Raw genomic sequence first — 57,671 nt, 5'->3', positions numbered from 1 at the left:
ATAGCACGTTCAGAAGTTCTGATAAATTAAAGAGGAGTCATTTTTACCGTTTTTAAAAGGACTATATTTGCAAATAGTACCATTTTAGTAACATAATTAGCATTGTTATTATATGGATTAGAGATACTAATTAGACCTATGAACTCTTAATAAATTAGAATAGATTCTTATGAATTTCAATAAGATAAGTATACTAGGATGTGGATGGTTAGGATATCCATTAGCATTATATTTGCTTTCAAGAGGCGTAACAGTAAAAGGGTCTACTACAACCGAAAGTAAAATTGAAACTTTTCGAGAACAAGGAATAATTCCTTTTCTTTTTACATTAGGAGAAGGAGATAGTGTTATTTATAAGGATTTTCTTAGAGACAGTGAGGTGGTCATTATAAATTTTCCGCCAAGACGTATTCCTAATATTGTAGAAATATATCAAAAACAGATGGAGAGTATACTTCCATATATTTCTGAAAAACAAAAAGTTATTTTTGTTAGCTCTACATCAGTATATCAGAATACGAATAATGAAGTTTATGAGACCTTAAAAATTGAACCTGAAAAGGAATCAGGTAAAGCAATAGCTGCTGTAGAACAACAGCTACAAAATCAATTAGGAAATCGTTTAACCATACTGCGATTCTCTGGATTAGTAGGCGAAGATCGATTTCCAGGTCGATTTCTAGCCAATAAAAAAGAAGTGTCGAATGGTGATGCCCCTGTAAATATTATTCATAGGGATGATTGCATTGGTTTGATTCACGCAATTTTAGAAAAAGAAGTGTGGGGAGAGATTATTAATGGTTGTTCTGACCAACATCCATTGCGTAAAGATTTTTATACAAAAGCTGCTCTTAAAATAGGTTTAGTTCCTCCCACTTTTAAACAAAAGGATATAACTGCATATAAAATTATTGATAACACTAAGAGTAAAAAAATATTAGGATACTCTTATATCCATCCGGATCCTTTAGAGTTAATTTAAATTCTAAGTTTTAAAATGGATTATTTGAACCTTTCTTTAAACACTACTTCTTGTAATTTCTTTTTTCTTTCCCATTGCTTTATTTCCAGTTCAGGTTTGTTGTAGAACATATCCGTATACCCAAAACATAAATATCCGATAAGCTGGTTTTCTTTCGGAGCGTTCAGTATAGTCTTTACTTTTTCAGGATCTAGAATACTTACCCATCCCATTCCAATATTAAGTGATCGTGCCATTAGCCACATATTCTGAATTGCACAAACTACGCTGTATTTTCCCATATTAGGCATACTAGTTTGTCCAAGGACAGGACCTTCCTTAGGTTTGTAAAACACGGCAATATTTAAAGGAGCTTCAAGAATACCTTCTAATTTTAAGGAAATGTATTCTTTCTGCTTTTGATCAGAAAACAATTCAGCAGCCATCGTAGTTTCCTCAGAGAAACTCTGCTTAATAGCTAATTTGGTTTGTTTTTCTGTGATTAAAACAAACTCCCAAGGCTGTGAAAAACCTACTGAAGGAGCCGTTAATGCCGCTCTTAAAATTTTATCAATTGCATCTTCAGATATTGGGGTATCAATAAAACGATTTCCACGCACATCTCTACGATGCATTAATATTTCTTCTAGAAGAGATTGCTCTTCTTTAGTAAACATTCGTTGAAGTGTTTGTTCCATTTGGATTAAAGTTTTGATCTCACTGAGACTTAATATTGGGTAAAATGTAAAATTCCGATTTTATTTCTTTTTAAACTGTAACAAAACCGTTTGTTAGTTATCTATACAATGTAAACTACATCGATCAAAATACTATGAAACGATATCACATACAAATTCTTGTCATAATTTTCTTTTTTTCTGTTGCTACAAAAGCAAATACAGCTTACAAAATAGGACAAAAATCGCTAACTTATGTAGATGCAACTCGAAATAGACCATTAGACGTAGAAATCTGGTATCCTACAACCGATAATCCTTCTGAACAGAGGGTAAAAGAAACAAGAAAAGAAATTTTTCAAACAATTCGTACAATTCCTAATGCATCAATTCCTGATGAAAAATTCCCTATTCTTCTGGTGTCGCATGGAACGGGTGGGAATAGATTCTCTCTAACCTGGTTTATCAAATCTATGGTAGAAAAAGGATATATAGTTGTTTCGCTGGATCATTATGGGAATTCTACTTTTAATAAAATACCGAGAGAGTTTGTAAAATGGTGGGAAAGAGCTATTGATATTCAATTTGTTCTCACAAATGTACTTAAGGATGAAAAAATAGGAGCTAAAATTGATCAGTCTCGAATTGGAGGTGTAGGGTTTTCATTAGGAGGATATACGCAAATTGCTCTAGCTGGAGGATATGTAGATCGAGATAGTAATCGAACAAAACTTCCAGAGTTGCCACCAGAGTTTCCTGAAGGTGAAGAAGAAATCGATTTTGAAAAAGATCCCTTAATTCTGGCATCTTATAAAAAATATAAAGACCTGGTAAAGGATGATAGGATAAAGGCTTTTTTTGTAATGACACCTGCGATAGGTTTTGGTTTTCATTCTAAAGAGCAAACCAAAGATATTATAGCTCCTATTTTTATAGTAGCAGGAAAAGGAGATAAGAATACACCTACTCCATACAATGCTGAAAATTATCATCGTTTAATTAAAACAAGTACACTTTATCTCTTCGATGCACCAGTAGGGCATTATGTATTTTTGAATGAAGGCACTGAATTTGGTAAAAAAATATTACCAGAGCTTACAATTGATCCTCCAAAAGTAAATCGAAAAGCTATTCACAAAGAGACGATTAAATTAGCTGAGGATTTCTTTAGGATCAGTATGTAAGGATCTTTTTTTCTCTTTTTAGGACTTTGCAATATCAAAAACGTTCCATTTTGTGTGGTTAATTCCAAAAATTGGCTGTAAAATTTATAAAAATTACATTTGTTATATAGCTAAAATATACAACGATGCAAACAGCAAAAACTATTTCTTTTTTTAAAATCATTAAGTGGACGGGATTTCATATACTTTGGTTACTTCTCTTTTCTGGAGGTGTTGCTGCTTTGTATTATTTTAAGGTTATACAATTTAGTATCCCGTGGCTACCTATTTCTGTCATCGGTACTGCTGTTGCTTTTTATGTTGGTTTTAAAAATAACCAATCCTATGATCGTATGTGGGAAGCTCGTAAAATATGGGGTGGAATTGTAAACGATAGTCGTACTTGGGGAATGTATGTAGATGGATTTGTGACAAGTTTATTTGCGAAAACAGAAGTTTCCAAACAACAAATACAGGAGATTAAAAAACGATTGATTTATCGACATATAGCATGGCTGTATGCACATAGAAGTCAGTTATTAGTTGCTACGCCTTGGGAACATGTAAGTCAAGGAGGACATGTTGCAAGAAAAGCAAAATATTATCAAAAAAAGTTCGGAATAGGCTTGGTAGATGATGAATATACACGAACAGAATTGAAAAACTTTTTACCAAAAGAGGAGCATGATCGATTAGTAGCAAATGTAAATACAGCTACACAAATTATCAACGAACAATCTAGAGATTTAAAAGAACTTAGAGAACAAGGGCTCATTGAAGATTTCCGTCATATGGAAATGGCAGATGTACTTAGAAATTTCTATACGTTACAAGGCAAAAATGAGCGTATTAAAAAGTTTCCGTTACCGAGGCAATATGCTAATATGAGTAGAATTTTTGTTTGGATATTTATTTTCCTATTACCATTTAGTATGATACCTGAATTAATGAACTTGGGAGAAACAGGGTTTTGGCTGTCTGTACCGATTACAACATTAATTGGATGGGTGTATGTAATGATGGAACTTGTAGGAGATTATTCTGAAAATCCTTTTCAAGGAATGGCAAATGATATTCCGATGTTATCTCTTTGTAGGGTTATAGAAATAGATCTTAGAGAAATGTTAGGTGAAACCGATTTACCACCAAGTGTAAAAATTAAGAATGATATTTTAATGTAAAATACGCAAGTAATTTCTATAATTTATGAAAGTAAACCCTTCTATAAAACATCATGCTATTATCGGATTACTAACCGGTATATGGGGTTTTGTATTTGGATTTTTTGTAAGACCATTTGAACATGGAAAAATGGACACCAACAAATGGATTGTTGTTAGTGTTGGTTTTAGTATTGCAATTACCTTATCATACATTATTATCAGTTTTTTTCAGAAAATTATATACCAGAAATTATCTTCTTGGAATCGTAAGTTGGAAGTTTCTTTCTATATATTGTTTTATCTCTTATATACCTTCATAACCTATCTGTACTATTTAAGTGATATAGTAGATGGGTTTTATAATCTATATGAGTTTGTAACCAAAATCATTCTAGTTATTACGTTAATACTGACACCAATTATATTCTTGGCCAGAAGATATATTCTAAAATTGATACCTTCAGAAGAAGAATTTATGATTCTTAAAGGTGATAATAAAAAGGACTTTTTAAAGATTAAAAAAGAAGAACTCATCTGCATTTCTAACTCACAAAACTACGTTGAGATTTTTTTTATGGAGAACGAACAATTAAACACAAAATTGATTCGAAGTTCATTAAAGAAAATCCAATTAGAATTTGATTTTTTGATCCAAATTCATCGTTCTCATTTAATCAATCCTTCTCATTTCAGATCTTGGAAAGATTCAAATACGGTTGTACTAACACAAGTTGAACTTCCAGTTTCTAAAAGCTATAAAAATCAGCTTTTAGGGTTGTAATTTCCATACCAAAAAAAGAGGGTTTTATACCAAAGCTCTACAAATTAACCTAAAAACAACGTTTTTATACCTTCTCTTGTGATCGACAATTTGAGGTCATTTTTTGATAGTAAGTTTGAGTTCATCAATCATAAAATGTTATCAAAATGAAAAAACTTGCATGGGTAGTTTTTGTAGGCTGCTGTTTGTTATTTAGTTTCCAACCTGTAAAATATTTCCTAGCTGATGATCCCGTCGGTTTGTTAAGATCAAAACCTCTGGATAGCTATATGTATCTAATATCCTTTTATACACATATCAGTTTAGGAGGAATTGCACTGCTAATTGGTTGGATGCAGTTTGTCAAAAAAATTAGAGAGAAGTATCCGAAATTCCATAGGTTTATTGGGAAAATCTATATCATCTCTATTTTAATTAGTGGGCCTTTCGCATTTTATCTAGGCTTTTTTGCGTATGGCGGATTAGTTACTCAAATAGGATTTACATTTGGAGCTCTAATTTGGATTTTATTTACATTTCTGGGATATAGTGCGATTAGAAAAGGAAATGTAGAAAAGCATAAGGAATATATGATGCTCAGTTATACGGGTACTTGCGCTGCTATTGTATTACGATTAATTCTTCCATTATTGATGCTGGTTACCAGTTTTAAAATAGCATATGGGATTTCTGTTTGGGCAAGTTGGATTCCAAGTACGTTATTAGTCTATCTATCGATTCATAAAAAAGATCTTTTGATTTCTTTTTACAGAAGATTTTATATCAAACAAGCCAGTATTACTTTGCTAGTGTTAGCAGGAGTAACTTTCTTGCTTTCTTTTACAAGTGCTCATACTTGGTTCTATAAAGAAGCTGCTTTTAAAGGAGAATCTCTGGAAAAAGTAGCATCTCTTTCTGGTTCTAGTTTTACAAAAGAAAAGTTGATAGAGATTGAAGATTATCTTAAAGAAGAATCGGAAACCACCAGTATGCTAGTTTTAGAAAATGGTAAAGTTATTCTAGAATATGGAGATGTATCAGAGATTAGTTATTTGGCTTCTGCTCGAAAAAGTATAGTGAGTATGTTATATGGTAAATATGTGATGAATGGTACTATTGATCTAAATGAAACTATAGGAAGTATTGGAATTGATGAAGATGATGGATTGTTAGAGATTGAAAAGAAAGCTACAGTAACAAATCTGATCACATCGCGATCTGGTGTTTTTCATAAAGCGGCAAATGGAGGCGATGACCCTCAAAACAAGAAAGAAAGAGGAAGTAAAAAACCTGGTGAATATTATGTGTACAATAATTGGGATTTTAATGTAGCTGGCCACATTTTGGAAAAAAAATCTGGAAATACTTTGTATCAGGAACTCGAAAATCAATTAGCTATTCCATTAGGATTTGAAGATTGGAATATTGAGAATCAAATGAAAACAGTAAATCGAAAAAAATCCAGATATCCGGCACATCATATGCATCTTTCTACAAGAGATATGGCAAAAGTGGGGCAATTAATGTTGCAAAAAGGGAAATGGAAAGGAAAACAATTAATATCCGAAGAATGGATTGAGAAAATTACAACTAGTGTTACACCAAAAGATACGGTAAATAGCAGATATGGAATTGACCCTTCAAGTCCAATGCAACGTTCCTATGGTTATATGTGGTGGCCGTTTGAACGATTCTATGATAATCCAGATTTTGAAGGAGCATATACAGCTTCTGGAGCATATGGACATTTTATTACTGTTATCCCTAAACGAAATGTAGTGATTGCGCACAAAACTACTAGAGATTTACTCACGTTAAGTGGTCTCTCTGATCGAGCAAGAACACCAAAATGGAGATACTGGTGGATTCTAAGAAACTTAATGTTAACTAGAAAAAACATCTCAGAATTAGAAGCCACCAAATCAACTAACGAAATAATCACATTCATAAAACAAGAATACGTTAAGGATTCTGAATATGCTATTTCAGAACGTTTGATTAATGAATATGGGCAATCCCTTGCGGATAAAGGAAAACATGAAGATGCTATTAAGTTTTTTGAACTCAATTTGGAATTATATCCAAATCACGGCTACTTCACACATCGAATATTGAATTATTATGGAGAGAGTTTGATACAACTTGGAAGAAAAGAAGATGCATTAAAAGCATTTGAAAAATCCTTAGAGTTTAATCCAGAACCTTACAACTCCATTGCCAAGCAAAAAATAGAAGAATTAAAGAAGAAATAAGCAATTAAAAGTTAAAAAGGCGATCTAATGAAAGATCGCCTTTTTTAATATAGTCATTTCTTTAACTTTTTAGACTCACCATCAAAACTCTGTATTAATTTGTATTTAGTTTTGTTTATGCAACTCATAATTTTAATAACTAAAAATTATGAGTTGTTGTATTTGTAATTGTTCATGTTTTATATTAACATTTTATAATCGATCTTATATTTTTTATCTATATAAATAATTGATAATAAGGTGTTTAAATTTATTTCTAATATTTTTTTGTTTAACATATTTCAAGAGGTTCTGTTAAACAAAATATAAATAATTTTATCATTAATAATATTTATAAAAATCATAATAAATATAAATGATAACTAATGAATATTAAGAGGTAAATTAGTAGGAAAAGGTTAACTTATTAAAAGAATAGTAATATGAAAATCAGAGTGTTAATTTACGTTGGGCTTATATTGTTTTTGTCCAATTGTGCGGTGATAAGACCTGGAGAAGCAGGTGTTAAACAGACGCTAGGAAAACTGTCGGATAACGTTGCTACTCAGGGCACGATGTTTTATAATCCTTTAATTAGTAAAGTAATAAAGGAGTCTACTCAGACAAATAATATAAAGTTGATATTGAGTCTTCCAAGTAAGGAAGGATTAAGTGTAAATTCTGAAATTTCAATTCTTTACCGATTAGAGCAAAATAAAATACCTAGTGTGTTGGAAAATTTGGGAAGAGATTATGAATCTATTATAACTAGTGTATTCAGATCAGCTTCTTCTGATGTATGTGCGAAGTTTTTTGCGAAAGATATGCACTCTGGAATGAGAGCGAATATAGAAGAAGAGATCAAAGTGAAGATGAAAGGAAATCTCGAGAAACAAGCGGATGGGATTGAGCTTATTGCAGTGCTAATGAAAAGTATTCAATTGCCAAGAGGTTTGGCAAATTCAATTGAAAGAAAATTACAAGCAGAGCAAGATGCCATGAGAATGAAATTTGTAATTGATCAGGCTAAATTAGAAGCTGATAGAAAGATCATTGATGCAAAGGGAGAAAGAGATGCTCAGAAAATACTAGCAGAAGGTTTGACCAAAGAAATTATTCGAATTCGTAGTATTGAAGCATTTAACAAGCTTTCAGAATCTCCCAATAGTAAAGTGATCATTACAGATGGGAAGGCTCCATTTTTGATAGCGGGAGATGATTAATTAAAAAGTAAAATGTAAAACAAAAAAAGTATGGAAATCATTTTTGAATATCATAACGCAAGAAGTAATGGATATGTGTCATCAATGGCGACTAAGAAATTAAAAAGATTGATTAGAAAGTATCCTTTTATAATAAAAAGCTATGTGTTTTTTAAAGAAGAACTTAGTCTGAAGGAAAAAGGGAGAGGATACATCTGTGGAATTCGACTAAGTAGTCCTGGACCTTTATTATATGCTTCTTCACATAATAGTGATTTGTTAAGTGCTCTCAATGAGACTATAAAAAGCCTAAAGACACAACTCAATAAGCGTAAATCACTTCTACACAATGGTTAACTGAATTGGTAGTAGTGTTGTTTTCATAAATTGTTTAGTTGTTGCTTGCAAAAAGCCTGTTTCTTCCCTGTTAAACAGCCTTTTTCTATTCATAATTCTAATAGTATAAGATTTATAGATGAAAAAAGGCGATCTTTAATTAGATCGCCTTTTTAATTGAATGTATAATAAATTATTTGTCTAATGCCATTTCTGGTTCTTTGACAGCTGCTTTGCTTTCAAACTGATTACTCGTGTTTTTAGCACCACCAGCTTTTAAAGCCTTATCACCAGCAAAGAATGTTTTGTGATCATCACCAAGATCAGAACCTGCCATTCGTTGATGTTTAACACAAGAAACTCCTTTTCTTATTTCCTGACGTTGAACAGATCCTACGTATGCTAACATTCCCTTATCACCAAAATAGCCTTCTACTAAATCATTCATGTGTAATGCAGTAGTATGATATGTTGGCAATGTAATTAGGTGATGGAAGACACCCGCTTCTCTAGAAGCATCTGCCTGGAAATTTCTTATCATTTCATCCGCTCTGTTAGCTAATTCTGTTCCATCATATTTAGCATCCATAAGCTCTGAACGAGTATACGCTGAAGTATCCTCGCCAGCTTCCACCATAAGATCATACGCTTGCTGACGGAAATTGATCGTCCAGTTAAATGATGGAGAATTGTTATATACTAATTTAGCATTTGGTACTTGTTCTTTTACTCTATTTACCATGTGTGCAATTTGCTTCACGTTTGGTGTAGGAGTTTCAATCCATAATAAATCAGCACCGTTTTCTAAACTTGTAATACAATCCAATACAACTCTATCGATGTTTGATCCTTCTTTGAATTTATACAATCCATTAGGTAATCTAACAGGTCTTACTAATTTACCATCACGCTTAAATAATACATCATTCTCATTTACCTCATCGATGCGAACTTCTTCAGCTTCTACAAAATCCATATACTGAGAAGCTAAATCACCTTCTTCTTTAGAAACTGGTAGTTTTTGTGTTAAACCAGCACCTTCAGAATCTGTTCTTGCTACAATAATACCATCATCTACTCCTAATTCTAAGAAAGCGTATCTAAGAGCATTTAGTTTTGCAATAAAATCTTCATGAGGTACTGTTACTTTACCATCTTGATGTCCACATTGTTTTGCATCAGAAACCTGATTTTCAATTTGAAGTGCGCATGCTCCGGCTTCTATCATTTTCTTTGCCAAAAGATATGTTGCTTCTTCATTTCCAAAACCAGCATCTATATCAGCAATGATTGGCACTACATGTGTTTCAAAATTGTCAATTTCATCTTGTACATCTTCACCTGCATCCAAACGACGGAAAAGATCATTTAATTCTACAGCATCAGCTTGACGTAAAAAGGTGTAAATCTCTTCTATTAAGTTAGCCACAGCAGTCTTTTCATGCATTGACTGATCTGGTAAAGGTCCTAACTCAGAACGCAATGCAGCAACCATCCAACCAGAAAGATATAAATAGGTTTTATTCGTTGTACCCTTATGTTTTTTTACGGCTATCATTTTTTGTTGTGCCACAAAACCATGCCAGCAACCAAGTGATTGTGTATAGTTAACACTATTAGCATCATACTCAGCCATATCCTTTCGCATAATCGATGCAGTATATTTAGCAATGTCTAAACCTGTTTTAAATCTATTTTGTACTGCAATTCTTGCAGCATTTTCTGGGCTAATAGTTGCCCAAGTATTTCCATATTTAGCTTTTAACGTACGTACTGTATCAAGTGCTGAATTATAAGTAGTCATAATTTTGTTTTTAAATTTTATTTAAGGGTTTACTTTTTTATGTTTCGTTATTTGGTTTTTTCTGAATTGTAATCAATCGTGTTGTTGACGGCCCAGTTGGTGACCAAGGTTTTCGTTTTTGCTGTTGACATCATCTTTTAATTTTTAGTATTCATTAATAATCCGAATCCTAATTGCTACTTACAGGCTTCAACCAGATTCCTACTGTGTAATTTTCTTTACTAAGTGTATTAGTAGATTAATTACAGGACAATATTAGAAAAAAGTTTTTGATAAAAAAAGCGAACGTTCGCTAAATTGTTTAAAAATATTTAAAATGTGATTTTCGCAAAAAATTATTTAAACCTTTTTTTGTTCAATTAATGGTGAACTGTTTTCTTGATTTTTTATCTGATATTCAATGTTTTATGTTGTATTTATTTTTGTTTTTTACAGTTGTATGATATTAGATTTTTAGCTGGTAAAAGCTCTTTTTTTATTTTTAATAAAAAATAATTTTTTTAAAAATGAGGTCGTTTTTCTTCAGGTTTTAGAAAAAATAAATATATTTTGGAGTGGATTTTTAATCATATTTGATATAAATGACTGTACTTATAAAGACTAAATTGTAGGAGATTTTATAATTGGAGTTAGATTTTGTAAGAAGTATTTTTTAGTGATCTAATTGTGGTGATTGGTAATTTGAATTTTGGAATAGTAAACTGATACTATGAGTCTTGAATTAATAATTCGTATTATTGTAATGATAAAATACTTCTTTTATTCATTGGGATATCATAAAATTATATCATTTTTATTAGCTATTCTTTACTGTGTGTCCTTAAATGCGCAGGAATTACCTCCTATCCAAAATTATTCACCAAAAACTTATAAAGGTGAGAGTCAAAATTGGGCTGTTTGTCAATCTTCAGACAAACGAATCTATGTAGCCAATAATAAAGGATTATTAGAATTTAATGGTGCAATATGGAAGGTATATCCTTCTCCTAACGAATCTATTTTAAGATCTGTAAAAGCAGATGGAAATAGAATCTATACGGGTTGCTACATGGAATTTGGGTTCTGGGAGAAAGATGATTTGGGAGAACTGAAATACACATCGTTATCACAAAACCTTGCTGTAGACTTAATCGAAGATGAAGAATTTTGGAATATTATTAAGATTGAAGATTGGATTGTTTTTCAATCACTAAATCGCATTTATATTTATGATGTAGTGAATGCTTCAGTGAATACTGTAGATTCAGATCATACAATTACGAAAATATATAAAGTTGATAATAGTATTTATTTCCAGATTCTTACAGAAGGAATTTTTCAAATAAAAAATGGTAAAGGATTTCGTGTTATTGATAATGATATTGTTAAAAATAAGGAGGTCGTTTCTATAACAGGGAACACAAATGATTTACTTATTTTAACAAGAGATGATGGCTTTTATAAGTTCAAAAATAACCAATTAATAAAGTGGAATACAAAAACAGAAAAATTACTCACTGAAGTAAGTATTTATAATGCAATTAAAACTAAAGACAATAGTTTTGTTCTTGGAACTATTGCCGATGGACTTATTTATTTAGATAGTAATGGAGATCTGTTGCACCAAGTAGATCAAAATAATGGATTAGCTAATAATACAGTTTTGTCGGTTTTTGAAGATGTTGACAGAAATATTTGGTTAGGACTAGATAACGGAATAAGTTATATCAATGTAGATTCTCCATTTAGGATATATAAGAATAATCGAAGTGTTTTAGGAAGCGTTTATGCCTCAGCTATTTATCAGGATTATTTATATCTAGGAACTAATCAAGGTCTTTTTTATAAAGAACTAAACGGAAATGAGGATTTTCGATTTATAGAGGGTACAGAAGGGCAAGTTTGGTGTTTACATAAAATTGAAGGAACATTATTTTGTGGTCATAACAACGGTACATTTACAATTCAGAATAATCAGGCAAAAAAAATATCAAATGTTCAGGGAACTTGGAATATTCGTAAATTAAAAGATAGGCCAAACCTTTTGTTACAAGGTAACTATGATGGTTTATATATTTTAGAAAAGACAGATAGCGATTGGCAATTAAGAAATAGGATTGAAGGGTTTCATAATTCATCTAGGTATTTTGAGGTTTTTGGAGATGATATTTTTGTAAATCATGAATATAAAGGAGTATTCAGAATACAAGTCGATTCTAGTTTTTATGAGGTAAAAAATATTCATAACGATACTACAATCATTGGTTCAAACTCTGGATTAATAAAGTATAATGAAGAGTTATTATATGCTTTTAAAGAAGGGATTTTTAAATATAATGGTCAAAAAGAGCAGTTCGTAAAGGACAGTGTTTTGAGCAAAATATACACAGAGGAAGAATACACTTCGGGGAAGTTAATTTTAGATATATCGAATAATAACTTATGGGTTTTTACCAAGTCTAATATCAGTTTTATTACCCAAGGAACATTAACCAGAACTCCAAAAGTTAGTAAAATACCATTTACCAAGGAAGAAAGAAACTGTGTTACTGGTTACGAAAGTGCTATGAGCCTCAAAGATGGAAGTTCATACTTTTTTGGAACTAGTAATGGTTATATTACAGCAGATATCAATAAATTGAATGTGAAAAGTTTTAAGGTTTATTTGGAAAACGTTATTCAGCAACCCAATAAGAAACAAAATAAAACGATAACATTTCTTAATAAAGAGTTACAAGGTGATTTTAAGAGCTCAGAAAACAACTTAGAAATATCCTATTATGCACCAGAATATAATCGATATTTAAAACCAAGATATCAATTTCAGTTAGTTGGTATATATGATGATTGGAGTGAATGGTCAGAAGCATCTTCAACCTTATTTCAAAACCTACCTTTTGGAGATTATACCTTTAATGTACGTTCTAAAATTGGCAATAAAATTTCTGAGAATACTGCTAGTTATTCCTTTAGTATTTCCAAACCTTGGTATATCACAAACCTGATGCTAGGAATTTACATATTAGGAATCATCTTGTTTTCCATTTTTATGCATACAATGTATAGACAGTATTATAAACGAAAACAAAATGAGCTGATAGAAAAGAATAAAAGAAAATTAGAATTGACTAATATTCAAAATGAAAAGGAAATTATCAGAATTAAAAATGAACAGCTAGAGAAAGAATTTGAAGGAAAAAGTAAAGAATTGGCTGCATCGACAATAGATTTGGCAAAAAAGAATGAATTACTGACTCAAATTAAAAATCATCTTACACATATTTCTGACCAAAAAGCAATTAAACCTGTTGTAGATATAATTGATGAGAATCTTAATCATAATGATAATTGGGAATTTTTTAAAGAAGCTTTTAATAATGTAGACAGAAAATTTTTGAAAAAACTCAAAAAGCACCATCCAGATTTAACACCAAATGATTTAAAGTTATGTGCATATCTAAGACTTAATTTATCATCAAAAGAGATAGCTCCATTGTTTAATATATCTGCTCGTAGTGTTGAAATTAAGCGTTATAGACTCCGTAAAAAACTAAATTTACAGCACGAAGAGAATCTTGTAAACTATATCCTACAATTATAATACCTATACAGCTAGATTTTTTACCTATACATTACCTATACAGCAATACGCTGTTCTTTTTTTTAACGCTTGTTTAATGTGCCTTTGAAACCGTTGACTAACGGGCTTTAAAGTGATAATAATTCAAAAAAATAAGTATTTATTTGAATTGTATGCTTTTTGTTGAGGTGTTTTTTGATGATTTCGCATTTTTTTAAAATAAGTTTACTCCAGTCTACAGACGGAATACATCACAAACAATCACTTAACTTAATATTTAAAAGTCATGTTACATGATACTTGGGGCGAATACAGAAAGCAAAGTTTCTACACAATTTTTACGGTCATTTTTAAAAACAATAGATATAATGAGAAATAATTTTCTAGCATTAATCATATTCTTTTTGTTAACAACACTTGGTTTCTCACAAGCTAATCAAGTATCTGTTGTAAACAATGAACAAGGAATAAAATTAGTAGTCAATGGAAAGGATTTCATGGTAAATGGTGTTAATTGGGATTATGTTCCAATTGGCTCTACCATAACAGATCCCGGAATTTGGGCAAAATCTGATGATATCATTAGAGCTGCTATAGATGGCGAAATGTCTTTACTTAAAAATATGGGAGTCAATGCCATTCGAACGTATAATTTGAAACCTAAATGGATCAAATATATTTATGAGAATTACGGCATTTATACAATGCTTAATATTACGTTTGGAGCCTATGGACTTACCATAAATGGAGCTTGGGTACCACAAACTGATTATGCAAATGCAGATACTAAAAAAGTATTAATGCAAGAGGCCAGAGATATGGCAAAGACATATAAAGGTACTCCTGGTTTATTAATATACATGATCGGTAATGAGAACAACTATCATTTATTTTGGTCAGGAGCAGAAACCGAAGATATACCGGTAGAAGATAAAGGAGATACTGGAAGATTGGCTGCTCGATTTTTATACAGAGCATTTAATGATGCTACGAAAGAGGTTAAAAAAATAGATCCGAATACTCCAGTAGCTATTTGTAACGGTGATTTAGGCTTTTTAGATATTGTCAAAGAAGAATGTACTGATATTGATATCTATGGAACCAATATGTATCGTGGAATTTCTTTTGGAGATGCTTTTCAAAGAGTGAAAAATGAATTAAACCTTCCTATTCTTTTTTCTGAATTTGGTGCAGATGCATTTAATGCAAGAGATAATCAAGAAGATCAATATTCACAGGCGTATTATGATGTTGGAAATTGGAAAGATATCTATGAAAATGCCGCTGGTTTAGGAAAAAGTGGGAACTCTATAGGTGGATTTACCTTTCAATTTAGCGATGGTTGGTGGAAATACAAACAAACTGAAAACCTGAGTGTTCATGACAATGCAGCTTCTTGGGCAAATGGAGGTTATAGTCGTGATCAAGGGAAAGAAGGCGATAATAATATGAATGAAGAGTGGTTTGGTATCTGTGCCAAAGGACCCACCAATGAAAGAGGTCTTTATGAGTTATATCCAAGAGCAGCTTACTATGCTTTAAAAGAAGTACATCGATTAAATCCTTATGAATCGGGAATGTCACTTGATTTTATGAGAAATTATTTCAACAATATTGAGATAACTGATGCAATGCTAAGAGCAAGAGGAGATAAAGCTGCTCTCGAAGGTAAAAGTAGCAGTAAGATAAGATTAAGCCAGTTAAGAGCGGAATTCACTACGTTTAATACTGGTGGTAAACTGATCACCACTCCAGAAAATGAAGATCCTAATGCAAATGTATTTCCAAACCAACAAGGTTTTGATCATATGCAATCCTATTATGTAGGTGTAGAAGGTAGACCCGCTCCTAATATGCGTGCCAATGTGAACGTTAATATCCTCGGTAATGTAGCTGGAAATCCTATTAATGAATTATTCTATGAAAGTGTGGGGAGACCTGTGGTGGTGCAAGGTGTAGAAGGCGTAGAAGGAGTAAATGATTTAGGTGTTGAAATAACTGATTTTAATAGGTTACGGGTGTATAATGCAGAATATGAATGGAACACTAAAATTGCTGACATCAAAGGATTCTACAGAACCGGTCACTATCATTGGGGTTATGAAGGGGATTTTTTTGGATTGTACCCAGAAGCTAACTATGGCCCAAACCTAGATATCTATAATGGTGAAATTTTGGGAATGGAAATAAATGGTAAAGGAAGTTTAGATGGTTTAAAAGCCGCATTTGGTCCACAAGTATGGTGGGGCGCTAATCCTACTGCGTTATTGAAATATCGAACCAACATAAAAAAATTCGATATCACTGGTATTTACCATAGAGATTTCGAGACGGATATAGCATTGGACGAAAGTGGAAGCCGTGTATTGGATGCAAATCAGGTAAGAAGTGGTGTAATTCCACCTTGGCCAACCGAAAGAGCTACGTTGGTAGTAGAAAGAGATCTTGGCGCATTTGGTTTTGCACTCGGAGGTATATGGGCAGGTAGTCCGTTAAACGATATTAGCTATCAAGATATAAGAGATGGAGTAGTATATGAAGATAAGATAAATAGCAAAGACAATTGGGGAGCTAAAGCAAAAATAACATATTCTAAAGGAAAATTCAATTGGTATGCCCAAGGTGCTACCACTGGATTGGTAGCAAATGGAGGAGCAGATCAAACTCAATCTTTTGCTGGTTGGAAACTGAGAGACAACGGAAGTGGAAACCAAAATAGTTTTCTAACCGGTTTTACATACACCGTTGGGAATTGGCAGATAGCACCGAATTTTCTATGGCAAGAGCCCTTAGTCGATGCGATACCAAATGATGCAGGTGGAACCGCAAGATTAAGAAACATTCTTGTAGATCCATTTGTAGTGCGAGCAAACAGAAAAACAACTGCAGGAGAGATATTATTTACTTATGATCCTACTCCTGGATCTTGGTTTTATCAATGGGATAATGACAGAAAGGAAGATGCTAAATTGGCTTTTAATTTAGGATTTACCTATTGGCATCTTCCTACAACAATGGATGCACACATCGGATTCTTAGCAGATCGTACCATATTTGCGTTTCCTGGTTCTGTACCAGCTAGAGATTTATGGGAAGCACGTTCACGAATCGTATCTAAAATAAATCCTGATTTAGGGATGGTTGCAAATGTATATGCTGGTAATGGTCAGGCAAATGGTAGTGATGCTAGAGAAATCGATAGAATCGGTGGAGATATACGTGTGATTTATAAAAAGTGGATGTTTCAACATACCTTTCAAATAGATGATTGGGGACCTTATGATTATCATCGAGATTTTAACTTAACATATCCAGTACAATTAATGTTGGATATATCAACATCTATTGGCAAACCAGATTGGTTTATCCTACCAAGCACCAGAATTGGGCTTCGCGGTACTTGGCGTTCTTTAAATGAGTTTTCTCCTCGATATTCGCCCACAGCAGTACCACCAAATACATTCCCTCCAGAACCTATATTAAGTCCAGTTGGATTTGACGACGGTAACGAATGGGAGATCAGAACGTACATACACATTAACATAGGAAAATAAACAGATGAAATAAGCCATAACAATGAAGTGGATACTAATTGAAATGATTATTGGCGATTCCATCTGACTTTGAAAAAACAATAATATAAACAGATGAAAATGAAGAATAGAAAACAGATTAACTTGAAAACCATATTCTCTTTGACATTGGTTTTAGTACTACTCGTTGGCTGTGAAAGAAACCTTTCAGACGAAGCGGTTTTTGCAACCTTTCCAAATACTGCTGACATTTTCACAGATAGTCCTGTAAGTCTTACAGACGAATTTTTTAGATCATTTGACCCTGCTTTAGGCGCTAATCCCGAAGCTTTTGGAACTGATGATGATGTAGCTTTTGAAGGAAACTCTTCCATAAGAATTGATGTGCCAGCAGCAAATGATCCGAATGGGAGTTTCGTAGGAGGTATATTTCTGGATAGAGGTGTAGGAAGAGATTTAACAGGGTATACAGCTTTATCCTTTTGGGCTAAGGGCTCTGTAACTGCTACTATAGGTTTAGTAGGTTTTGGGACCGATTTTGAAGAAAATAAGTTTGCAGTTGAAAGACAGAATATTCAATTATCTACAGATTGGCGAAAATACATTGTTCCGATTCCTGATCCTTCAAAATTAATACAAGAAAGAGGGATGTTTATTTTTTCAGCTGGAGGGCTAGATATAATCGATTCAGTGCCTAATGGAAATGAGATTGGTTTTACCTTTTGGATTGATGAGTTACGATTTGAGAACCTAGGCACAATAGCTCAACTCAGACCATCTATATTTTCCGGTGAAGATCTAACCGAGCAAGGTTTTGTAGGGTCTAATAGATTAATTAACAATTTAGGAGCAACTTTTAATGCTCCGACCGGAGAAGATATTACCGTAGGTGTTGCACCAAGGTATTTTGATTTTTCGTCCTCCAATACTGATGTTGCCTTTATTAATGAATTAGGATCAATTGAAATTGTTGGTGAAGGTACAACAACCATTACAGGTCAACTTAATGGTGTTTTGGCTGAGGGATCTTTGAGTTTAGAGGTACTCGGTAGTTTTGTTGGAGCAGATACTCCTCCAGCACGAGATCCTGGAGATGTTATATCCATATTTAGTGATGCATACACCAGTGTTAACAACTTGAACTTTGCTGTATTCAATGATCCAAATGTACAGGTCCAAACACAAAATTTCAATAATGATCAGATCGTTACGTACGATAATTTAGGCTTTGTTGGACTTGGTTGGGATGGTACAAATGATGTATCTGCTATGACACATTTACACATAGATGTACAGCTTAGTAGTCCTACAAGTCCAGCACTTACTGTTGAATTAATTGACTTTGGAGCTAATGACGCAGATGGAGGTGGAGATGATACAGGAGGAGGATTCGTTGTACCCAACTCAGAATTAATAGAAGGTACTTGGGTTGGAATAGATATACCTATCAATTCCTTTACCCAACCTACAGGAGGTGGATTTGCTGGTTCTCCCAATTTGAACAATATAGCAAGAGTTGCTTTGATATCAAATGGCAGTTCTTTTATAGTTGATAATATTTATTTCTACAGAGAGTAAAAACAATTTAAAAATGAATAAGAATTTAAATAAAATAATAGGAGCTCTTTTTATACCGTGTCTTTTCTTAATTGGCTGTGGAACTGATGATACTCAAACGGTAGCCAGATTTAATAATTTGGTAGCAGAAGATAATTTTGATATAGATGGCCAGATTGATACGTCTTTTTGGAATTTTGACATTGGTGATGGCTCAGAACAAGGGCTTCCCGGATGGGGAAATAATGAGTTGCAATTTTATACAGATCGACCCGAAAATGTAACTGTAGAGAACGGTTTTTTGTTGATTACAGCTCAAGAAGAAGATTTTAATGGAGCACAATATACCTCTGCAAGATTACAAACCAAAGGAAAAATCCAACAGCGTTATGGGCGTTTTGAAGCGCGCATCCGATTACCATTTGGTCAGGGAATGTGGCCTGCCTTTTGGCTTTTAGGAGATGATAGCGACGGTAGCGTTTGGCCACAGATAGGTGAGATCGATATTATGGAGAATACTGGTGATGCCCCTACAGAAATATTTGGAACAGTCCACGGACCAGGTTACTCGGCGGCAAGCTCTATATCAAAAACATATACACTAGAAAACGATAGGGTAGACACAGGCTTCCATATTTATGGAATAGAATGGGGACCAAATTATATAAACTATTATGTCGATGATGTATTATACTATCAAATTACTCCTGAAGAAGTGAATGAAGAAACAGATGGAGAAGGAGAATGGGTATTTAACGATAGAGAGTTTTACATTATTTTAAATCTTGCAGTTGGTGGTAACTTACCTGGACCGCCAAGCGAAGAAACAGTCTTTCCTCAAACCATGGTGGTAGACTATGTACGAGTATATGAATCTATAAATACAAACTAAAATTAATCAATACGAAAACATGAAACGAACCATTAAAGAGGATCTTGATACACGCTACAATGATTACTTGGTAAGTTGCATGTAACTTCTAAAACAATAATATCTATGAAATGAGCCATAAGATTCAAATGGTAATACTCACCAAGGTTTTTAATGGCGAATTACATATGACATATAAAAAACAATAAAATTTGAACATATGAAACAGTTTATCACAAAAACAAAGATAATTTGGATTTTAATAGTGGCTGTTGCTTTTTTGGGATGCGAAGATGATGATGATGCTAGCTTACCACAGGTTACTGCAAGTTTCGCACAAACTATCAACCAAGACACAGGTGTTGTATCTTTTATCAATCTCTCGGAAAATGCTGATAGTTATACTTGGAATTTTGGAGATGGTACAACTTCTACCGAAATTAATCCAACTAAAATATATCCAACAGGAAACTATACTGTAATATTAACTGCAAAAAATGTAGCTGGGGCAGAAGGTACTTTTGAAGATGAAATATTTATAAATATTCCTTTGCCCATTACATTTCCTATTAATTTTGATGATACCAATGTCAATTATGATGTTACTACATTCAATGGAGCAGCATTCGAAATTGTCGAAAATCCAGATCCTACTGGAGCAAATCCAAGTACATCAAATGTAGGACAAATTACAAATAGCGGAGCTGCGTTTGAAGGTTTCTTTTTTAATTTAGGAGAACCCTTAAGTTTAGCAGAACAAAAATCTGTAAAAGTGATATTCTGGTCGAATATTCCAATCGATGTTTTATTGAAGCTCGAAGAAGGAACTGGTGGAGATGTGGAAACCACAGCGAGTCATGGAGGAACTGGATGGGAAGAAATATATTTTACGTTTGATTCTGGAGATTCGTTTTCAAGGTTTACGATGTTTGTAGATGGACCTGGTACCACATCTGGAACCTTTTATATAGATGATATTTCACAAGTTGATACGGCAGATATTCCTTGTACAGAGACTTTGTTAGAAATTCCAATAGATTTTGATTGCAATGGAATCGATTATGCAACGAAAATTGTGGGTAACGTATCCTTTACAGTGGTTGAAAATCCTGAGTTATCAGGAGTCAATAGTGAACCAACCATGGTTGGACAAATCACTAATGTAGGTGCAAATTGGGAAAATGCTTTTTTCAATCTAGATACAGCTGTTGATTTTTCATCAGATAAAGGAATACGAATGAAATTGTTTTCTAATCAGGCGCTACCAATTTTATTAAAATTTGAGGATGGTACCGAGGCCCCAGTAGAAAATGCACAGAATCATGGAGGTACCGGTTGGGAAGAATTGACATTCACATTAAATTCTTCTGCTTCTTATAATGATATGGTAATTTTTGTGGATGGTCCAGGTACGGCAGCTGGAACTTTTTATGTAGATGATATTGAGCAAGTTTCTGTTATGATTGCGGATCCTTGTGTCCCTGAAACTAGTCAATCTCTAAATGCTGCTGATTTTGATCTTACATTCCAAACTGATCCAACGGCAAGTATTGGCTCCTTTGATGCTGGTTTATCTTGGGTAGATAATCCTGATTTTGATAATAACGTAAATAAATCTTGTAAAGTTGGTCAAATCGATCGATCAGGAGCTGCATTATTTGCCAATAATCAAATTGATTTTGATTCAAAGTTTGACTTTAATGCAAATTCTGGCTTTAGATTGAAAGTATGGTCTCCTAATGCTGGTACCAATGTGCTTGTAAAATTAGAAGATAAAGCGAATGCTGCCATTAATATCGAGGTTGGTGCGGTAACCACTGTAGCAAGTGGCTGGGAAGAATTGACCTTTGATTTTGCTCCTGGAGAAAGCGGGAAATATGATAAAATTATATTGTTCTTTGAATTAAATACTAATACCACCGAAACCTATTTTATAGATGACTTTAGATTATATAGTTCTGGAGGTACTGGAGGTGGTTGTACTGGAGGACCTAATGCAGATGTGACCTCTTTTCCTGTAGATTTCGAAAATTGTGAAGGCTTTAATATTTCCTTTGGAGCAAATCAATCTAGAGAAATTATAGACAATCCTGTTTCTGGAGGAATCAATACTTCTGATAAAGTATATCGATTTACAAAACTTGCAGGAGCAGATGGTTTTGGAGGTTTTCAAAATATTTTTGCAGCTGGTAGTTTTTCAAACAATGCAACCATTACCTTTAAGATATATGCTACGTTACCAAACCAAGAAATTCGTTTAGAAATTGTAGCGATTCCTAATGATGGTTCTATTGGAAATCCGGCACCGTATATTCAAACACTTACCACTGATAATGACTGGGTGGAAATGTCTTTTGATTTATCAGCCAACGGATTTCCGAATACTGCTGATGAATCTGTGTATACCATGCTTGTTGTAAAACCTGGAAATGTAGATCCAGGAACAACACCAGCAGATGTTACTTTCTACTTAGATGATTTTAACATTACCCCAAATTAATATTTTAAATTTTCGAACAAAATAAGGCTGAGAGCTAACACACTTGGCCTTATTTAAATACCAAAATCAAAGACAATAATGGTAAAAGATGCAGTAATATTACCAGAAGGAATAGGAACTAAAGAGGTAAAACTTCAAAGCGTTACGATAGATAATGAGCTATTTTATATGATAGCTAATAATGATATCATGCGCCCCTTTTTTATGAGTATTGTTAGCGATTCCAATCATTGGATGTTTATATCTAGCAACGGAGGATTATCAGCAGGAAGAAAAGATTCTGATCATTCCATTTTTCCGTATTATACCGATGATAAGATTACTGAATCATCGGATATTACAGGTAGTAAATCGATTTTCAGACTGCAAAAGGAGGGAAGAGTACATATATGGGAGCCGTTTTCCGAAAGGTATACAGGAGTTTATAAGTATTCTAGAAATATTTATAAAAGTGTATATGGAAATAAGGTGTTATTTGAAGAAATAAATCATGATTTAGAGATTACATATACCTATATGTGGTGTTCTAGCAATAAATATGGTTTTGTAAAGAAAAGTTCGTTGATTAATAACTCTGATCATGCCATTGAAATAGAAATATTAGATGGATTACAAAACATAATGCCTTATGGAGTTCATACCGATTTACAAGCTATAAGAAGCAACCTTGTTGATGCTTATAAGAGAAATGAACTTGTAAAAACAAGCGGTCTTGGTATTTATACTTTAAGTGCCATTATAGTTGATCGAGCGGAGCCTAGTGAAGCCTTAAAAGCAAATATAGTTTGGTCTAAAGGTCTAGAAAAGCCTAAATACTTAGTATCATCATTACAACTAGATGCTTATAGAAAAGGAGAAGATATCCTTGAAGAAATTGATATAAAGGCAGAAAAAGGAGCGTATTTTATCAATAGTACGATCAATTTAGAATCAAATAATACTAAAAACTGGATAACTGTCGCGAATGTCAATCAAGGGCCATCACAGGTAGCAGAGATTTCCAAAAAGCTCTACTTGAATGATGATATTATCCAAGAAATACATAATGATATTTCGTTAGGAAATGAACAACTAATAAATCTAGTTTCTGCATCAGACGGTTTTCAGCTTACAGCAGATAAAAGAAGAAATGCTAGGCATTATTCTAATGCCTTATTTAATATAATGAGAGGTGGTATTTTTGATTTTAACTATACCATAGAAAAAATAGATTTCACCAATTATCTGGAAACTGCTAATACAGATGTGTACAATAAAAGTGAAGTGCTTTTAAAAGATTTTCCAGATGTATTTACGCTATTTGAACTAAAAGAGGTAGCGTACAAAAATAATGACAAAGACTTTATTAGACTTGCCTTAGAATATATGCCTTTAAAATTTAGTAGAAGGCATGGTGATCCAAGTCGCCCTTGGAATAGATTCTCAATAAATACTCAAAGCGAAATAGACGGGTCCAAAATCCTAGATTATGAGGGGAACTGGAGAGATATTTTTCAGAACTGGGAAGCTTTAGCGCATTCGTATCCCGAATTTGTGGAAAGTATGATTCACAAATTTTTAAATGCCAGCACTTTTGACGGGTATAATCCTTATAGAATTACAAAAGGTGGTATCGATTGGGAAATTGTTGAAGAACACGATCCATGGTCATACATCGGCTATTGGGGTGATCATCAAATTATTTACCTATTAAAGTTTTTAGAATTTTTTCAAGACTATTATCCAAATAGATTACAAGACTTTTTAGGTCAAGATATGTTCGTATACGCTAATGTACCTTATAAGATTAAACCATATCAAGAACTTTTACAGGATCCAAAAGATACAATAGTGTTTGATTATGAACTTGATAGAAGTATACGAAACAAAAGAACTGAGCTTGGTGCCGACGGAGCATTGTTACTAAGTAACCATAAGACTATCCATCATGTGAATTTCATTGAGAAAATCTTAGTGACAATGCTTGCCAAGCTCTCTAATTTTATTCCCGAAGCCGGTATTTGGCTCAATACGCAACGTCCAGAATGGAATGATGCTAATAATGCTCTAGTTGGTAATGGAGTTTCTATGGTAACATTATATTATTTACGAAGGTTTCTTTTCTTTTTTAAAGAATTATTGGCAACATCATCGATTGAAGAAATTGAAATTTCCACAGAATTAAAAGATTTTTTTATAGAAGTGTATGAAACTTTTGATAACTCTCAATCGATACTTTCAGGTAAAATATCAGATACTGACAGAAGACTCATTTTAGATAAACTAGGTACTGCCGGAAGTGATTATAGATTACATGTTTATAATCATGGATTCTCTGGTAAAAAGGAGAAAATAGTAGCTCAAGATCTTAGAAATTTTGTGAGTCTTAGTCTTTTGTATTTGGAACATTCGATAGAAGCCAATAAGAGAGTTGATAACCTATATCATGCTTACAATTTAATGACTGTTACTAACGATGAAGAAATTTCAATTTCATATCTAAGTGAAATGTTAGAAGGACAGGTTGCCGTGCTTAGCTCAGGATATTTGTCATCTAAAGAAAATCTTCTTGTTTTAGATGCCTTAAAAAGAAGCGCATTATTCAGAGAAGATCAATACAGCTATTTATTATACCCAAATAAAGAATTACCAAAGTTTATAGAGAAGAATGTTGTTTCAGAAAATCAAATAGAGAAATCTGTATTACTAAAGCAATTATTGGCCGATGGAAATGCACAAATAATAGAAAAAGATATACAAGGTAATTTTCATTTTAATGGAAATTTTAATAATGCAGATAGTTTAAAACAAGCATTAGAAAAACTTGCTTTAAAAGGGTATCATAGTTTAATAGAAAAAGATGAATCACTGGTATTGGAAATTTTCGAAGAAGTTTTTAATCATAAAGCATTTACCGGTAGATCAGGTACTTTTTTTGGATATGAAGGTTTAGGATCTATTTACTGGCATATGGTATCCAAATTACTATTAGCGGTACAAGAATGTTGCTTAAAAGCTATAGAAGAAAATGAAAGTGCTGAGATCATTGGAAGATTATTAGAGCATTATTATGAAATAAATGAAGGTATTGGAGTTCATAAATCTCCAGAATTGTACGGAGCTTTTCCAACAGATCCATACTCTCATACACCACAAGGAAAAGGAGCTCAACAGCCTGGAATGACTGGGCAAGTAAAAGAAGATATTCTTAGTCGAATGGGCGAACTAGGAATTTCGGTAAAGGAAGGAACGCTAAAATTCTATCCCAGTTTATTAAGAATAGGAGAGTTTATAAAGGATCCAAAGATGTTCGAATATGTAGATGTACATCTGAATAGAAGACAGTTACAATTATATAGACACGAATTAGCTTTTACCTATTGTCAGGTACCAATTGTTTATGGATTATCCGCAGAAAAAGGTATAGAAATTACTTATGTAGATGGATCTCTGGTTACGTATCCAGATGTAAGATTACCTGTAGATATCTCTCAAAAACTATTTAAAAGAACTGGAGAAATAGAAAGTGTGAAAGTAAATATTGACAAAACTATTTTAAAGTAGAGAGATGAAGTTAAGACAAAACATAGTACGATTATTAGTATTTGCAGTACTTATGCTGTCTTGTAATCAAAAACAAAAAACCGAACCACCTATGCATCCCCAAAAAAGTATTTCGGCAAAAGATATATTGGGAAACCCAGAGTATCAGGCGATATCTTATGGAGGTTATCGAAAATCTTCAAGAGAGTATCAACCTACTGTAGCTCAGCTTAAAGAAGATATGAAAATTCTTCAGGCTATGAACATCAAAGTTTTAAGAACATATAATGTTCAACTAGCGCAAGCTTCTAATTTGTTAAAAGCGATCAGGCAGCTAAAGAAAGAAGATGAAACTTTTGAAATGTATGTGATGTTAGGTGCCTGGATTGATTGCAAAAATGCATGGACTGATAAAAAGCCGGATCATACGGTAGAAAGTGAACAAAATGAAGGAGAGATTAAACGGGCTGTAGCCTTAGCAAATGAATATCCAGACATTGTAAAGATTATTGCAGTTGGTAACGAAGCTATGATCCGATGGGCTACAAGTTATTATGTACAACCTAATGTAATACTAAAATGGGTGAACTATCTACAAAATTTAAAAAAGGAAGGAAAACTTTCTAAGGATGTATGGATCACCTCATCAGATGACTTTGCCTCTTGGGGTGGTGGAGAAGAAAGTTACCACGTAAAAGATTTAGAAGATCTAATCAAAGCGGTAGATTACATATCAATGCACACGTATCCCTATCATAATACCCACTATAATCCTAAGTTTTGGGGAATTGATGTAACAGAAGAAAGTCTAACCGACGAAGAAAAAATAGAAGCTGCTATGAAAAGAGCCTTGCAATTTGCACAATCACAATACAAGGCAGTTTCTGAATATGTAGCCAGTTTAGGAGTTCAAAAACCTATTCATATCGGAGAAACCGGTTGGGCTACCATTTCTAATGGACATTATGGGCCTAATGGATCCAAAGCTACTGATGAATTTAAAGAAGCGCTCTATCATCAATACATGAGAGAATGGACGACAAAAGAAGGAATATCCTGTTTTTATTTTGAAGCTTTTGATGAACCTTGGAAAGATGCTCATAATCAAAAGGGTTCAGAAAATCATTTTGGTCTGATAACCGTAGATGGAAAAGCTAAATACGCATTATGGGATAAATTAGATGAAGGTGTTTTTGAAGGACTAACCAGAGGAGGTAATCCTATTACAAAAACGTACGGTGGAGATAAAAGTGCAATGATGAATGACGTAGAATTACCAGCGATCAAAGAAATGACGGTAACGAATCATTAAAAATGAAAAAAACGATTTACATAATATTAGTTTTTTTAATTATGAGTTCATGTGCGAAAGAACAAAGTTTGGAAGTGGCTGTTTATGAGACTTCTGCAAGTGGTCATCAATTATCTGAAATTACCGAGTTCCCTATCACTGAAGTAAAGGCTAGTATTGTTGTAAACCCAATTAAAACATTTCAAAAAATCACCGGTTTTGGAGGAGCTTTTACAGAATCTTCAGCCTATTTATTGAATAAGGTAAGCCCTAAAAATCGAGATAAGATTTTGACGGCGTATTTCGGAAAAGAAGGAGCTAATTATTCACTCACCAGAACACATATGAATTCCTGCGATTTTTCTTTAAGTCAGTATTCGTATGCTCCAAAGGAAGATAAAGAACTCAAAGATTTTTCAGTGCAAGAAGATATGGATGATCTCATCCCAATGATTAAAGATGCGCTGGCTATTTCTGAAGATGGCTTTAAAATTTTCGCGTCTCCTTGGACGGCTCCACCATGGATGAAAGACAACAAAGATTGGGTAGGAGGGAAACTTTTGCCAGAGCATTATGATACTTGGGCACTATTTTTTTCAAAGTATGTAGATGCATATCAAAAGCAAGGAATAAACATTTGGGGTTTTACGGTAGAAAATGAACCTCATGGAAATGGAGATAATTGGGAAAGTATGCATTTTACACCACAAGAAATGACAGACTTTGTGCAAAATCACTTAGGGCCACAATTAGAGAAAGATGGCAAAGGAGCCATAAAAGTTTTGGGATATGACCAGAATAGAGAAGGATTAAAGGAATGGGTAGATGTAATGTTTAAAGATAAAGCATCTTCACAATATTATGATGGTACTGCTATCCATTGGTATGAAAGTACATATGAAGTTTTTCCAGAAGCATTGCAATATGCTCATCAAAAAGCACCGAACAAATATTTGATTCAAACCGAAGCTTGTATCGATGCAGAAGTCCCTAAATGGAAGGATGATGATTGGTACTGGACCAAAGAAGCAACCGATTGGGGTTGGGATTGGGCGCCAGAAGAACAAAAATATTTACATCCCAAGTATGTTCCTACGTATCGGTATGCAAGGGATATCATAGGTTGCTTAAATAATTGGGTTGATGGATGGGTAGATTGGAATATGGTATTGGATAGACAAGGAGGACCTAACTGGTTTAAAAATTGGTGTGTTGCTCCTGTACTTGTAGACCCTGAAAATGATGAGGTGTATTTTACACCATTGTACTATATCATGGCGCATTTCAGTAAATACATACGTCCTGAAGCTATGATCATTGAGGTCGAAAATTCGGATTCAGAACTTATGACCACTGCAGCTAAAAATCTTGATGGATCGATTGCAGTGATCGTTTTTAATCCTACTGAAAAAACAAAACAATTCTCTTTAATGCTCCATGAAAAAATAAAAGATATTTCTATTAACGCAAAGGCTATTCAAACAATAGTTATTGCCAACTAAAATTACAATTATGTCAACTATTCAAACTGCTGCAAAAGATAAAGTTCCCGTTGGTCAAAAGGCTGCCTTTGGTGCGGGTCATTTAATTAATAATCTAATACCAGGTATTTTAGGAGTTTTTGTAGTAATCCTAAAATCTGCTGATGGGTTTGGGATGGATACTGTCCTTGCAGGGCTTATAGTTGGTGTTCCAAGATTGTTTGATGCCATTACAGACCCAGTAATGGGATATATTTCGGATAATACGAGTTCCCATTTTGGAAGAAGAAGGCCTTATATTTTTATAGGTGCTATTTTATCTGGTATTATCTTTATGATTCTATGGCAAGTACATGATACCAATCCAGAGATGTATAATTTCTGGTACCTTCTTATTTTTTCTATTTTACTAATTTTCGGGAACACCATTTTTTCTACGCCTTTGATAGCGTTGGGGTATGAAATGACATCGGATTATAATGAACGCACACGCCTAATGAGTTTTGCCAATACGATTGGTCAAATCGCGTGGATGTTAGTACCTTTTTTATATGTTTTAATACCAGATGGTGATCTATTTGCATCACAACCAGAAGGAGTCCGTACGATAGCCTTAATCGCAGGATTTGTGATTATAATTTTAGGAATCTTGCCTGCTATTTTTTGTCGAGGAATTGATGCTAGTAAAATGGCTGGTAGAGAAGAAATTACGTTCAAAAGTGTTTTCAATAGTACAGGGAAAATTTTTAAAGGAATCCGATTGGTTCTTAAAAACAAACCCTTTGTAAAATTATGTCTTGCGACATTTCTAGTATTTAACGGTTTTCAGATAGTGTCAGAATTTGGAGTTTTCATTATCAACTTTTATATGTTTGATGGGGATTGGGGTGCTTCAAAATGGTGGGTAGCACTGTTTCCTTCAGTAACTGCTGCTTATACCGCGTTTATTGCTATTCCTATTATTAACTGGATGGCTAATAAAATGGGAAAGCGAAAAGCCTTTATCTATGCGACTGTTATTTCTATAGTAGGATATATTTTAAAATGGTGGGGATTTGATCCTGAAAATTACTACATGATTTTTCTTCCGATTCCCTTAATGGCTTTTGGTATGGGGTGTTTATTCACTTTAATGATGTCCATGACTGCAGATGTTTGTGACCTAGATGAATTAGAGAATGGAATGCCACGTAAAGAGGGAACCTTTGGAGCCATTTATTGGTGGATGATAAAAGTGGGTCAAGGAATTGCATTAGTTTTTTCTGGAATTATTTTAAAATTACTGGGGTACGATCCTACAGCATCTACGCAAACTGCAGAAGCATTAACAGGAATGCGTATTACTGATATTGTGTTACCCGCAGTTACTGCAGCCTTAGCGATTTGGGTAATGTGGAAATACAGCTTGACAGAAAATAGAGCCAGAGAAATTAAAGCAGAATTAGTAAAAAGAAGAGGAGAGTTATAAACCTAAAAAAGATAACCTACAGCCATGTCAATCAGAACTGAGAAATTTTTAGCACTAGCATCTACGGATTATGCAGGAAAGAGTACAGAAGAATTACAAGTTTTATTTCGAAAGTTTTTGGCTCAAGGAATGCATGGAATATGTTTTAGCCCATACGAAGAAGGACAACAACCAGGAGATCAATTGTCTGAAGATCAAATACGTCATCGTATGAAAATTATAGCGCCTTATACCAAATGGGTGCGTTCGTTTTCTACTACAGAAGGAAATGAGCTAATTCCAAAAATAGCTAAGGAGTTTGGTATACAATCCTTAGTAGGTGCTTGGTTAGGAGATGATGATGAGACCAATCAAAAAGAAGTTGAAGGGCTTATCAAATTATGTAATGAAGGATTTGTAGATATTGCTGCAGTTGGAAATGAAGTACTATATAGAGGTGATCTAACAGAGCATCAGTTGTTGAACTTTATACAATATGCAAAATCCAATATTAAAAATGTTCCTGTGGGTTATGTCGATGCCTATTATGAGTTCGTGGATCATCCAAAAATTAGTGATGCCTGTGATGTTATTCTTGCCAATTGCTACCCTTTTTGGGAAGGCTGTGATTTGGACTATTCCTTGTTATATATGAAAGATATGTATCAGAGAGCTTTGCGGGCTGGGAGAGGTAAAAAGGTAATTATCTCAGAAACAGGCTGGCCTAGTGAAGGAACTAATCTAGAAGGTGCTTTTCCATCCTATGAAAATGCTATGAAGTACTTTATGAATACTCAAAAGTGGGTGGCAGAAGAGGATATAGAGTTGTTTTATTTCTCATCCTTTGATGAATCCTGGAAAGTAGGAGCAGAAGGTGATGTTGGTGCCTATTGGGGAATTTGGGACAGAGATGAACAGTTAAAATTTTAATCAAATAGATTTAATATAATTCTCCAAGCTTTCTTTTTCCTGAAGATGCATTCGTTTTCGTAAACGACTTCTGGATTTTTTTACAGCTTCTGTTGATGTAAAGCGTAAACGAGCTATTTCTTTTCTATCCAAAAAGACATTCTCAAATAAGAACAAATCTCCAGATCCGTTTTTGGTAAGATTTGGCTGTTTATTAAAATCCCAGTCAGAGATTTCGATAGTTGCATTTTCTATTTTTGGAGGTATATGTTCTTTGGAGCTACAGCCGGTTAAAAAAGATAAAACAAATAGTAAAGAATAGATGCTACGCCTATATGGTATATATAAGATAGAAGAAAAAGTACACCTTTCTGTTTTTCTATTAGCAATCATACATTCAAAGATACTCGAAAATTCTGGTAAGTTTTTGTCGATTTATATGTGCTTTTTCACTCTATAATCAAGATGAGTGTACCCAATAAATTTTGATTTTATATATTTTTGGTCGCCTATAGTTATATGGCTAGTTTTGCGACAATATTGAGTAACATTTTTAATGTGTTCTTTATTCAGTTTTAAATTTGGAATCCTTATTTGATTAAATGCATGGTATATGCTGAAAAAGTATTTACTTTTTATTTTTAGTTGTTTTTGTTTATCTGCTAGCAGTCAAATTGTTAATGTAGAATCCCTACGAAAAGTGTCGGATACTTCTCGATGGTATGGATTTGTAAGTTTGGATGTCGCATTGATAAAAAATAAAAGGGATATTTTTAAAATAGCTAATAGGACGCATATTCAATACAAAACGAATAAGCATTTAGTTCTTTTCATTAATGACCTTAATTTGCAGCAATTAGATTCTGAAAGATTTGTAAATAGAGGAATTCAGCATCTACGGTACAACTACAAATTTCATCCTAGAATCGCTTGGGAAGTTTTCGCACAATCGCAGTATGATCCTGTTTCTAATATTGAATTTAGAGGATTGTTAGGATCTGGTCCAAGATTTAAAGTAATTCCTTCTACAAAACATAGCTTTTATGTGGGAACATTAGTCATGTATGAATATGAAGAAACCGAAGAGTCAGATCAAATCATTACGAATTCTGATGTACGAGGAAGTACCTATATTTCGGTAAATCTGTATCCGTCGGATCAAGTTTCTATCATAAGCACTACGTATTACCAACCTAAAGTAAATTTACTTAAGGATTATCGTATTTCTACGGAAACTTCTTTTGTATTCGGTATTTTCAAGGATTTTGCCTTTAAATCTACCTTTACCTTGCTATTTGATTCTTTTCCTGCTACTGGTATACCTGATACACAGTATGAATGGACCAATGGTTTGACCTATTCATTTTGATATTGACAACTATTTAATCGAATAAATGAGTGGATAACTGTACTTTACAGGTGTCGTTTATCGATTATATTCCTTATTTTGAAGGTTTTATCAATTAATTGGCTATTTTAGCATAAAATTAAGAAACCCCCAAACACAGTATATATGATCATAACTTTTACACTTTTAGTATTTACTATTCTTTTTAGTTATGTAAGAATAGCTTTACAAACTGCTTCAAAGCTTTCTGCTTCACCAAAGAATTATAAAATGTTATACGTAAGAGTTACTTCTTAAAAAGGCATGTGATACAGCTTAAGATTTTTCATTAGTAAATCGAAGATGATACGATTAATGGATAACATAAGCGTACTGCTATATCCTTAGAACCTCAGTAATTTTAGAAATTATGAAGAAACAACTACTAAGTTTAGCTATATTATTCTTTTCTATATGGACGATTTCTGCACAGAGTTATCGATATGGATTGGTTAGAGATTATAACAATACAGGAGCAAATTATGAGTTTACATTCGTAATAATTCCAGATTTTGATAATGGAAATGTCTTGGTAGGCGCTGCTCAAATTACTATTTCTATAACAGCAGGGAATACTTTTAGCAATTTCACACAGATAAATGGGAATAATTGGCAGAGCACAGTTTTTAATGCAGCTAATCTAAATTCCTTTTCTGCTGGAGATGGAACACGAGATCTATGGGCATTTAATAGAACTTCTGATTCTCCATTAAACATAGCTTCTCATACTACAGGACAGCAAATTCCTTTATTTTCATTTGTTGTAGATAATATGCCAACAACAGGAGATATTACCTTAACAGAAAATACGGATGCAACTATTGTGGATTTAGCTACAAACTCTTCTGGTGGATTTAATTTTTCAAATACTTTTCCGGCAGACATTGATGGCACACCTATTATGGATTCAGAGTTTTATGGAAATAACTTTGCAGGTCTAGTGTTTTATGAATTGGCAGATCCACTACTTAACGTAGAAGAGGTGGCTTTTTCTAGTGATATTACAGTTGTTCCAAATCCTGCAATTACTAGTTTTGCCATTAAAGGAGCAAATGGAATCATTGACGATATCAAAATTTTTGATATTAATGGAGGATTGGTAAAATCAATTTCTGAGAATATCGTTGCAGAATCGGTATCTGTTAAGGAAATGGCAGCGGGAGTTTATTTTGTGCAGCTTACCTCACAGAATGCAGTTAAAACGATTAAGCTAGTGAAAGAATAATAAACATATCATATTAAATAAAATGAAAAAGCCTTTCAATTTCATATTGAAAGGCTTTTTTGTACAGTTTTGTATATTTTTTTAACGGTGCATTCTATCTAGAATTTCCATTACCTCTACTTTCTTTCTAACAGAAACGGGCACATTTTCACCATTTTTTAGCATAAGATAACCACCATCAGCTTTTATAAAAGCACTGATACATTGCAAATTGATCAAATGACTTTGATGGACACGTAAGAATTGATAGTTCTTAAGCATGTCTGCAAAATATTTTAAAGTCTTAGTCACAAAAACTTTTTGACCATCCTGCAGATAGAATATTGTATTGTTACTATCCGATTCACATCTTACAATATCATCAAGACTAACAATGATAATCTTATCTAAGGTGTGTAGCGATATTTTATCAGGTTTTTGCTCTGGAGCTGATAAGGTATCTTTAAGAATGTTAAGTCGTTCTTTATTAGGTTGAATTTGTTGTTTGGCTTTGCTAATTGCTTGTGCAAGCTCTTCATTAGAATAAGGTTTTAGTACATAATCTATAGCTGCAAACTTAAAAGCTCTTATAGCATATTCATCACTTGCTGTCACAAAGATGATTTTGGATTTTAGTTCTGGAAATATTTCCAATACATCAAAACCAGTACCATCGCCAAGCATAATGTCTAAGAATAAAATATCTGGTTTATGCGTTCTTAATGATTTTGCAGCTTCTACTACGCTTCGAGCAGTATCAATGATTTTTATTTCGGGGTGGTTAGTTTCCAAATCACTCTTTAAAAGCTGAAGAGCGTCTGGCATATCTTCTACAATAATTGCTGTAAGCATAGGTTTAGTTAATAATCAGTTAGTAAAGGGATTTTAAACGAAATTTCTGTTCCTTCTACAGAAGAATCTTCATCTATTATTTCTTTTATTTGTAATGCATCTTTTCCTGAAATGGATTCCAGTCTTTCTCTTGTAACAGTAAGCGCCATGGATTGATGATCTGTTTTAGTTTTTGCTTTCTGAGATTGAAAGATTCCCATACCATTGTCTAATATTTTACAATGTAAGAATTCTTCATTAGTATCAAAAAAGACTTTTAATTTTCCATCTTTATTTCCTTTTAGAATACCATGTCGTATGGCATTTTCTACAAAAGGCTGGATGAGCATTGGTGGGATTAATACTTCTTCAGGATCGAATTCTGAATCTATAGAAATCGTATAATCAAATGGCTTAGTAGCCATTAATTTCTCAACTTCTATATAATGCTTCAGTGTTTTCATTTCTTGATCCAGCGTGATATTATCTTTTCTGGAGTTGTATAAGGTCTCTCTTAATAACGTAGCAAAAGTATTGATAGTACTATTCATTTTAGATGGATTACTGGTTCCCATCGCTTTAATACCATTTAATACATTGAAAATAAAATGTGGATTCATCTGAAGGCGCAAAGCTTTCTGTTCTAAAGAGAGTAGATGATTCTGCATTTGTAACTTTTCTCGTTCTTCTTTGTTTTTTAGTTTTACTTTGCGAATATATAGAAGTGCTATGATGGTTAGTACTAATAATATGATTCCTAACATGGTAAGTTGGAACCATAATTTTTCATAAATAGGACTGTCGATAAAAATATTAAAAGTGATAGGTTGACTTTCTTCCCAGCGATAGTTTCTGGACTGCGCAGAAAAAGAATGTGCTCCATATGCTAACCCGGCTAAGTTCTGCTTCTTTTCTGATGACCAAGGACTCCAAGCTGTACTATTCAAACGGTAACGATATTCGATATCATTTGGATGATCCAGATCAATAGTTTTATAGCTAAAAGATAGCTCTGTTTGCTCTGGAGTTAGTTGTAAAACATAATTGTTTTTTGCCCACAAATCTGGGTTAATAGAATCTAATGTTTCATACGCTATTTCAACATTTTCAAAATGAATTTCCGGTTTAACAGGGGCTTTATCTATTTCTCCTGGTTCATATTTTGTAAGACCATAAATGGCTCCAAACCATAGATTACCATCATCATCTTTAGTAATAGCGTTCAAACATGTTTCAATACCCAAAAAACCATCATTTCTACCATAATGAAAAACATCTTGAATTTGGTTAAGTAAATTGATTTCTACTCGATCCACACCACGTTCGGTACCAATCCATAAGTTTTCTTCATTATCAAATATCATTTGATAAATATTATTAGAATATAGATTCTTTTCTCCTTTCAATTTTTTAAATGAAAGCTCTTTTTCCTTTAAATCCGCCCACCAGATACCTTGCCCTGCTGTTCCTAGGTATATTTTATTATCCTTAAAAACAAAGGCATTAATGGCTACTTTTTGTTTTAGTACGTTACCAAGGTGTGTTACTTTATTTCTTCTGATATATCCAAGACTTCCATTTTCTGTAGCATACCATATTTTACCTTTTGCATCAGCAGTCATATGCTTTATTTCCAGGTCTTTTATACCACGTCTTTTAGCAAATTTTCGTATAGATTTTACTTTATGTCTTCTATAGTCATAAATAAATCGAGTGATTCCTGAAGAATATGTTGCTGCCCATATAGTGTCATTACTAATATGAATTGATCGAACCCAATTTGAAGAAAGTCCTTTTTTCTTATTAATGACGTAGTTTTTGATAACTTCTTTAGTCAGCGTATCTTTCTTAACTCTTTTAGAGCCTTTCTTGATAGTTATGATACTATCCTTAAGCTTTATTTCTTTTAAAATGATACCTTTTCCTTCAGTTCCAGCCCAGATGTTTCCACGGCTGTCACTGGCTAAGGTTTTAATTTTTAACTCAGATAATTTTTTATCTTGTTTGATCTGATGAATCCCTGCACTGTCGATTTTAATAAGACCTGCTTCTGAATTAGATGCCCAGATTTCATTATCTCTATAATGCACAGCATAAACACGATTTCCTTTTAATCCTGTATCTTGATTATAATGTGTAAAATTGTTTTGAGAATATTTATAAAATCCTCCTCCAGAACTGGCAATCCAAATATTAGATTGACGATCGATAATACTTTTTTGAATATTAGATACTGCTAAACCATTTTTTCTATTTATTTTTTTCTTTAATCGATAGTTTGTAGCATCTAAAATGGTAATTCCATCATTACTCGTTGAAAACCAAAGCTCATTATTTAAAATAGAAATGCTGTTTACATTTAGTGATTCCTGTATCCATTTATTACCATAACTTTTAGCGTTTGTATTTAGTACTAAAATTCCTTGATTTGAAGCAGCGACAAACACTTTTGTTTTATGATATAAGGCCGCAGTAAATTTATAAGCACTATGCCTAACCATTACTTTTGCATTCTTACGGATATCACTTAGTTTCCATAGCCCTTTATTAGTAGCAATCCAAAATAATTTGCCATCATAAACAATATCGTTAACAATACTGGTGTTAATTTTTGGGTCTAGTTGTATTTTCTTTAATCCATCTTTAGGACTGTATGTGTAGATCCCAACATTAGATGCTAGATACGTTTTATTATGAATTCTAAAAATTTTATTAATCTGTAGACCTTCATAATTATGAAATTGTTTTTTTGTTTTTATAGAAAGCCCTCTTCGTGTACCAATAAATAAGCTATCATTGGCAAATTGGAGTGAATGAATATAATTGGATAAAAGCCCATCATCTTCATTCCAGATTTCAAATTCTTCACCATTAAATCTACTCAATCCACCACCACGAGTTCCTAACCATAAATATCCAATATCATCCTGAATAATATCATAAACTTGTGATTGTGGTAGTCCATCTTCTAATGTATACGCTCTTAATCCATTATTCTGAGCTGATAGTTTATAAGGAATGTGGATTCCTACTAATAATGAAAGGAATAGTAGATATGAAAAGCGAGTGGGGCTCATAAACTTTTGGTTTGATAACAAATATAATCAAACTGGATTTCTTGTTAGCTATACCTATAAAATACTTGTGATAAAAAGAAATAAATAACAAAACCGTATACAAGCAGGCAGTTTTTTTGGGAAAAAACAAATTGGAAATAATTGGACGCGCCTGCCGTATACAATGGTTTTATATGCTAGTATAAAATCTTAAAGCTTAATAGAACTAAGAATAAAAATAGAACAATGCAGTAGAATAATATTATTGAATAATAAAAACCGAATTGTCTTTTATTCAATAGACTAGTAACTGGTAATTGCTGTATTTTTTGGAGTAGTAACCTTGTTGTCATTCCAGGTAAAGCTTTGTTTTAGATTTACGTATTTAATTTCTGCTGTTTCTTTATATAATGTTTCTGTTTCTAATATATTTCCCACAATTCCATATTCTTGGCTAGGAAATGTATATTGAGAATCAGTATTCGAATTTTCACAATAAACATTGGTAAGTTGTGGTAATTCAATTAGTTCATTAGTTTCTTCAGATACCATGAAATAATAGGAATCTACTTCTGCACAACATGCCAAATATTCTACTTCCATCTTAATCACCTCAGAGATCCCTTCCAGACCTGGGTTCTCTAAGGTGGTGATAAAGATGTCCTCAAAAAGCTCAATGTCTTTAACTGTGAAAGTAAAAACGTTTTCCGAAATTCCCCCCAAACGAATCAGATTAACAATGCAAGTCAGTTGTTCTGCCCCATTCTCTTTAATTTCGGTCACTGCCTTATACTTTCCTGTTTGCTGAAAACTTTGCGCCTTCATAAACTGAAATCCTAAAATTAGGATGAAAAAAACAATGATCTTTTTCATAACAGTATTATTTTGAGGTTGATTATTTGCTACAAATTTATAGGGGCTTTACGATTAAAATGAACTGGATTTAGAATTCGTTAGAATCAATTTAGAATTCGTATCATTAACTACGGTTTTAACATAATTATGACTTGTTCTGGTGGCTAAAAATTCTTTTTATTGCTATTAGATGGTTATCTAATTACTTTTGCGATATGATAGATAATTTCGAGAATGAGTTTTTTGGTATAGGAATTCAAAATGGAAAAACACCCGAGAATTTGGGTGTTCTATGGAGGACGGCACAGAATATGGGAGCAAGCTATATTTTCACAATTGGTAACCGATATGCGAAACAAGCTTGTGATACGCACAATGCAGTAAAGTCAATGCCTTATTTTCATTATAAAACTTTTGAAGACTTTTATAATCATCTTCCAAAAGGAGCAATGTTAGTAGGAGTAGAGTTAACAGAAGAAGCCGTTCCATTAGAAACATTTAATCATCCCAAACGATGTGTGTACTTATTAGGAGCAGAAGATCATGGATTATCTAAACTAGCTATCGAAAAATCTCACTTTCTGGTTAAATTCAACTCAGAACTTAGCATTAACGTAGCGGTAGCTGGTAGCATTGTGATGTATGATAGAGGAATTGATAAACCAAGGTTTATAAGGTGATTTAATTTAGTTTTATATAAGTTAATATTATTTGCTCTTTTTCATAATTAATAGCTTCTATTTTGAACTTAAAAAGTAAATTATTGTTCGTTTTAACTACGAATATTGCCCCATTTTTTATTTCATTTTTTGGCAGGTACTTTTCTTTAAATGGAATATCATTTAATAGATTGTAATCTATAATATCTAAGTTATTAGAAAAGAAACATAAATCTCCAGTAAAATTACCATTTCTTCCTCTTGATATACTAACTTCACGATCTCTAGGTTCAATAAATAATCCAGGTGTATCCGTATAAGGTTTTTGTTTTTCTACATAATTGATCGTAATCTTATTGGTTGATAAGTCTAATGTAGCAGCAGGGTAATCAATAAAGTTTTTTTTATCAATAATTATTGTATTTGCATTGTCTTTTTTTAATTCTATTCTTTCTGAAAGACTTTTTATTTTTTTCAGATATATTCTGTAATCATATTTATCTCTTAAAGTAATGTGATCAGGTCGTTGATTCTCAATTTCCAAATCTGTTCCCTGATCAAAAGATAAGATGTTATTTTTAGTATCTAAATTCCAGCAGCGTGTTTCAAAAGCTTTTTCATTTCCTAAGAAACCAATCTTTATTGATCCTTCGGATGATAGATGAAACCACACATTGCCTTTAATCACCTTATTTTTAGGATCTATTATTTTTAAAGTTTCCCATTTTCCAATTATTTCTGATGATTGAGAGTAGGATGAAAAATAGGCTAAATTAAGTAGTAAAGCAAAATATATATTATTCATTACTGGTTGTTTTTTATACAAATAAAGATGTTATAAAGAATTTGGCAACCACTGAATGCCGTGAAATAAAAATTTTAAGTTTAGTATTAGAATTCGTCATTTTATGACTATATACTTTTTGATTGTCAATTTTTGTCAATTTTTGTTACTACATTTATTCCATAGTATCATTCGATGATTAAAACTTTAGAAACTGCAATAACCTCATTTAGCTCCTGGATATGGGATTGGCCTCTATTAATTCTATTAATAGGTGGAGGTGCATTTTTTCTAATCTATTCAAAGTTCACACCTTTTTTATATTTCAGACATGCTATACAGATCCTTAGTGGAAAATACGATAATGAAAAAGCTCCTGGACAGTTAAGTCATTTTCAGGCATTATCATCAGCCATTGCGGCAACAGTGGGTATGGGAAATATCAGTGGAGTAGCTGTGGCTTTGGTAGCTGGAGGACCAGGAGCAATATTCTGGATGTGGATAAGTGCAATCATTGGAATGGCTACTAAGTTTTATACTTGTACGCTAGCTATTATGTACAGATCAGAAAGCAAAGAAGGAAAGACACTTAGTGGACCAATGTATGTGATTGTTGAGGGATTGGGTAGAGGTTGGAAACCTTTAGCTGTTTTCTTTGCCATTGCAGGATTAATAGGAACATTGCCGGCGTTTACAGCCAATCAATTAACGCAAACATTAGTAGATGTATTGAATTGGGAAGATAGTGCTAAACTGTATATAGGTATTGCCCTTGCTATTATAGCCTCCTTTGTAATTCTTGGAGGAATTAAAAGAATTGGTTTGGTTGCTAGTAAGCTTGTGCCTTTTATGGTGGTTTTGTATTTTATTACGGTATTTACGATTCTTGTTTTACAAATTGATAAGGTTCCCGAAATGTTTGTTCTGATTTTTTCGGATGCCTTTTCTGGAGAAGCCGTCGCTGGAGGTGCGTTGGGATATCTTATAAAAACAGGAGTTAAAAGAGCTGCTTTTTCTAACGAAGCAGGAATAGGAACCGCTCCTATGATGCACGGAACTGCTAAAACAAATGAGCCAATCCGTGAAGGTTTAGTAGCGATGATAGGACCTGCTATTGATACACTATTGGTATGTACATTAACTGCTCTAGCAATTCTGTCAACCGGTGTTTGGCAACAATCTGATGATAATGGAATTTCATTAACACTAGCAGCTTTTAATTCTGTGTTGCCATATGGTATTGGAGATGTGATTATGATTATTATGGTACTTGTTTTCGCTTTTTCGACCTTATTTTCGTTTTCATATTATGGGGTTACTTGTTTGGGCTTTTTGACCAAACCTAAATTCGGGAAGTATTATAATTACATTTATATCTTATCGATTATTGTTGCTGCTGTTGTAAAAATAGATTTTGCCATTAATCTTATTGATAGTGCATTTGCACTAATGGCTATTCCAACGGTGATATCAGGACTGTTATTGGCTCCTAAAGTTAATAAACAAGCGAAATTGTATTTTGAAAAACTAAAGACAGATTCTTTTAAATAAATTTTATTGCCTTACAATAAATTCACTTCTTCTATTTTCCTGATGCTCTTCTTCTGTACAAGGAACACCATTTGCACATTTGTTTTTAAGTCTTCTCTCACCATAAGCTTTTCCTCGGATTCTTCTCCAGTGAATACCACCCTTTCGTATAATGTATCGAACAGTAGCACGCATACGCTTCACACTAAGCTTTTTATTGTACCAGTAGCTTGACCTGCTATCCGTATGAGAACGTACTTCAATTTTAAGATTTGGATTTTGCTTCATTACTGTAATAACTTTTTGTAAATCTGCAATAGCATCAGGTCTTATTTCATCAGTGTCCAAATCAAAGAATATTGTATTTAACTGCAACGGATCTACAATATCGTCTCCAATATTAACTGGCTCAGAAGATGTGGATAGTAACTTTTCTTTAGTGAAATTTATAGGTACATTATTCTGTGTTTCATACGTATTTTTGGATCTGAAAATAATATCATTCGGATTGTATCCTTCGATAGCTACTCTTATTATATATTGTTTATCACATTCTACTTCAAAACTATAACTTCCGTCGTAATCTGATTTAATCTTATCAATGATATTTCCATCGGTATCTAATAAGGTTACCTCAGCATTTGCAATGGTGTCACTAGTTTCATTATCGGTTATGATTCCAGAAAGGTATTCTTTACAAGAAGTGATAAGCTCTTCAGTTTGTCTAAAACTATAAATATCATCATTACCTTTTCCTCCTTTGCGATTACTTGCAAAATATCCTGTGCTATTTTCTTCGTCAATAACAAAAGAGAAATCATCTTTAGAACTATTAATCGGTTTCCCTACATTAAATACTTCATACCTGTCATTTTCTTTAGGAACAGCAACAAAAACATCTAACCCACCAAGTCCCACATGACCATCACTTGCAAAGTATAGTCGTCCATTATTACTGATGTAAGGAAAAGTTTCTCTTCCTTCGGTATTAATATTGTCGCCCAGATTTTTAGGTTTTCCATATTTTCCTCCTGGTAAAATATCTACAACAAACAAATCAGATTTCCCTCTAGTGCCTTTCATGTCACTTGCAAAATATAATTTGGTGTCGTCCGCATTTAATGCAGGATGAGAAATGGAATAGTTATCACTATTAAAAGGTAATTCTTCGATATCAGACCATTTTTCATTAATAAGAGTAGCTTTATATAATTTTAGCAATACAACTCCCTTTCTGCTTTTGCCAAGTTTGTTATTAGTAAAATTATTGCGAGTAAAGTACACTGTATTCCCATCTTTGGTGAAACTGGTTGAGGATTCGTGATATTTAGTATTTATTTTTCCTTTTAATTTTTTGGATTCGCCAGTAGAGACATTATCCTTGTTTATTTTTGATGAAAAAAGATCTAAGAATGGCATTCTATTCCATTCATGAATTTTAGAACTTTTACTTCTTGATGACGCAAATACGATATTTCCTTTGTGATCGAAACTAGGCGAATAATCAGAAAACTCTGAATTGATATTTAAGGTGTAGGTGTCATACTTGCCGGATTGCTTTTCAATAAAATCTAAATAGTCTCTTTTATTGATAAAAGATTTCGCTCTCTTGTCATTTCCAGTAATTACATTAAATTTTTCCATAACAGCATCAGCATCGGCGTAACGCTCTGCACTTTTTAAACTTTGTGCATATCTAAATAGATATTCAGGCTTCACTTGGTCAGAAAAATTAGAAATTAATTTCTCATACCATTCTATTGAAGCTTCCGGTTCTCCTGTAAAATAGAAAGAATCGGCTAATTTTCTAAACAAATCCGCAGAGGAGTATCCTTGTTTTGCAACATCAAGGTAGATATCTCGAGCATTGATATATGCTAGCGCTTCAAAATTTTTATCAGCTTTAGAGAGTTGCTTTTCTGTACTCTGGGAAAAACTATATTGAGATAATAGGAAAGCTATCGCTATAACAAAATATGTTATAGGACGTACTTTAAAATTAGTCAAAAAAGATATAGAATTGTTTCCCAAAATGAACCCAGTATTTTGTTATCACTAATGTATTTTCGTGGGGTTTTGAAAATATACTGGAATTAAATTTACAAAAAATTAACAAAAGAACCTTCTTTTATGATGGATAGCTGCCAATTTGGTAAGGTTAAAGATCCATTATTACTATAAAATAATAGTCTATTAGGTTGGATAGATTTGTGGAATAATGAACTAACTTTGCATTAAAATTATATTTATGAGTCATAAAGCTGGTTTTGTTAATATCATCGGGAATCCTAATGTTGGAAAGTCGACATTAATGAATGCTTTTGTAGGGGAGCGATTATCTATAATTACTTCAAAAGCGCAAACCACCAGACATAGAATTTTGGGAATCGTAAATGGGGATGATTTTCAAGTTATTTTATCGGATACACCTGGTATTATAAAGCCTGCGTATGAATTACAAGAATCTATGATGGGATTTGTAAAATCTGCTTTTGAAGATGCGGATGTTCTTATTTACATGGTAGAAATAGGAGAGAAAGAACTTAAAGATGAAGCATTTTTTAATAAGATAAAAAATGCAAAAATCCCTGTGTTTTTACTTTTGAATAAGATAGATCAATCTAATCAGGAACAATTAGAAGAGCAGGTACAGTTTTGGTCGGATAAAGTTCCTAATGCAGAATTGTATCCAATCTCTGCCTTAGAAAATTTTAATGTTCGTGAAGTTTTTGACAGAATCATAGAATTACTACCAGAATCCCCTCCATTTTATCCTAAAGACCAGTTAACAGATAGACCTGAACGATTTTTTGTGAATGAAGCAATTCGTGAAAAGATTCTTTTGCATTACAAGAAGGAAATTCCATATGCCGTAGAGGTGGAAACGGAAGAGTTTTTTGAAGATGAAAAAATCATTAGGATGAGGTCTGTAATTATGGTGGAAAGGGACTCCCAAAAAGGAATTATTATAGGACATAAGGGATCTGCACTAAAAAGAGTAGGAGTAGAGGCTAGGAAAGAATTAGAGAAGTTTTTTGGAAAACAAATTTATCTAGAGCTGTATGTAAAAGTCAATAAAAACTGGCGAAACAACGAAAGACAGTTAAAACGATTTGGCTACAACCAATAATTGTAAACTTGTGAAATTTCCCTAGGAATTAGTTTGTAAGATTTTTTTGAGTTTTTCAATTTCGTCAATTACGGGAAAACTGTATTTTGAAGATAAAATCCTGCATTTAAACGTTTTTATACTTTTTTTTATGCTTTTTTGGTGTGAATCAGCTAATTTAGCATTCTTAATAATATCTAAAGCCCTCAAAATATGATATGAAACTTACTTTATCTTCACACGTTTTTCTATAACGGCTTACTTTTAAAATCAAATAAATAATAAATCACACAAAACCATGATTCAGAATTGATGGATGGATTTATGTCGATTATTGTTTATGGAACAAACCCAAAATAATTAACCAATTTGAATTTTCGAATTCAAATGAAAAAAACAAACTACACAATGTCAAAATTTACTAACAAGTTTAACTCGTTACGTCAAAAGATGGGGTTTTCTCTCTTTAGCGTAGCTATGATCGTCATTTTTATAATGACATCAGGATTTAATACTGTAGCAGAAAAAGGTAAAAGTAATTTTACCTCAACTCCAGTATGTGAAAATCCTTTAACAAACGCTTTAGGATATAATGCGTTTGTTAGATATAACACCATTCTTAAAGGTGGTGATACTGAAGGCCCTATTGCTCTAGGAGGAAATTTAACTATGGAAGGAATTATTACTGTAGCAGCGCAAACTGCAGGTTCTAATTTTTTTAATGGTGATGATCAGCCATCATCATTAGTGGTAAATGGAAGAATTATCTATACTTCTGGAGAAGGGATTCATTTAAATCAAGGATATGTAAAAGTTGGAGATCTAAATGGGTCATCAGTTTTTGATTTAGATAGAAATAATGCATCCGTAAATACAAGAGTTACTTCGGGTAGTTATGATGCTAAACCAAGAGTTCAAGTACAAAGAAAACAGGTAGAAGGTTCTGTAGGTAATGGAAATTTAATTGACTTTGAGGCTGCTTTTACTGAATTTGAAGCTGTTTCGGCTAATTATAGCACTACGGCACCAAATTTAACGGTGAGTAGCGATAATAAAATTTCCCTAACGCAAAACACAGTAAATGTTCTAAACCTTACAGGAACAGAATTACAAGCACTTCCATATTTAACATTTGAAAATGCTCCAAGTCAAGATACTCCTTTAATTATTAACGTAGACGCACCTGGTAGTTTTGAATGGAATATTCTAAATCTTGCAGGTATCGGAGATCCTCAGGGAGCTTTTATTATATGGAATTTTTATAACAATACAAGTTTAACGCTAAAAGGTGGTTCAACAATTGTAGGAAGTTTATTTGCTCCAAAATCTGATGTTACAAAGGATTCATCTGGTAATATCAATGGACAGGTTATAGCAGCTAATTATTATCATGTTCAAGGAGAGTTACATCAACATGTTTTTGATGCTTGTACTGATAATGATATTTGTGAACTTACGGTTGATGCAGGAGAAGATTCTGAATTTTGCGGAGAAGGAGAAGTAACACTTACAGCTACTGTGGGAGGAGCTTCTGAATGTGAAGATTGTATTGGGACATATGATGTAGCAAATACGAATAACTGTAGAAGAGATCAAGATTATGTAATGTGGTTAACTGATGGAAACAATCCAAGATGGTTCTCTAATGTAGATTTAGAATGGATTGAGTTAGCAGATGGAACGGCGACACTTACAGGTACTATTTTTGACCATACATTAACACAAACTACATATGAAGTTAATGCTGTATTCTCTGGAAGAACAAGCACAACACCTGCAAATAGTCCTAAGGCTCATGTGTGTAATGATGAGGATGAGAATGGGTGGATTTATTATACAGGATTAACAGGTACCGTAACAAGTACAGATGGATCGTGGTCTATTAATTTATCTAGAAGAGGTCCTGCTTTCCAAATGGGTAATGGTGCGAATCAAACAGAAACTGAATTAGGAAAGTTCGGAGCTTGTGGTTGGTTTGATACTACCGATGGTCAATATAATAGAGGAGACTTCAATTTTAACCTTGGAGATTGTGTAACAACTACAAACACAGAAGTAAGTTATTTATGGTCTACTGGAGAAACAACACCTTCCATTACAGTTAACGAAGGAGGAACATATACAGTTACCGTTAAAGATTGTGAAGATTGTGAAGCTTCTGATTCAGTAGAGGTTGTTATAAACGATGCGCCACAAGTTGAAGCTGGAGAAGATCAGGAAATCTGTCTTGGAGACGAAGTTACGTTAACTGCAACTACTAACAATAATGAAAGTTGTGAAAGTTGTATCGAATATGGTGTTCAAGATACAGATTATTGTCGTGGAGATCAGAACTACGTATTGTGGTTGGATGGAGGAAGATTTTTCTCGAATGTTGATTTAGAATGGAATGAGTTAGCCGATGGAACTGCTACCTTAAAAGGGACAGTATTCGATTATACAATTACTCAATCTAATTATGAAGTAGATGTAGTATTTACAGGAAAAGTAACTACAGCGCCTGCTAATAGCCCAAAATCTCACATTTGTAATGATGAAGATGAATCAGGATGGGAATATTACACAGAATTTACAGGAACGATTATAAGTGAAGATGGATCTTGGTCTACTACTTTAACTAGAAGAGGCCCTGCTTTCCAAATGGGTAACGGTGCTAATCAAACAGAAACTGAATTAGGAAAATTCGGAGCTTGTGGTTGGTTTGATACTGATAATAATGAATATCCAGTTGGAGATTTCAATTTTAACTTTGGAGATTGTATTAGTTCTGAAACAAATGATACAACTTTCTTATGGTCTACAGGAGAAACAACGGAATCAATAACAGTATCTCCAGAGGAAGATACAGTTTATACAGTTACTGTTACCAATTGTAACGGTTGTACAGCTACAGATGAGGTAAAAGTTATAGTTAAGTCTGCTGTCGTAGATGCTGGAGATGATCAAAATGTATGTTTAGGTGAAGAGGTAACATTAACAGCTACGGGTGAAGGTACATTTATTTGGTCTACAGGAGAAACTACTGAAAGTATTACAGTATCTCCAACAGAAACGACAACCTATACAGTGACAGCAACTAGCGGTAGTTGTGAAGCAACTGATTCTGTAACAGTTGTTGTAAATGATCCTGTAATTGTTGATGCAGGTGAAGATCAAGAAATTTGCTTAGGAGAAGAAGTAACGTTAACAGCGCAAGCTACAGGAATTGATAATTGTGGTGATTGCGTAGAGTTTGGAATTAAAGATACAGACTATTGTAGAGGAAGACATCACCAATTCGTAGTATTTATAAATGATAATGGTACCAGATTATGGTTTAGAAATGTAGATCTAGTTTGGAGTGAAAATGCCATAGATGGAACTGCTACTTTAAAAGGAGAAGTTTTTGAGTACAATTCTACAAACACATCCTTTATGGTAGATGCTACTTTTACTGGATTTACAGATGTACCACCTGCAGGAAGTCCTAAAGCAAGTTCTTGCCAGACTGAAGATCCAACTGGTTGGATATATTACACAGGAATTAGCGGAACTATTACACAAATAGACGGAGCATTAAGCTATGATATTTCCAGAAGAGGAGAAGCATTCCAAGTTGGAAATGGAGCAAATGTATTTGAATATACTCCGGCAGTTTATGGAGGATCAGGATGGTTTAACTTAGAAGGAAACCCTGATTCATTTGGAGATTTTAATATTAATATTGGGGATTGTATTTCTCAAGAAGAAGGACAAGTTCAATATTTATGGTCTACAGGAGAAACTACACAAAGCATTACAGTTTCACCAGAAGAAGATACTACATATACAGTGACAGTAACCGGTTGTACTGAATGTGTTGGTGAGGATGAAGTAACAGTAATTGTAAATTCTGCAACGGCAGATGCTGTAGAAGATCAGGATATTTGTGTTGGAGAAACTGCTACACTTACTGTAGTTGGAACTGGAGATATTTTATGGTCTACGGGAGAAACTACTGCTAGCATTGAAGTTTCACCAGATACTACAACTACATATACAGTAGAAGTTACTAATGGTGATTGCTCAGCAACAGATGAGGTTACTGTAACAGTTAATTCTGCAACGGCAGATGCTGGAGAAGATCAGGATATTTGTGTTGGAGAAACTGCTACACTTACTGTAGTTGGAACCGGAGATATTTTATGGTCTACAGGAGAAACTACTACTAGCATTGAAGTTTCACCGGATACTACTACAACATATACAGTAGAAGTTACTAATGGAGATTGCTCAGCAACAGATGAGGTTACTGTAACAGTTAATTCTGCAACTGCGGATGCTGGAGAAGATCAGGATATTTGTGTTGGAGAAACCGCTATACTTACTGTAGTTGGAACTGGAGATATTTTATGGTCTACAGGAGAAACTACTGCTAGCATTGAAGTTTCACCGGATACTACTACAACATATACAGTAGAAGTTACTAACGGAGATTGCTCTGCAACAGATGAGGTTACTGTAACAGTTAATTCTGCAACTGCGGATGCTGGAGAAGATCAGGATATTTGTGTTGGAGAAACTACAACACTTACTGTAGTTGGAACCGGAGATATTTTATGGTCTACAGGAGAAACTACTGCTAGCATTGAAGTTTCACCAGATGCTACTACAACATATACAGTAGAAGTAACTAATGGAAATTGTTCTGCAACGGATGAAGTTACTGTAACAGTAAATTCTGTAACTGCAGATGCCGGAGAAGATCAAACAATTGCTCCTGGAGAAACAGCAACACTTACTGCTACTGGAGGAGATACATACCTTTGGTCAACCGGAGAGACTACGGCAACAATTGATGTTTCTCCAGATGCGACTACAACCTATACTGTTACGGCGTCTTCAAATGGTTGTACTGCTACAGATGATGTAACTGTATTCGTAGAAGGTTGTACAGTGGTAGCCGATGCAGGACCAGATCAAACTATTTGTAATGTTTCTGATAGCAACCCTACAGAAATTAATTCAGATGGTATTGCTAAAAGTATGATGGAATCTGTTGTTTTAACAGCTACAGGAGGAGATACCTATCTTTGGTCAACTGGAGAAACAACGCAATCTATTATTGTAGAACCTACAGTTACTACCACATATACTGTTGAAGTTACAAAAGATGGATGCACTGATAGTGATGATGTAACCGTGTTTGTGGTGGATATAGATGCAAACGCAGGAATTGATGTAGAAAGCACAGCTGGTGCTTTGGTAGTGTTAACAGCTACAGGAGGAGATACCTACCTTTGGTCAACTGGAGAGACTACACAGTCTATTACAGTTGCTCCTACAGTAACTACAACGTATTCCGTGACTGCGTTTAGAGGAGAATGTTCAGATACTGATAGTGTTAGAGTACTGATTGGTTGTGTAGGAACTGCTGATGCAGGACCAGACCAAACAATTTGTTTAGGTGAATCTGCAGTATTAACAGCCTCCGATGGAGATATTTTCTTATGGTCATCACCATCAGGGTCTGCCGGAAATACGCAATCTGTTACAGTTACGCCAACCGTTACTACAACTTACATTCTTACGATTATTAGAAATGGTTGTTTAGATAGAGATGAAGTTACTGTATTTGTAGATGATTGTGGTGGAGGACTTGGACTTGGTGGAAGCCCAACAAGTGTGAATGCTTTATATCCTACTGTAGTAAGCTCAACAGATAAAGTTTCATTAGATATGTTTACAACAAGAGATAAAGATGATGTTCAGGTTACTTTCTATAGTTTATCTGGAAGATTTATGTCGAAAACAACAGTAATGAATATTCAAAAAGGAAAGAATACACTTGAGGTAGATCTAAGTACGGTAGGAACATTATCTGCTGGAATGTATTTAGTAAAAATCTCGAATGCTGAAGGAGAAATAATGAAAAAGATCGTTGTGAAATAATTTATTTCAAACTATCATAAGACAAGCCCATTTGCTTTAAGAGCGAATGGGCTTTTTATATCTAACAATTTCTTAACCATAAGAATTTATAAAGTTGATTTAATTTATTCTTTTCGTAACATTAAGGATATACACATTATTGAATTTAGCTAGCTAACGCAAATCAAATTAATAATGAAAATCTTTAACAAATCAAGTCTTGTTGTAATTGGGACTTTAGGATTATTTTATTCTTGTAACCTTGACGATTATCAAGGAGGTGGAGGTACTACAGACGAACTTACGTTTAACAAAATTGGAGGTTTTATAAATGGAACTGGAGATGAAGGTTTTGCTGAAATTTCTGCTTTTGATCCAGAAACTGCAAAACTGTTTGTCGTGAATCCTAATGATGTAGAACTTTCCGTATGGGATCTTTCGAACCCTTCTACTCCTGTAGCAGGTTCAGATATTACCTTAAATGGAATTCCAAATAGTGTGGCAGTTCATGATGGGTTAGTGGCGGTAGCATTAGAAAATGCAGCAAATAAACAGGCAGACGGTACCATTGCAACATACGATGCAGATTCGCAAACGCTATTAGAAACATATACTGCTGGAGCATTACCGGATATGGTTACATTTAGTCCAAATGGTAAATATATCATCGCAGCAAACGAAGGAGAACCTAATGATGAATATACAGTAGATCCCGAAGGTTCTGTTACTATCATCGAGGTTGCTACAGGGCAAGTAAGTCAAGTAGATTTTACAAGGTTTAATGGTAGTACTATTGGAAAAGATTTTAGAGTATTTGGTCCAAACGCAACATTAGCCCAAGATATAGAACCAGAATACATTGCAGTCTCTGATGATTCAAGAACCGCTTATGTAGCTTTACAAGAAAATAATGGGATCGCTGTAATTGATTTAAGAACTAAAACTGTACGATATATTACCGGTCTAGGAGTAAAGGATTACTCACTGCCAGAAAATCAAATTGATGCGAGTGATAGAGATGATATCGTAGGGAACTTTCAGAATTGGCCAGTATTAGGATATTATCATCCAGATGCTATGACTTTTGCCAAAATAAGAGGAGCAAGATTTTTAATTACTGCAAATGAAGGTGATGCCAGAGATTATGATGGATACTCAGAAGAAGAAAGAGTTAAGGATTTAACTTTGGATCCAATCGCATATCCAGATGCTGAAACATTACAATTAGATGAAAATCTTGGGCGTTTAAAAACTACTACTGCTAATGGTGATACGGACGGTGATGGTGATATTGATCAAATCTATGCATATGGAGGAAGATCTTTTACTATTTGGACAACAACAGGAGTGAAGGTATACGATAGTGGTGATCAGATTGCTAGAACTGTGTTTGAATTTGATCCTAGTGTTTTTAATAGTAATGAAGGTAGCGGAGTAGATAATAGATCCGATGATAAGGGTGCAGAACCAGAAGCTGTAGAGGTGCTAAAAGTTGATGGAAACACATTGTTGTTTGTAGGATTAGAAAGAACAGGAGGTATAATGGTATATGATATTTCTAACCCAATTAGTCCTAGATTTATAGATTGGTTACGAGATGCATCAGATATCTCTCCAGAAGGATTAATTACTGTAAAAGCTGAAGATAGCCCAACAGGTAATGCTTTAGTGATTGTTACACATGAAGTTTCAAACTCTGTAGCGATTTATGAAGTGAAATAAAAACGTCCATAAAAATTTTGATGTTTTACAGTAACCAACTTATATAGATTTGTTTATATCTTTGAGATAAGTAATTATTTCACTGACTGACTATCAATTATGAAAAAGTTCAATAGGTCGATGCGCTGACCGTTGAGCTTTTTCGTTTTTTGTACCTATTTCATCACATTTTATTTACTTCATCTTACAGGATCAATAGTTTAGGAAGAATAAAAAGACTAATTTTGCACAAATTTTAGAAATTCAGGATAATGAGCAATATAGTGGCAATTGTAGGGAGACCTAATGTAGGAAAATCTACTTTTTTTAATAGACTGATCCAACGGAGAGAAGCTATCGTAGATGCGGTGAGCGGAGTTACTCGTGATCGTCACTATGGTAAGAGTGATTGGAATGGAAAAGAATTCTCTTTGATCGATACAGGTGGTTATGTAGTAGGTAGTGATGATATCTTCGAAGCAGAGATCGATAAACAAGTAGAACTTGCTATTGATGAAGCAGATGCTATCATCTTTATGGTAGATGTAGAATCTGGTATTACTGGTATGGATGAAGAAGTGGCTAATCTTTTACGTAAAGTAGATAAGCCCATTTTTGTAGCTGTAAATAAGGTCGATAATGCCAAAAGAGCTGCCGATGCTGTTGAGTTCTATAATCTGGGATTAGGAGAATATTATACCATCGCTAGTATAAATGGAAGTGGTACTGGAGAATTACTAGATGCATTAGTAGAGGCCTTGCCAGAACAGGAAGAAGAAGAGGTTTCTGAACTACCACGTTTTGCTGTAGTAGGAAGGCCAAATGCAGGAAAATCCTCATTTATCAATGCTCTTATAGGCGAAGATCGATACATCGTTACCGATATTGCCGGAACGACTAGAGACGCTATTGATACTAAGTACAATCGCTTTGGATTTGAATTTAACCTAGTAGATACTGCAGGAATACGTCGTAAATCAAAGGTGAAAGAAGATTTGGAGTTTTATTCCGTAATGAGATCTGTAAGAGCTATAGAGCATAGTGATGTCTGTTTATTATTGCTAGATGCGACACGAGGATTTGATTCGCAAGTACAGAATATATTTTGGTTAGCAGAACGTAACCGAAAAGGAATTGTGATTCTGGTAAATAAGTGGGATCTCATCGAAAATAAGGAAAGCAATACACTTAAAGATTTTGAAAAATATATCCGGAAACAAATAGAGCCATTTACAGATGTACCTATTGTATTTATCTCTGCATTAACCAAGCAACGTATCTTTAAAGCGATAGAAACAGCGGTAGAAGTATATAAAAATCGTTCTAAGAAGATCAAAACGAGTGTTATGAACGATACTATGCTCCCTATTATAGAGCATAATCCTCCGCCAGCGTACAAAGGAAAATATGTAAAGATTAAATACTGTATGCAATTGCCAACACCTCAGCCACAGTTTGCATTTTTCTGTAATCTACCACAATACATCAGAGATCCTTACAAGCGATTTATCGAAAATCAATTGCGCAAACAATTTGATTTTCATGGAGTACCTGTTGCTGTATATTTTAGGAAAAAATAAATCCTAGAAATGAAGAGATCTACATTGATTTTCTTGGTGTTTAGCATTATTGTTGTTACCGGTTTGATCTGGTTTGGTATGTATGCTTCACGAGAAGTGTTGACTGCTTTTGGTACAATGAATAGTAGATTAGAAACTCATTCCACTTCTGTAGCAAAAGATAACGATTCTTTATTAACTCTGATAAAAGATGAAGAACATATACTAAAAGCTAAAGAGGTAGATACTTTAGTTGATAATTTTAAAAAATATCTGGAGTCTATTAAAGAAGAAATGTTGGGAATTAAAAATCCTACAGATTATGAAAAAATGGATCAGGCTAACAATATGTTTTTTACGGAAAATGGCTTTTCTGAAAAAGGAAAAGAATTCCTAAATAAAATCAATCAGTTTAGAGAAGAAATACTGAAAAGTGTAGATGATACTGATATAAAAACTACTATCTCTGAAAAAATAAGCACAAATGATGTGATTGATAGATCAGGAAAAAAACATAATTGGCTAATCTATAATTTTAAAGACTTTCCATTAGTAGCGAGCATTACGAAACTTACCCAAATGCAATCAGATGTTTCCAGTATCGAATCAGATATCTATAAAGAGTATTTGAGAAAACAAAAATAGACTACTAGTCCAATTTTCACTTTAACTACAAGCTATTCGAAGTTTGCAACTTCGAAGGATTTGTGTCACATTGAGCTTATCGAAATGCTTTTTAGAATTTCTTTTAATTGGGTTAGGTGTTGAATGTTTTTTTTAGACAGATGTTTTTCTTCTGACCTCTGACTTCCGTCTATATAATTGAGAAAGGAAGTTATTTAGATTTGTGATACTACAACTGTTCTTTGATTTTTAATAACTGAGCGCGAATGGACTCTAATTTTCGGATGATATCAAAGCTGTCTAAAGCTTCCTGTTTTTGCTCTTTGAGATGAATTTTAGCGCCTTCTAAAGTAAAACCACGTTCTTTTACCAAATGATAAATAAGTTCTAGGTTTTTGATATCTTCTGGAGTAAATTTCCGATTACCTTTGGCATTTTTTTTCGGTTTGATAATATCGAATTCCTTTTCCCAAAAACGAATAAGAGAAGCATTTACATTAAATGCATCAGCTACTTCACCAATACCATAATACAGTTTTTTTGGTAAGTCTACGTACATAGTTAGTTCTCTTTTTGTTGGGTAAAACTCCCGTCTTCTTTAAATACCAAATTGCTTTCTGGAAAATCTTCCTCTGTCAATTTTTTAATTTCTTTTAATGCTCTTTTTTTATCATCCATAAATGGATAGATTTCATCGATCTGTTTAGCAGAATGTAACTTGCCTTGGATAAAATTACCTTTAGGATCTATTTCTATCTCTGCGATAGGAGCATATCCTTTAATTCCAGTTAAATTAAATCTGGAATACGTACAAAAATTACCTAAACTATATGCGATGAACTTATTATTATATACTTCGAATGCTCTGGATACATGAGGTCCATGCCCCAAAATAATATCTGCTCCAGCATCGATTAATGTATGCGCAAATAGGTAGACGTTACCGCGATCCTCTCCATAAAAACGTTCTGTTTTTCTGGGAACATGCGTGTGATCTGATCCTTCTGCACCACCATGGAAAGAAACAATTACAATGTCTGCTTTTTCCTTCAGTTCCGTTACTATCCTTTTTGCTTTGGTTAAGTTATGAATTTTTACGCAATCTTTGTTTGGGGCAAAGGCACAAAATCCATACGTGATTCCATTTTTTTCGAAAATGGTAGATTCTTGTGCAAAAATTCCAGCATAGGCGATATTGTGTTTCTCTAAGGTTTTGGCAGTGTTTTTAATACCGATAGCACCAAAATCACCTATATGATTGTTAGCAATACTCATCACATCAAATCCACTTTCTTCTAAATATTCACCAAAAAATTCTGGAGATCGAAACGAATAACATTTGGAAGGGTCAGAACAACGTTTTGCATTTTCTCCAGTATCGGTCAGTGTACCTTCCAAATTTCCAAAAAGGATATCTGCTTGTTGTAAAACAACATTGACATCATCAAAAGGTCCCTTGTCTTTAGGAGGTAAATAACTGTCGTTAGGAAAATTGGTGCCCATCATAATATCCCCAACAGCCATTAGTTTGATGCTTTTGGGGGCAGAAAGTCTTTCCATTTCTAGTTTGAAATCTTCCACAATAGTGGTCATCGAGTCGATAGCTTCTTTTGAAAATTTCTGAGCTTGTATTGTATAACTAAAACCGATTAGAATTACAAAAAGAAGTGCTTTGCGCATATAAACTAGTCTAGAGTTTCATTAATAAGAGAAGAAGCTTTTAGCATTTCATTAAATTCCTTAGAAGTTAAACTTCCATAGTAAAAGTTTCGAGGATTGATACGTTCACCATCTTTAAATATTTCATAATGAAGATGCGGAGCAACAGATCGACCTGTACTACCTACAAAACCAATAATATCTCCACGTTTAACTTTCTGTCCTTTCTTTACATTGTATTTGCTTAAATGCGCATACAGGCTTATATAATTAAAACCGTGGTCAATTCTTATATGTTTACCGTATCCACTAGAATTGGCATCAGCACGTGTAACTGTACCATTTCCAGAAGCGTAAATGGGAGTTCCCGTTGCGGCAGAGAAATCCATTCCATAATGAAACTTTCGCGCTTTGGTAAATGGATCACTTCTCCATCCATATCCAGAAGCCATACGTTTTAGATCAGAATTTTGAATAGGTTGGATTGCAGGAATTGTAGCAAGCAATTCTTCTTTTTGTTCTGCCAATTCTTTTATTTCATCTAAGGATATAGATTGAACTGCAATTTGCTTTGTCAATTTGTCAATTTGTTTTTGGCTTTCGATAATCATTTCAGAATTATCATAACCTTCATAACCTTTGTACCTGTTAACTCCTCCAAATCCAGCACCTCGTACTTCTTCAGGAATTGGTGGTGCACCAAAATACAAACGATAAATATTATCATCTCTTTCTGCAATCTCAGCTAGAACCGCATGATCCTTTTTCAATTGCTTGTTCATGAGTTCATATTGCAATTTCATATTATCTAACTCCCTTTTGTATGCTTTTTCTTTTGGAGTTTCTAATTGTGGAATATTTAGATAAATTACGAGTAGGATAAAACCGGCTAAAAAAGCACCGAGAACACCTAAAATGGCAAAACCAAATTTACGTCCCTTTTTTTGCTCAATTCTACGATAAGATAGCGTCTCGCTATCGTAGTAATATTTAACCTTTGACATAATCTAAAATATACTATTTTTGCAGGATGTTAGCCGAAAATAGGCTGATTTATACTTTGAGGCTGCAACAAATATAGTAAATTGTCGCAAAGTCCAGAAAAAACTGACAATTATCGATAGTAAAGGGAAGTAAAAACTAGCGATAACTAACTGATAAGAAATAAAATAGAAAAAAATGAAATCCCAAGACATCAGAAACCAATTTTTAGCGTTTTTTGAATCCAAAAAACATAGCATAGTGCCTTCTGCACCGATGGTGATCAAAGACGATCCTACACTGATGTTTACCAATGCTGGGATGAACCAGTTTAAAGAGTTCTTTTTAGGAAACGGAACTCCAAAAAATAATAGAATTGCTGACACACAAAAATGCTTGCGAGTAAGTGGTAAACATAATGACCTAGAAGAGGTAGGAATGGATACCTATCACCATACCATGTTCGAAATGTTAGGGAACTGGAGCTTTGGGGATTATTTTAAGAAAGAAGCAATTGAGTGGGCGTGGGAATTGTTAACAGATGTATTCGGGATTGATAAAGACATTCTTTATGTTTCTGTTTTTGAAGGTGCTAAGGATGAAAACCTTGAAATGGATCAAGAAGCATACGATTTATGGAAAAATATAGTTCCTGAAGATCGTATTATCATGGGAAATAAGAAAGATAACTTCTGGGAGATGGGAGATCAAGGACCTTGCGGACCTTGTTCTGAAATTCATGTCGATCTAAGATCTGAAGAAGAAAAAGCAAAAGTTCCAGGACGCGATTTAGTAAATCAAGATGATCCATTAGTTGTAGAGATCTGGAATCTGGTTTTTATGCAGTTTAATCGCAAAGCCAATGGTTCTCTAGAA

Annotated in this window: 39 protein-coding genes (1 of these 39 only partly in view); 28 read left to right on the top strand and 11 right to left on the bottom strand. The window is 33.6% G+C overall.

Going from position 1 to position 57,671, the window contains the following annotated elements; all coding sequences use genetic code 11:
- Positions 1-169: 169 nt before the first annotated feature.
- A complete protein-coding gene (locus GBO31_RS07800) occupies positions 170-982 on the top strand; it encodes an NAD(P)-binding domain-containing protein (protein ID WP_219007770.1) in 813 nt (270 codons plus the stop codon).
- A 20-nt stretch (positions 983-1,002) separates the two neighbouring features.
- On the opposite strand, the gene bluB is transcribed toward GBO31_RS07800, so the two are convergent.
- The gene (gene bluB, locus GBO31_RS07795) at positions 1,003-1,659 is read right to left on the bottom strand and encodes a 5,6-dimethylbenzimidazole synthase (protein ID WP_219007769.1); all 657 of its coding nucleotides are present in this window, start codon (positions 1,657-1,659) and stop codon (positions 1,003-1,005) included.
- 134 nt (positions 1,660-1,793) lie between these two features.
- On the opposite strand from bluB, the gene GBO31_RS07790 reads away from it, so the two are divergent.
- From GBO31_RS07790 to GBO31_RS07765, 6 genes are all read left to right on the top strand, one after another.
- Positions 1,794-2,822: an alpha/beta hydrolase family protein gene (locus GBO31_RS07790; protein ID WP_219007768.1), complete on the top strand. Its 1,029-nt coding sequence runs from the start codon at positions 1,794-1,796 to the stop codon at positions 2,820-2,822.
- Positions 2,823-2,947: 125 nt separating this feature from the next.
- Positions 2,948-3,982, top strand: coding sequence for a bestrophin family protein (locus GBO31_RS07785; RefSeq protein ID WP_219007767.1), 1,035 nt, complete (start codon positions 2,948-2,950; stop codon positions 3,980-3,982).
- A gap of 25 nt (positions 3,983-4,007) precedes the next feature.
- Positions 4,008-4,745 carry a LytTR family DNA-binding domain-containing protein gene (locus GBO31_RS07780; RefSeq protein WP_219007766.1) on the top strand — a complete coding sequence of 246 codons (738 nt, stop codon included), beginning with the start codon at positions 4,008-4,010 and terminating at the stop codon, positions 4,743-4,745.
- Positions 4,746-4,891: 146 nt separating this feature from the next.
- A complete protein-coding gene (locus tag GBO31_RS07775) occupies positions 4,892-6,976 on the top strand; it encodes a DUF2306 domain-containing protein (RefSeq protein ID WP_219007765.1) in 2,085 nt (694 codons plus the stop codon).
- A 422-nt stretch (positions 6,977-7,398) separates the two neighbouring features.
- Complete coding sequence (locus GBO31_RS07770; RefSeq protein WP_219007764.1) at positions 7,399-8,178, top strand: prohibitin family protein; 780 nt, start codon at positions 7,399-7,401, stop codon at positions 8,176-8,178.
- Positions 8,179-8,208: 30 nt separating this feature from the next.
- Positions 8,209-8,514, top strand: coding sequence for an HPF/RaiA family ribosome-associated protein (locus GBO31_RS07765; protein ID WP_219007763.1), 306 nt, complete (start codon positions 8,209-8,211; stop codon positions 8,512-8,514).
- Positions 8,515-8,686: 172 nt separating this feature from the next.
- Here GBO31_RS07765 and GBO31_RS07760 read toward each other — a convergent pair whose 3' ends face one another.
- A complete protein-coding gene (locus tag GBO31_RS07760) occupies positions 8,687-10,297 on the bottom strand; it encodes an isocitrate lyase (protein ID WP_219007762.1) in 1,611 nt (536 codons plus the stop codon).
- Between the two features lie 709 nt (positions 10,298-11,006).
- On the opposite strand from GBO31_RS07760, the gene GBO31_RS07755 reads away from it, so the two are divergent.
- The 10 genes from GBO31_RS07755 (at position 11,007) to GBO31_RS26975 (ending at position 30,988) form a co-directional block, all read left to right on the top strand.
- Positions 11,007-13,877: a triple tyrosine motif-containing protein gene (locus GBO31_RS07755; protein WP_219007761.1), complete on the top strand. Its 2,871-nt coding sequence runs from the start codon at positions 11,007-11,009 to the stop codon at positions 13,875-13,877.
- 347 nt (positions 13,878-14,224) lie between these two features.
- The gene (locus tag GBO31_RS07750) at positions 14,225-17,410 is read left to right on the top strand and encodes a glycoside hydrolase family 2 TIM barrel-domain containing protein (RefSeq protein WP_219007760.1); all 3,186 of its coding nucleotides are present in this window, start codon (positions 14,225-14,227) and stop codon (positions 17,408-17,410) included.
- A gap of 99 nt (positions 17,411-17,509) precedes the next feature.
- Positions 17,510-18,967 (top strand): glycosyl hydrolase family 16, encoded by a 1,458-nt coding sequence (locus GBO31_RS07745; RefSeq protein ID WP_219007759.1) that lies wholly within the window; start codon positions 17,510-17,512, stop codon positions 18,965-18,967.
- Positions 18,968-18,980: 13 nt separating this feature from the next.
- The gene (locus GBO31_RS07740; protein ID WP_219007758.1) at positions 18,981-19,838 is read left to right on the top strand and encodes a glycoside hydrolase family 16 protein; all 858 of its coding nucleotides are present in this window, start codon (positions 18,981-18,983) and stop codon (positions 19,836-19,838) included.
- 199 nt (positions 19,839-20,037) lie between these two features.
- On the top strand, positions 20,038-22,317 hold the full coding sequence (locus tag GBO31_RS27180) for a PKD domain-containing protein (RefSeq protein ID WP_219007757.1): 2,280 nt from the start codon (positions 20,038-20,040) through the stop codon (positions 22,315-22,317).
- 78 nt (positions 22,318-22,395) lie between these two features.
- On the top strand, positions 22,396-25,860 hold the full coding sequence (locus tag GBO31_RS07730; protein WP_219007756.1) for a hypothetical protein: 3,465 nt from the start codon (positions 22,396-22,398) through the stop codon (positions 25,858-25,860).
- A gap of 4 nt (positions 25,861-25,864) precedes the next feature.
- Positions 25,865-27,151, top strand: a complete 1,287-nt coding sequence (locus GBO31_RS07725; protein ID WP_219007755.1) for a glycosyl hydrolase family 17 protein — start codon at positions 25,865-25,867, stop codon at positions 27,149-27,151.
- Between the two features lie 41 nt (positions 27,152-27,192).
- A complete protein-coding gene (locus tag GBO31_RS07720) occupies positions 27,193-28,632 on the top strand; it encodes a glycoside hydrolase family 30 protein (protein WP_246615801.1) in 1,440 nt (479 codons plus the stop codon).
- A 10-nt stretch (positions 28,633-28,642) separates the two neighbouring features.
- Complete coding sequence (locus GBO31_RS26980) at positions 28,643-30,079, top strand: MFS transporter (protein WP_246615800.1); 1,437 nt, start codon at positions 28,643-28,645, stop codon at positions 30,077-30,079.
- Positions 30,080-30,103: 24 nt separating this feature from the next.
- Positions 30,104-30,988 (top strand): glycosyl hydrolase family 17 protein, encoded by an 885-nt coding sequence (locus GBO31_RS26975; protein ID WP_246615799.1) that lies wholly within the window; start codon positions 30,104-30,106, stop codon positions 30,986-30,988.
- On the opposite strand, the gene GBO31_RS07710 is transcribed toward GBO31_RS26975, so the two are convergent.
- On the bottom strand, positions 30,989-31,360 hold the full coding sequence (locus GBO31_RS07710; protein WP_219007753.1) for a hypothetical protein: 372 nt from the start codon (positions 31,358-31,360) through the stop codon (positions 30,989-30,991).
- A 220-nt stretch (positions 31,361-31,580) separates the two neighbouring features.
- Here GBO31_RS07710 and GBO31_RS07705 point away from each other — a divergent pair, with 220 nt between their 5' ends.
- From GBO31_RS07705 to GBO31_RS07700, 3 genes are all read left to right on the top strand, one after another.
- Positions 31,581-32,336, top strand: coding sequence for a DUF481 domain-containing protein (locus GBO31_RS07705; protein ID WP_219007752.1), 756 nt, complete (start codon positions 31,581-31,583; stop codon positions 32,334-32,336).
- A 144-nt stretch (positions 32,337-32,480) separates the two neighbouring features.
- Positions 32,481-32,612, top strand: coding sequence for a hypothetical protein (locus GBO31_RS27175; RefSeq protein WP_281422459.1), 132 nt, complete (start codon positions 32,481-32,483; stop codon positions 32,610-32,612).
- 112 nt (positions 32,613-32,724) lie between these two features.
- Positions 32,725-33,579 (top strand): T9SS type A sorting domain-containing protein, encoded by an 855-nt coding sequence (locus tag GBO31_RS07700; RefSeq protein ID WP_219007751.1) that lies wholly within the window; start codon positions 32,725-32,727, stop codon positions 33,577-33,579.
- A gap of 81 nt (positions 33,580-33,660) precedes the next feature.
- Here GBO31_RS07700 and GBO31_RS07695 read toward each other — a convergent pair whose 3' ends face one another.
- The 3 genes from GBO31_RS07695 to GBO31_RS07685 all read right to left on the bottom strand — a co-directional run bounded on the left by GBO31_RS07695 (position 33,661) and on the right by GBO31_RS07685 (position 38,318).
- Positions 33,661-34,410, bottom strand: coding sequence for a LytR/AlgR family response regulator transcription factor (locus GBO31_RS07695; RefSeq protein ID WP_219007750.1), 750 nt, complete (start codon positions 34,408-34,410; stop codon positions 33,661-33,663).
- 8 nt (positions 34,411-34,418) lie between these two features.
- Positions 34,419-37,466, bottom strand: a complete 3,048-nt coding sequence (locus GBO31_RS07690) for a ligand-binding sensor domain-containing protein (RefSeq protein WP_219007749.1) — start codon at positions 37,464-37,466, stop codon at positions 34,419-34,421.
- A 282-nt stretch (positions 37,467-37,748) separates the two neighbouring features.
- On the bottom strand, positions 37,749-38,318 hold the full coding sequence (locus tag GBO31_RS07685; protein ID WP_219007748.1) for a hypothetical protein: 570 nt from the start codon (positions 38,316-38,318) through the stop codon (positions 37,749-37,751).
- A gap of 197 nt (positions 38,319-38,515) precedes the next feature.
- Here GBO31_RS07685 and GBO31_RS07680 point away from each other — a divergent pair, with 197 nt between their 5' ends.
- Complete coding sequence (locus GBO31_RS07680) at positions 38,516-38,980, top strand: RNA methyltransferase (RefSeq protein ID WP_219007747.1); 465 nt, start codon at positions 38,516-38,518, stop codon at positions 38,978-38,980.
- Position 38,981: 1 nt separating this feature from the next.
- Here GBO31_RS07680 and GBO31_RS07675 read toward each other — a convergent pair whose 3' ends face one another.
- Positions 38,982-39,764, bottom strand: coding sequence for a hypothetical protein (locus GBO31_RS07675; protein ID WP_219007746.1), 783 nt, complete (start codon positions 39,762-39,764; stop codon positions 38,982-38,984).
- A 174-nt stretch (positions 39,765-39,938) separates the two neighbouring features.
- Between GBO31_RS07675 and GBO31_RS07670 the strand changes: the two genes are divergently transcribed.
- On the top strand, positions 39,939-41,294 hold the full coding sequence (locus tag GBO31_RS07670; protein ID WP_219007745.1) for an alanine/glycine:cation symporter family protein: 1,356 nt from the start codon (positions 39,939-39,941) through the stop codon (positions 41,292-41,294).
- Positions 41,295-41,297: 3 nt separating this feature from the next.
- On the opposite strand, the gene GBO31_RS07665 is transcribed toward GBO31_RS07670, so the two are convergent.
- Entirely contained in the window at positions 41,298-43,280 is a 1,983-nt protein-coding gene (locus tag GBO31_RS07665) for an OmpA family protein (RefSeq protein ID WP_246615798.1), read from the bottom strand.
- 241 nt (positions 43,281-43,521) lie between these two features.
- Here GBO31_RS07665 and era point away from each other — a divergent pair, with 241 nt between their 5' ends.
- The 5 genes from era (at position 43,522) to GBO31_RS07640 (ending at position 54,176) form a co-directional block, all read left to right on the top strand.
- Positions 43,522-44,403 carry a GTPase Era gene (gene era / locus GBO31_RS07660; RefSeq protein WP_219007744.1) on the top strand — a complete coding sequence of 294 codons (882 nt, stop codon included), beginning with the start codon at positions 43,522-43,524 and terminating at the stop codon, positions 44,401-44,403.
- Between the two features lie 387 nt (positions 44,404-44,790).
- Entirely contained in the window at positions 44,791-50,292 is a 5,502-nt protein-coding gene (locus tag GBO31_RS07655; protein WP_219007743.1) for a collagen-binding domain-containing protein, read from the top strand.
- 174 nt (positions 50,293-50,466) lie between these two features.
- Positions 50,467-51,993, top strand: coding sequence for a choice-of-anchor I family protein (locus GBO31_RS07650; RefSeq protein WP_219007742.1), 1,527 nt, complete (start codon positions 50,467-50,469; stop codon positions 51,991-51,993).
- Between the two features lie 251 nt (positions 51,994-52,244).
- Entirely contained in the window at positions 52,245-53,552 is a 1,308-nt protein-coding gene (der, locus tag GBO31_RS07645; protein ID WP_219007741.1) for a ribosome biogenesis GTPase Der, read from the top strand.
- A gap of 9 nt (positions 53,553-53,561) precedes the next feature.
- Complete coding sequence (locus GBO31_RS07640) at positions 53,562-54,176, top strand: hypothetical protein (protein ID WP_219007740.1); 615 nt, start codon at positions 53,562-53,564, stop codon at positions 54,174-54,176.
- Between the two features lie 208 nt (positions 54,177-54,384).
- On the opposite strand, the gene GBO31_RS07635 is transcribed toward GBO31_RS07640, so the two are convergent.
- The 3 genes from GBO31_RS07635 to GBO31_RS07625 are packed head-to-tail and all read right to left on the bottom strand — an operon-like array spanning position 54,385 to position 56,818.
- On the bottom strand, positions 54,385-54,714 hold the full coding sequence (locus GBO31_RS07635) for a MerR family transcriptional regulator (protein WP_219007739.1): 330 nt from the start codon (positions 54,712-54,714) through the stop codon (positions 54,385-54,387).
- Between the two features lie 2 nt (positions 54,715-54,716).
- Positions 54,717-55,835: a CapA family protein gene (locus tag GBO31_RS07630; protein ID WP_219007738.1), complete on the bottom strand. Its 1,119-nt coding sequence runs from the start codon at positions 55,833-55,835 to the stop codon at positions 54,717-54,719.
- A gap of 5 nt (positions 55,836-55,840) precedes the next feature.
- Positions 55,841-56,818, bottom strand: coding sequence for a M23 family metallopeptidase (locus tag GBO31_RS07625; protein ID WP_219007737.1), 978 nt, complete (start codon positions 56,816-56,818; stop codon positions 55,841-55,843).
- A gap of 175 nt (positions 56,819-56,993) precedes the next feature.
- Between GBO31_RS07625 and alaS the strand changes: the two genes are divergently transcribed.
- Positions 56,994-57,671 carry the 5' end (the start) of an alanine--tRNA ligase gene (alaS, locus tag GBO31_RS07620; protein WP_219007736.1) on the top strand. It continues 1,953 nt past the right edge of the window, so 678 of the gene's 2,631 nt are visible here — the first part of the coding sequence; it begins with the start codon at positions 56,994-56,996; its stop codon lies off the right edge, out of view.

Origin of the sequence: Aquimarina litoralis, assembly GCF_019295435.1 — a bacterium.
In the GTDB taxonomy this organism is placed as follows: Bacteria; Bacteroidota; Bacteroidia; order Flavobacteriales; family Flavobacteriaceae; genus Aquimarina; species Aquimarina litoralis_A.
The sequence above is the reverse complement of the archived record's forward strand: the minus strand, read 5'-3'. Positions and strand labels throughout refer to the sequence as shown.

Excerpts from the sequence above, each read along its gene's own strand:
- GBO31_RS07700 (WP_219007751.1), top strand. The coding sequence starts at position 32,725 with ATGAAGAAACAACTACTAAGTTTAGCTATATTATTCTTTTCTATATGG.
- GBO31_RS07790 (WP_219007768.1), top strand. The coding sequence starts at position 1,794 with ATGAAACGATATCACATACAAATTCTTGTCATAATTTTCTTTTTTTCT.
- GBO31_RS27175 (WP_281422459.1), top strand. The coding sequence starts at position 32,481 with ATGATCATAACTTTTACACTTTTAGTATTTACTATTCTTTTTAGTTAT.
- GBO31_RS07640 (WP_219007740.1), top strand. The coding sequence starts at position 53,562 with ATGAAGAGATCTACATTGATTTTCTTGGTGTTTAGCATTATTGTTGTT.
- GBO31_RS26975 (WP_246615799.1), top strand. The coding sequence starts at position 30,104 with ATGTCAATCAGAACTGAGAAATTTTTAGCACTAGCATCTACGGATTAT.
- GBO31_RS07745 (WP_219007759.1), top strand. The coding sequence starts at position 17,510 with ATGAAGAATAGAAAACAGATTAACTTGAAAACCATATTCTCTTTGACA.
- GBO31_RS07730 (WP_219007756.1), top strand. The coding sequence starts at position 22,396 with ATGGTAAAAGATGCAGTAATATTACCAGAAGGAATAGGAACTAAAGAG.
- GBO31_RS07680 (WP_219007747.1), top strand. The coding sequence starts at position 38,516 with ATGATAGATAATTTCGAGAATGAGTTTTTTGGTATAGGAATTCAAAAT.
- GBO31_RS07695 (WP_219007750.1), bottom strand. The coding sequence starts at position 34,410 with ATGCTTACAGCAATTATTGTAGAAGATATGCCAGACGCTCTTCAGCTT.
- GBO31_RS07635 (WP_219007739.1), bottom strand. The coding sequence starts at position 54,714 with ATGTACGTAGACTTACCAAAAAAACTGTATTATGGTATTGGTGAAGTA.
- GBO31_RS07755 (WP_219007761.1), top strand. The coding sequence starts at position 11,007 with ATGAGTCTTGAATTAATAATTCGTATTATTGTAATGATAAAATACTTC.
- GBO31_RS07770 (WP_219007764.1), top strand. The coding sequence starts at position 7,399 with ATGAAAATCAGAGTGTTAATTTACGTTGGGCTTATATTGTTTTTGTCC.
- GBO31_RS07740 (WP_219007758.1), top strand. The coding sequence starts at position 18,981 with ATGAATAAGAATTTAAATAAAATAATAGGAGCTCTTTTTATACCGTGT.
- GBO31_RS07760 (WP_219007762.1), bottom strand. The coding sequence starts at position 10,297 with ATGACTACTTATAATTCAGCACTTGATACAGTACGTACGTTAAAAGCT.
- GBO31_RS07710 (WP_219007753.1), bottom strand. The coding sequence starts at position 31,360 with ATGATTGCTAATAGAAAAACAGAAAGGTGTACTTTTTCTTCTATCTTA.
- GBO31_RS07720 (WP_246615801.1), top strand. The coding sequence starts at position 27,193 with ATGAGTTCATGTGCGAAAGAACAAAGTTTGGAAGTGGCTGTTTATGAG.
- bluB (WP_219007769.1), bottom strand. The coding sequence starts at position 1,659 with ATGGAACAAACACTTCAACGAATGTTTACTAAAGAAGAGCAATCTCTT.
- GBO31_RS07630 (WP_219007738.1), bottom strand. The coding sequence starts at position 55,835 with ATGCGCAAAGCACTTCTTTTTGTAATTCTAATCGGTTTTAGTTATACA.
- era (WP_219007744.1), top strand. The coding sequence starts at position 43,522 with ATGAGTCATAAAGCTGGTTTTGTTAATATCATCGGGAATCCTAATGTT.
- GBO31_RS07690 (WP_219007749.1), bottom strand. The coding sequence starts at position 37,466 with ATGAGCCCCACTCGCTTTTCATATCTACTATTCCTTTCATTATTAGTA.
- GBO31_RS07685 (WP_219007748.1), bottom strand. The coding sequence starts at position 38,318 with ATGAAAAAGATCATTGTTTTTTTCATCCTAATTTTAGGATTTCAGTTT.
- GBO31_RS07670 (WP_219007745.1), top strand. The coding sequence starts at position 39,939 with ATGATTAAAACTTTAGAAACTGCAATAACCTCATTTAGCTCCTGGATA.
- GBO31_RS07705 (WP_219007752.1), top strand. The coding sequence starts at position 31,581 with ATGCTGAAAAAGTATTTACTTTTTATTTTTAGTTGTTTTTGTTTATCT.
- GBO31_RS07780 (WP_219007766.1), top strand. The coding sequence starts at position 4,008 with ATGAAAGTAAACCCTTCTATAAAACATCATGCTATTATCGGATTACTA.
- GBO31_RS07750 (WP_219007760.1), top strand. The coding sequence starts at position 14,225 with ATGAGAAATAATTTTCTAGCATTAATCATATTCTTTTTGTTAACAACA.
- GBO31_RS07775 (WP_219007765.1), top strand. The coding sequence starts at position 4,892 with ATGAAAAAACTTGCATGGGTAGTTTTTGTAGGCTGCTGTTTGTTATTT.
- GBO31_RS27180 (WP_219007757.1), top strand. The coding sequence starts at position 20,038 with ATGAAACAGTTTATCACAAAAACAAAGATAATTTGGATTTTAATAGTG.
- der (WP_219007741.1), top strand. The coding sequence starts at position 52,245 with ATGAGCAATATAGTGGCAATTGTAGGGAGACCTAATGTAGGAAAATCT.
- GBO31_RS07625 (WP_219007737.1), bottom strand. The coding sequence starts at position 56,818 with ATGTCAAAGGTTAAATATTACTACGATAGCGAGACGCTATCTTATCGT.
- GBO31_RS07655 (WP_219007743.1), top strand. The coding sequence starts at position 44,791 with ATGTCAAAATTTACTAACAAGTTTAACTCGTTACGTCAAAAGATGGGG.
- GBO31_RS07725 (WP_219007755.1), top strand. The coding sequence starts at position 25,865 with ATGAAGTTAAGACAAAACATAGTACGATTATTAGTATTTGCAGTACTT.
- GBO31_RS07800 (WP_219007770.1), top strand. The coding sequence starts at position 170 with ATGAATTTCAATAAGATAAGTATACTAGGATGTGGATGGTTAGGATAT.
- GBO31_RS07785 (WP_219007767.1), top strand. The coding sequence starts at position 2,948 with ATGCAAACAGCAAAAACTATTTCTTTTTTTAAAATCATTAAGTGGACG.
- GBO31_RS07765 (WP_219007763.1), top strand. The coding sequence starts at position 8,209 with ATGGAAATCATTTTTGAATATCATAACGCAAGAAGTAATGGATATGTG.
- GBO31_RS26980 (WP_246615800.1), top strand. The coding sequence starts at position 28,643 with ATGTCAACTATTCAAACTGCTGCAAAAGATAAAGTTCCCGTTGGTCAA.
- GBO31_RS07675 (WP_219007746.1), bottom strand. The coding sequence starts at position 39,764 with ATGAATAATATATATTTTGCTTTACTACTTAATTTAGCCTATTTTTCA.
- GBO31_RS07650 (WP_219007742.1), top strand. The coding sequence starts at position 50,467 with ATGAAAATCTTTAACAAATCAAGTCTTGTTGTAATTGGGACTTTAGGA.